This is a genomic window from Glutamicibacter sp. X7 (assembly GCF_054889245.1).
In genome coordinates, this window is the sequence record NZ_CM142678.1 from 2,617,860 (window position 1) to 2,674,084 (window position 56,225).

General features: G+C 61.1%; 57 protein-coding genes (2 of these 57 cut by a window edge). 21 read left to right on the forward strand and 36 right to left on the reverse strand.

Annotated elements, in window-relative coordinates:
- Positions 1-324, forward strand: partial view of an amino acid ABC transporter permease gene (locus tag ACYU0X_RS12540; protein WP_418907155.1) — the 3' portion only. 471 nt of this gene lie to the left of the window's left edge; 324 of the gene's 795 nt are visible here — the last part of the coding sequence; the start codon falls outside the window, past its left edge; its stop codon occupies positions 322-324.
- Between the two features lie 12 nt (positions 325-336).
- Positions 337-1,125 carry an amino acid ABC transporter ATP-binding protein gene (locus ACYU0X_RS12545; protein ID WP_418907156.1) on the forward strand — a complete coding sequence of 263 codons (789 nt, stop codon included), beginning with the start codon at positions 337-339 and terminating at the stop codon, positions 1,123-1,125.
- Between the two features lie 60 nt (positions 1,126-1,185).
- On the opposite strand, the gene ACYU0X_RS12550 is transcribed toward ACYU0X_RS12545, so the two are convergent.
- Both ACYU0X_RS12550 and menD read right to left on the reverse strand, forming a co-directional pair.
- On the reverse strand, positions 1,186-3,243 hold the full coding sequence (locus ACYU0X_RS12550) for a PhoX family protein (protein ID WP_461901031.1): 2,058 nt from the start codon (positions 3,241-3,243) through the stop codon (positions 1,186-1,188).
- A 275-nt stretch (positions 3,244-3,518) separates the two neighbouring features.
- Positions 3,519-5,201, reverse strand: coding sequence for a 2-succinyl-5-enolpyruvyl-6-hydroxy-3-cyclohexene-1-carboxylic-acid synthase (menD, locus tag ACYU0X_RS12555; protein WP_461901033.1), 1,683 nt, complete (start codon positions 5,199-5,201; stop codon positions 3,519-3,521).
- Positions 5,202-5,317: 116 nt separating this feature from the next.
- On the opposite strand from menD, the gene ACYU0X_RS12560 reads away from it, so the two are divergent.
- Positions 5,318-5,485, forward strand: coding sequence for a hypothetical protein (locus tag ACYU0X_RS12560; protein WP_461901034.1), 168 nt, complete (start codon positions 5,318-5,320; stop codon positions 5,483-5,485).
- Between the two features lie 75 nt (positions 5,486-5,560).
- On the opposite strand, the gene ACYU0X_RS12565 is transcribed toward ACYU0X_RS12560, so the two are convergent.
- Positions 5,561-7,651 carry a PhoX family protein gene (locus ACYU0X_RS12565; protein ID WP_418907161.1) on the reverse strand — a complete coding sequence of 697 codons (2,091 nt, stop codon included), beginning with the start codon at positions 7,649-7,651 and terminating at the stop codon, positions 5,561-5,563.
- A 127-nt stretch (positions 7,652-7,778) separates the two neighbouring features.
- On the reverse strand, positions 7,779-8,780 hold the full coding sequence (locus tag ACYU0X_RS12570) for an o-succinylbenzoate synthase (RefSeq protein WP_418907162.1): 1,002 nt from the start codon (positions 8,778-8,780) through the stop codon (positions 7,779-7,781).
- Positions 8,781-8,862: 82 nt separating this feature from the next.
- On the opposite strand from ACYU0X_RS12570, the gene ACYU0X_RS12575 reads away from it, so the two are divergent.
- On the forward strand, positions 8,863-9,717 hold the full coding sequence (locus tag ACYU0X_RS12575; protein ID WP_461901036.1) for a phosphatase PAP2 family protein: 855 nt from the start codon (positions 8,863-8,865) through the stop codon (positions 9,715-9,717).
- Here ACYU0X_RS12575 and ACYU0X_RS12580 read toward each other — a convergent pair.
- From ACYU0X_RS12580 to pdhA, 4 genes are all read right to left on the reverse strand, one after another.
- On the reverse strand, positions 9,714-10,736 hold the full coding sequence (locus ACYU0X_RS12580; RefSeq protein WP_461901038.1) for a hypothetical protein: 1,023 nt from the start codon (positions 10,734-10,736) through the stop codon (positions 9,714-9,716). The two genes, ACYU0X_RS12575 and ACYU0X_RS12580, sit on opposite strands and share 4 nt — an antisense overlap.
- 155 nt (positions 10,737-10,891) lie before the next feature.
- Positions 10,892-12,292, reverse strand: a complete 1,401-nt coding sequence (locus tag ACYU0X_RS12585; protein ID WP_418907165.1) for a dihydrolipoamide acetyltransferase family protein — start codon at positions 12,290-12,292, stop codon at positions 10,892-10,894.
- The gene (locus ACYU0X_RS12590; protein WP_418907166.1) at positions 12,293-13,378 is read right to left on the reverse strand and encodes an alpha-ketoacid dehydrogenase subunit beta; all 1,086 of its coding nucleotides are present in this window, start codon (positions 13,376-13,378) and stop codon (positions 12,293-12,295) included.
- Positions 13,379-14,542 (reverse strand): pyruvate dehydrogenase (acetyl-transferring) E1 component subunit alpha, encoded by a 1,164-nt coding sequence (gene pdhA / locus ACYU0X_RS12595; RefSeq protein ID WP_461901041.1) that lies wholly within the window; start codon positions 14,540-14,542, stop codon positions 13,379-13,381.
- Between the two features lie 222 nt (positions 14,543-14,764).
- Between pdhA and ACYU0X_RS12600 the strand changes: the two genes are divergently transcribed.
- Positions 14,765-15,217, forward strand: a complete 453-nt coding sequence (locus ACYU0X_RS12600; RefSeq protein ID WP_396275191.1) for an Lrp/AsnC family transcriptional regulator — start codon at positions 14,765-14,767, stop codon at positions 15,215-15,217.
- 99 nt (positions 15,218-15,316) lie between these two features.
- Here the strand turns inward: ACYU0X_RS12600 and ACYU0X_RS12605 are convergent, their stop codons facing one another.
- The 7 genes from ACYU0X_RS12605 to ACYU0X_RS12635 all read right to left on the reverse strand — a co-directional run bounded on the left by ACYU0X_RS12605 (position 15,317) and on the right by ACYU0X_RS12635 (position 20,540).
- Entirely contained in the window at positions 15,317-16,102 is a 786-nt protein-coding gene (locus ACYU0X_RS12605) for an enoyl-CoA hydratase/isomerase family protein (RefSeq protein WP_418907168.1), read from the reverse strand.
- A gap of 20 nt (positions 16,103-16,122) precedes the next feature.
- Positions 16,123-17,283 carry a 1,2-phenylacetyl-CoA epoxidase subunit PaaE gene (gene paaE / locus ACYU0X_RS12610; RefSeq protein WP_461901043.1) on the reverse strand — a complete coding sequence of 387 codons (1,161 nt, stop codon included), beginning with the start codon at positions 17,281-17,283 and terminating at the stop codon, positions 16,123-16,125.
- Positions 17,280-17,780, reverse strand: a complete 501-nt coding sequence (gene paaD / locus ACYU0X_RS12615; protein WP_418907170.1) for a 1,2-phenylacetyl-CoA epoxidase subunit PaaD — start codon at positions 17,778-17,780, stop codon at positions 17,280-17,282. Before paaD ends, paaE begins: the two co-directional genes overlap by 4 nt.
- Positions 17,781-17,817: 37 nt before the next feature.
- On the reverse strand, positions 17,818-18,678 hold the full coding sequence (gene paaC / locus ACYU0X_RS12620) for a 1,2-phenylacetyl-CoA epoxidase subunit PaaC (protein WP_418907171.1): 861 nt from the start codon (positions 18,676-18,678) through the stop codon (positions 17,818-17,820).
- Positions 18,675-18,962 (reverse strand): 1,2-phenylacetyl-CoA epoxidase subunit PaaB, encoded by a 288-nt coding sequence (paaB, locus tag ACYU0X_RS12625; RefSeq protein WP_309406082.1) that lies wholly within the window; start codon positions 18,960-18,962, stop codon positions 18,675-18,677. Before paaB ends, paaC begins: the two co-directional genes overlap by 4 nt.
- Positions 18,963-18,964: 2 nt before the next feature.
- Positions 18,965-19,951, reverse strand: coding sequence for a 1,2-phenylacetyl-CoA epoxidase subunit PaaA (gene paaA / locus ACYU0X_RS12630; RefSeq protein ID WP_309406080.1), 987 nt, complete (start codon positions 19,949-19,951; stop codon positions 18,965-18,967).
- Positions 19,952-20,090: 139 nt separating this feature from the next.
- On the reverse strand, positions 20,091-20,540 hold the full coding sequence (locus tag ACYU0X_RS12635; protein WP_461901045.1) for a DoxX family protein: 450 nt from the start codon (positions 20,538-20,540) through the stop codon (positions 20,091-20,093).
- Between the two features lie 214 nt (positions 20,541-20,754).
- On the opposite strand from ACYU0X_RS12635, the gene ACYU0X_RS12640 reads away from it, so the two are divergent.
- From ACYU0X_RS12640 to ACYU0X_RS12665, 6 genes are all read left to right on the forward strand, one after another.
- Positions 20,755-22,911, forward strand: a complete 2,157-nt coding sequence (locus ACYU0X_RS12640) for a S9 family peptidase (protein WP_461901047.1) — start codon at positions 20,755-20,757, stop codon at positions 22,909-22,911.
- Between the two features lie 14 nt (positions 22,912-22,925).
- The gene (locus ACYU0X_RS12645; RefSeq protein ID WP_418907178.1) at positions 22,926-23,975 is read left to right on the forward strand and encodes a GNAT family N-acetyltransferase; all 1,050 of its coding nucleotides are present in this window, start codon (positions 22,926-22,928) and stop codon (positions 23,973-23,975) included.
- Between the two features lie 89 nt (positions 23,976-24,064).
- Entirely contained in the window at positions 24,065-24,511 is a 447-nt protein-coding gene (gene paaI, locus ACYU0X_RS12650; RefSeq protein ID WP_418907180.1) for a hydroxyphenylacetyl-CoA thioesterase PaaI, read from the forward strand.
- A 36-nt stretch (positions 24,512-24,547) separates the two neighbouring features.
- On the forward strand, positions 24,548-25,867 hold the full coding sequence (locus ACYU0X_RS12655; RefSeq protein WP_418907182.1) for a phenylacetate--CoA ligase family protein: 1,320 nt from the start codon (positions 24,548-24,550) through the stop codon (positions 25,865-25,867).
- A 30-nt stretch (positions 25,868-25,897) separates the two neighbouring features.
- The gene (locus tag ACYU0X_RS12660; RefSeq protein ID WP_418907184.1) at positions 25,898-26,530 is read left to right on the forward strand and encodes a TetR/AcrR family transcriptional regulator; all 633 of its coding nucleotides are present in this window, start codon (positions 25,898-25,900) and stop codon (positions 26,528-26,530) included.
- Between the two features lie 111 nt (positions 26,531-26,641).
- Positions 26,642-27,304, forward strand: a complete 663-nt coding sequence (locus tag ACYU0X_RS12665) for a nicotinamide mononucleotide transporter (protein ID WP_418907185.1) — start codon at positions 26,642-26,644, stop codon at positions 27,302-27,304.
- A 65-nt stretch (positions 27,305-27,369) separates the two neighbouring features.
- Here the strand turns inward: ACYU0X_RS12665 and ACYU0X_RS12670 are convergent, their stop codons facing one another.
- Together ACYU0X_RS12670 and paaZ are read right to left on the reverse strand one after the other, a co-directional pair.
- A complete protein-coding gene (locus ACYU0X_RS12670; RefSeq protein WP_461901050.1) occupies positions 27,370-29,124 on the reverse strand; it encodes a carbohydrate-binding module family 20 domain-containing protein in 1,755 nt (584 codons plus the stop codon).
- Between the two features lie 334 nt (positions 29,125-29,458).
- Positions 29,459-31,582, reverse strand: coding sequence for a phenylacetic acid degradation bifunctional protein PaaZ (paaZ, locus tag ACYU0X_RS12675; protein WP_461901052.1), 2,124 nt, complete (start codon positions 31,580-31,582; stop codon positions 29,459-29,461).
- Between the two features lie 142 nt (positions 31,583-31,724).
- Between paaZ and ACYU0X_RS12680 the strand changes: the two genes are divergently transcribed.
- Positions 31,725-32,081, forward strand: coding sequence for a hotdog fold thioesterase (locus ACYU0X_RS12680; protein ID WP_418909334.1), 357 nt, complete (start codon positions 31,725-31,727; stop codon positions 32,079-32,081).
- Positions 32,082-32,084: 3 nt separating this feature from the next.
- Here ACYU0X_RS12680 and ACYU0X_RS12685 read toward each other — a convergent pair whose 3' ends face one another.
- Complete coding sequence (locus tag ACYU0X_RS12685) at positions 32,085-32,828, reverse strand: tyrosine-protein phosphatase (protein ID WP_418907189.1); 744 nt, start codon at positions 32,826-32,828, stop codon at positions 32,085-32,087.
- 142 nt (positions 32,829-32,970) lie between these two features.
- On the opposite strand from ACYU0X_RS12685, the gene ACYU0X_RS12690 reads away from it, so the two are divergent.
- Positions 32,971-33,867 carry a serine protein kinase RIO gene (locus ACYU0X_RS12690; protein WP_418907190.1) on the forward strand — a complete coding sequence of 299 codons (897 nt, stop codon included), beginning with the start codon at positions 32,971-32,973 and terminating at the stop codon, positions 33,865-33,867.
- Positions 33,868-33,889: 22 nt separating this feature from the next.
- Here ACYU0X_RS12690 and ACYU0X_RS12695 read toward each other — a convergent pair whose 3' ends face one another.
- The 3 genes from ACYU0X_RS12695 to ACYU0X_RS12705 are packed head-to-tail and all read right to left on the reverse strand — an operon-like array spanning position 33,890 to position 36,744.
- A complete protein-coding gene (locus tag ACYU0X_RS12695) occupies positions 33,890-34,741 on the reverse strand; it encodes a 3-hydroxyacyl-CoA dehydrogenase family protein (RefSeq protein WP_418907191.1) in 852 nt (283 codons plus the stop codon).
- Entirely contained in the window at positions 34,738-35,520 is a 783-nt protein-coding gene (locus tag ACYU0X_RS12700) for an enoyl-CoA hydratase/isomerase family protein (protein ID WP_418907192.1), read from the reverse strand. Before ACYU0X_RS12700 ends, ACYU0X_RS12695 begins: the two co-directional genes overlap by 4 nt.
- A complete protein-coding gene (locus ACYU0X_RS12705; RefSeq protein WP_461901054.1) occupies positions 35,521-36,744 on the reverse strand; it encodes a thiolase family protein in 1,224 nt (407 codons plus the stop codon).
- A 182-nt stretch (positions 36,745-36,926) separates the two neighbouring features.
- Between ACYU0X_RS12705 and ACYU0X_RS12710 the strand changes: the two genes are divergently transcribed.
- The 3 genes from ACYU0X_RS12710 (at position 36,927) to ACYU0X_RS12720 (ending at position 40,003) form a co-directional block, all read left to right on the forward strand.
- Positions 36,927-37,889 carry a 1,4-dihydroxy-2-naphthoyl-CoA synthase gene (locus ACYU0X_RS12710; RefSeq protein WP_461901055.1) on the forward strand — a complete coding sequence of 321 codons (963 nt, stop codon included), beginning with the start codon at positions 36,927-36,929 and terminating at the stop codon, positions 37,887-37,889.
- 18 nt (positions 37,890-37,907) lie between these two features.
- The gene (locus tag ACYU0X_RS12715; RefSeq protein WP_461901057.1) at positions 37,908-39,038 is read left to right on the forward strand and encodes an AMP-binding protein; all 1,131 of its coding nucleotides are present in this window, start codon (positions 37,908-37,910) and stop codon (positions 39,036-39,038) included.
- Between the two features lie 80 nt (positions 39,039-39,118).
- On the forward strand, positions 39,119-40,003 hold the full coding sequence (locus ACYU0X_RS12720) for a 1,4-dihydroxy-2-naphthoate polyprenyltransferase (protein WP_461901059.1): 885 nt from the start codon (positions 39,119-39,121) through the stop codon (positions 40,001-40,003).
- A gap of 1 nt (position 40,004) precedes the next feature.
- On the opposite strand, the gene ACYU0X_RS12725 is transcribed toward ACYU0X_RS12720, so the two are convergent.
- A complete protein-coding gene (locus tag ACYU0X_RS12725) occupies positions 40,005-40,292 on the reverse strand; it encodes a DUF4229 domain-containing protein (protein WP_418907197.1) in 288 nt (95 codons plus the stop codon).
- Positions 40,293-40,344: 52 nt separating this feature from the next.
- On the opposite strand from ACYU0X_RS12725, the gene ACYU0X_RS12730 reads away from it, so the two are divergent.
- Positions 40,345-40,719, forward strand: a complete 375-nt coding sequence (locus ACYU0X_RS12730; protein WP_461901060.1) for a PLD nuclease N-terminal domain-containing protein — start codon at positions 40,345-40,347, stop codon at positions 40,717-40,719.
- Positions 40,720-40,813: 94 nt separating this feature from the next.
- On the opposite strand, the gene ccsB is transcribed toward ACYU0X_RS12730, so the two are convergent.
- The 5 genes from ccsB to ACYU0X_RS12755 are packed head-to-tail and all read right to left on the reverse strand — an operon-like array spanning position 40,814 to position 45,567.
- On the reverse strand, positions 40,814-41,872 hold the full coding sequence (ccsB, locus tag ACYU0X_RS12735; protein ID WP_461901062.1) for a c-type cytochrome biogenesis protein CcsB: 1,059 nt from the start codon (positions 41,870-41,872) through the stop codon (positions 40,814-40,816).
- A gap of 10 nt (positions 41,873-41,882) precedes the next feature.
- Positions 41,883-43,514, reverse strand: coding sequence for a cytochrome c biogenesis protein ResB (gene resB / locus ACYU0X_RS12740; protein WP_461901064.1), 1,632 nt, complete (start codon positions 43,512-43,514; stop codon positions 41,883-41,885).
- The gene (locus tag ACYU0X_RS12745) at positions 43,514-44,284 is read right to left on the reverse strand and encodes a cytochrome c biogenesis CcdA family protein (protein ID WP_461901066.1); all 771 of its coding nucleotides are present in this window, start codon (positions 44,282-44,284) and stop codon (positions 43,514-43,516) included. Before ACYU0X_RS12745 ends, resB begins: the two co-directional genes overlap by 1 nt.
- A complete protein-coding gene (locus ACYU0X_RS12750; RefSeq protein ID WP_461901068.1) occupies positions 44,281-44,901 on the reverse strand; it encodes a TlpA family protein disulfide reductase in 621 nt (206 codons plus the stop codon). The genes ACYU0X_RS12745 and ACYU0X_RS12750 overlap by 4 nt, the downstream gene beginning before the upstream one ends.
- Before the next feature lie 3 nt (positions 44,902-44,904).
- Entirely contained in the window at positions 44,905-45,567 is a 663-nt protein-coding gene (locus ACYU0X_RS12755; RefSeq protein WP_461901070.1) for a histidine phosphatase family protein, read from the reverse strand.
- Positions 45,568-45,738: 171 nt separating this feature from the next.
- Between ACYU0X_RS12755 and ACYU0X_RS12760 the strand changes: the two genes are divergently transcribed.
- Positions 45,739-46,512 (forward strand): DUF3824 domain-containing protein, encoded by a 774-nt coding sequence (locus ACYU0X_RS12760; protein ID WP_461901071.1) that lies wholly within the window; start codon positions 45,739-45,741, stop codon positions 46,510-46,512.
- A gap of 89 nt (positions 46,513-46,601) precedes the next feature.
- On the opposite strand, the gene ACYU0X_RS12765 is transcribed toward ACYU0X_RS12760, so the two are convergent.
- Together ACYU0X_RS12765 and ACYU0X_RS12770 are read right to left on the reverse strand one after the other, a co-directional pair.
- Positions 46,602-47,258, reverse strand: a complete 657-nt coding sequence (locus ACYU0X_RS12765; RefSeq protein ID WP_418907205.1) for a redox-sensing transcriptional repressor Rex — start codon at positions 47,256-47,258, stop codon at positions 46,602-46,604.
- 45 nt (positions 47,259-47,303) lie between these two features.
- Positions 47,304-47,549 (reverse strand): glutaredoxin family protein, encoded by a 246-nt coding sequence (locus ACYU0X_RS12770; RefSeq protein ID WP_309406024.1) that lies wholly within the window; start codon positions 47,547-47,549, stop codon positions 47,304-47,306.
- Positions 47,550-47,609: 60 nt separating this feature from the next.
- Between ACYU0X_RS12770 and ACYU0X_RS12775 the strand changes: the two genes are divergently transcribed.
- Positions 47,610-48,428, forward strand: a complete 819-nt coding sequence (locus ACYU0X_RS12775) for an HAD family hydrolase (protein ID WP_309406022.1) — start codon at positions 47,610-47,612, stop codon at positions 48,426-48,428.
- A gap of 75 nt (positions 48,429-48,503) precedes the next feature.
- Here ACYU0X_RS12775 and ACYU0X_RS12780 read toward each other — a convergent pair whose 3' ends face one another.
- The 5 genes from ACYU0X_RS12780 to ACYU0X_RS12800 all read right to left on the reverse strand — a co-directional run bounded on the left by ACYU0X_RS12780 (position 48,504) and on the right by ACYU0X_RS12800 (position 52,450).
- Positions 48,504-48,602, reverse strand: coding sequence for a 30S ribosomal protein bS22 (locus ACYU0X_RS12780; protein WP_005504750.1), 99 nt, complete (start codon positions 48,600-48,602; stop codon positions 48,504-48,506).
- A 140-nt stretch (positions 48,603-48,742) separates the two neighbouring features.
- Positions 48,743-48,967 carry a helix-turn-helix domain-containing protein gene (locus tag ACYU0X_RS12785; RefSeq protein ID WP_309405955.1) on the reverse strand — a complete coding sequence of 75 codons (225 nt, stop codon included), beginning with the start codon at positions 48,965-48,967 and terminating at the stop codon, positions 48,743-48,745.
- A gap of 226 nt (positions 48,968-49,193) precedes the next feature.
- Entirely contained in the window at positions 49,194-50,537 is a 1,344-nt protein-coding gene (gene gdhA, locus ACYU0X_RS12790) for an NADP-specific glutamate dehydrogenase (protein ID WP_461901075.1), read from the reverse strand.
- Between the two features lie 196 nt (positions 50,538-50,733).
- Positions 50,734-51,180 carry an ArsR/SmtB family transcription factor gene (locus tag ACYU0X_RS12795; RefSeq protein ID WP_461901077.1) on the reverse strand — a complete coding sequence of 149 codons (447 nt, stop codon included), beginning with the start codon at positions 51,178-51,180 and terminating at the stop codon, positions 50,734-50,736.
- 64 nt (positions 51,181-51,244) lie between these two features.
- Positions 51,245-52,450 (reverse strand): acetoin utilization protein AcuC, encoded by a 1,206-nt coding sequence (locus ACYU0X_RS12800; RefSeq protein WP_461901079.1) that lies wholly within the window; start codon positions 52,448-52,450, stop codon positions 51,245-51,247.
- Positions 52,451-52,587: 137 nt separating this feature from the next.
- Here ACYU0X_RS12800 and ACYU0X_RS12805 point away from each other — a divergent pair, with 137 nt between their 5' ends.
- Positions 52,588-54,018, forward strand: coding sequence for a TrkH family potassium uptake protein (locus ACYU0X_RS12805; RefSeq protein ID WP_418907210.1), 1,431 nt, complete (start codon positions 52,588-52,590; stop codon positions 54,016-54,018).
- A gap of 25 nt (positions 54,019-54,043) precedes the next feature.
- Positions 54,044-54,682 (forward strand): potassium channel family protein, encoded by a 639-nt coding sequence (locus ACYU0X_RS12810; protein WP_309410415.1) that lies wholly within the window; start codon positions 54,044-54,046, stop codon positions 54,680-54,682.
- 307 nt (positions 54,683-54,989) lie between these two features.
- On the opposite strand, the gene ACYU0X_RS12815 is transcribed toward ACYU0X_RS12810, so the two are convergent.
- Both ACYU0X_RS12815 and proC read right to left on the reverse strand, forming a co-directional pair.
- The gene (locus ACYU0X_RS12815; RefSeq protein ID WP_461901080.1) at positions 54,990-55,385 is read right to left on the reverse strand and encodes a hypothetical protein; all 396 of its coding nucleotides are present in this window, start codon (positions 55,383-55,385) and stop codon (positions 54,990-54,992) included.
- A gap of 274 nt (positions 55,386-55,659) precedes the next feature.
- Positions 55,660-56,225 carry the 3' portion of a pyrroline-5-carboxylate reductase gene (gene proC / locus ACYU0X_RS12820; RefSeq protein ID WP_418907212.1) on the reverse strand. Its footprint extends 277 nt past the window's final position, so 566 of the gene's 843 nt are visible here — the last part of the coding sequence; the start codon falls outside the window, past its right edge — the gene reads right to left on this strand; its stop codon occupies positions 55,660-55,662.

The window sequence follows — 56,225 nt, forward strand, 5'->3', positions numbered from 1 at the left end:
GGCCAGACCGAAGCTGCCCGCTCCCTGGGTATGCCGGCTTGGCGAGCCATGGTCACGATCGTGATCCCGCAGGCTTTCCGCATCGTCCTGCCTCCGCTGACCAACGAAATCATCCTGCTGACCAAGGACACCTCGCTGGCCTTCATCCTTGGAAGTGTCGCGGGACAGTACGAATTGACGAAGTTTGGCCGCGACGGCATTACCTCGCTGGGTGCCGGTATTACTCCGCTGGTCGTTGCCGGTGCCGTATATCTGGTGATTACCGTTCCGCTGAGCCTGCTGACCCGCCGCATGGAGTCCAAGACCGGGCGCGGAAAGCGATAGGAGAAAACTACAATGAACGCTGCACCCACCAGTGAATTTAAGGCAGCTGGAGTTGAGATCTCCGGACTGCAGAAGTCGTACGGCCCCGTTCAGGTGCTCAAGGGCATCGACCTGAACGTCAAGCCGGGCGAAGTTGTCTGCCTCATTGGCCCTTCGGGCTCGGGCAAGTCCACGCTCCTGCGCTGCGTGAACCTTTTGGAACAGCCCAACGGGGGCACCATTAATGTCGGCGGTTTCGAGGCGACCGATCCGGATGTTGACATCGATAAGATGCGACGCAAAGTCGGAATGGTTTTCCAGCAGTTCAATCTGTTCCCGCACCTAACGGTGCTGGAGAACTGCACCGTGGCCCAGCTGAAGGTGCTCAAGCGTAAGAAGAGCGACGCAGATGCCAAGGCCTTGGAGAATTTGGAGAAGGTTGGCTTGGGGCACCTCGCCACGCGCTACCCTTCGGAACTCTCCGGCGGTCAGCAGCAGCGCGTCGCCATCGCTCGAGCACTGTCCATGGATCCATCGCTGATGCTCTTCGACGAGCCGACCAGCGCCCTGGATCCGGAAACCGTTGGTGACGTTCTGTCTATTATGCGAAACCTCGCCAAGGACGGAATGACCATGCTCGTGGTAACGCACGAGATGGCCTTCGCCCGCGATGTCGCCGACCGCGTGTTCTTCATGGACGGCGGTGTGGTGGTCGAGTCCGGCCCTGCCGCTGAAGTCATCGGTAACCCGCAGCAGCCGCGTACGAAGGACTTCCTCTCACGCGTGCTCGATCCTACCCATGTCGATATCGGCAACGACTAGGTTCCGCGGCAACTCATGGCCACCGCCCAATATGGGCGGTGGCCATTTGCGTGTTTGGTGCTATGTGTCCGAGGGGAAAACTTGAATGACCGTCGGGCGTGGACCATAGAACTGTCCGGGTTCCGCCGCGTCAGGTGCTGCGACGAAGTCCGGGAACAGGGATTGCGGTTCATCCCAGGTGCCGCCCTCCCCCGGGTGCTGGACATTCACGAACACCGAGTTGTCACGATCGTGAATAAGCGGGCCGCAAGTTTCCGCACCGGGAGGGACCGCAAGGAATTGCTCAACGCGACCGCGATCGGGCCCCTCGAGTGTCACTTTGTGCAGTGCATCCGAGTAGCCGATGGTTTTGGCGGCCCCGTCGGTCGAAATCCACAGGTTTCCAGCAGAATCGAAGGCAAGGTTGTCCGGGCAGGAGATGGGAGAAACTTTCTCCACTGGGTATCCCGAGAAGTAGGCGCTCGCGTTGACCGAAGGGTCACCGGCTACAAGTAGGATCGTCCACGTGAAGCGCTGGGCGGTGGCATCATCGCCGTTCTCCGTCAGCTCCAGCACATGCCCATCACGATTGTTGTTGCGTGGGTTCGCTTCATTGGCCGAGGCAAGTTGCCCGGGTCCACGGTCAGAATTATTGGTCAAGGCCACGTAGACCTTGCCGGTGTGTGGGTTAGGTTCAACATCTTCGGGACGGTCCATCTTGGTTCCCCCGGCCTTATCGGCGGCAATTCGCGTGTAGACCAGTACTTCCTCCACGCTCATGCCAGAAACCATCGATTCTCCGCCCAAGACCAGCGGCAACCATTCGCCGGTGCCGTCGAAAGCCCCGTCCTGCGGCAGTCGGCCGCTGCCGTCTATTTCGCTGGCTGGCGAATTGCCGTTGAACCGGGCGACGAAAAGGTCTCCTTCGGAAAGCAAACTCAAGTTGTGGGCGCGGTCGTTTTTCTTGTACTTCTGTTTGGAAACGAACTTATATAGGTATTCGAACTTCGAGTCATCCCCCATGTAGGCCACCGCCCGCCCATCCGGAGCAATCCGCACGTTGGCACCCTCATGTTTAATTCGTCCGAGGCTACTGTGCTTCACGGGAGTCGAGTTGGGATCTTGTGGGTCAATCTCGACGATCCAACCGAAACGGTTCGCCTCATTCTCGTATCCGGGATGGTTCAGCCCGAACCGTTGCTCGGTCAGCTCCCAACCTCGGGTGGTTTCCCCGGGGTAGATGCCGTAGCGGGCCTCTTCCTCCGTGCCGCGGCCCTCAAAGTATTGATTGAAATTCTCTTCACCGGTTAACACCGTGCCCCACGGTGTCGTCCCACCAGAACAGTTATTCAAGGTTCCCAGAATGCTTCGACCCTGCGGGTCATCCACGGTTTTCACGAGGTCGTGACCGGCCACCGGGCCGTCGATGGTGAATTCGGTGTGCATATGTAGCCGCCGGTTTCGTGCCCCGTCGACCACGTAGGTCCACTTCGTTGATTTCTTGGATCGCCGGACCTCGACGACGGAGAAGCTATGCGCCGCCATGGCCACGCGACGCGCTTCATCCTTGTTCTGCTCAAACCATGCCGGGCTGAACATCATTTCCTCGTTGGTGTATTCGTGGTTTGAGACCAGGACACCGCTTTTGCCTGCGGCATTGTCGACCATGATGTTCAAGTAGTCGCAGTTGTAACCAAATTGTCGCTGCTGAGCCGAGGCCGATTGATTCAGCGGATCGAAAGCCGGCGCATCGGAGAACAACGGGTCGCCCCAGCGGATGATGGGCTCCCAGTTGTAGCCGGTTGGCACGGTGACGGCATCTACCGTGCGGGGTACCGGGTCGATCGCCGAAAACTCGAGTCGGCCGCCGCCCCGCGGCGCTAAACCGTAGTCTGCGTGTGCGGAGGGAGTAGCCAAGCTGTCCGCTCCGATGACGATGGCCGCAGAGGCGACCGCGCCCGCGCCTAGCAGTTTGCGCCGTGATAACACCGCGTCGGCAATCTGCGGGAAGTACTCATTGGACGAGGTGTTCTCGGTAGGTAGCGCGCACGCGTCTCCGCACTTGTAGTGGCAAGTTGCTGCCGACCGATTTCCACGGGTATGTCCTGCCATCGGCAAGAGTTTTCGGATGATGCTCATTGGGGTTGGTCCTCAGGGGTTTCAGGTTATTCAGCAAAGAATCAACGCAGCTGCTCCCCGAAGGCCACGGAAGGTTGTCCCTGGTGCTTCGGGTAGCAGATAAGTTACCGGCACACCGGGAGACCGTAAATGAATGAGGAATAAATTAATACGCTCAAGCCAATTGTGAACCCACTGAGTAAGCTGCCATTCACAAGCGATTCGAACAAGTGCTAATGTGTGCGATTCACTATTCGGCCCGGGGCGATCTCAGTCCCCGGAAGCAAGTGTCTCCGCTAGCTCAGCTCAGAGACCGCTTGCGCCAGCGATGCGGTGCGCTCACGTAGCTGGGACCGATCACCGCGCACTTCGATGATACGGAGGCCGCAAGGCACTGTCTGTAGTACTTCGCTGAGCTCTTCGCGCGAGGTGATCGCTACATGGTCCCAGCCATAGGCCCCCGCCAACGCGCGGAGGTCGGCCGCATGCGGTGTGGCGAACAGTCGTTCAACCCACGAGCCGTAGCGTCCGCTGTACTGCACGGCACCGTGCTCAAGGGTGGAGAAGATGGCTCCTCCGGCATCGTTGAACACGACGACATCGAGGTCCGGCCGGGCTTCCTCCGGGTTCCAAGCTAGAGCTCCGGCATCGTGCAAGAAGGTAATGTCGCCCATCACGGCGCGGGTGGGCTCCCCTGAAGCTAGTGCCAGACCCAGTGCCGTGGAGACGGTTCCATCGATGCCAGCCAACCCGCGATTGGCGAAGACCGGCCCCTGCGAGACCTCATGTGGCATGGCGGAAAGGTCTAGGTCTCGAATGACCATGGACGAACCGATGAGTAAGGGCCCGTGCTGGGTGCGCCAGAGTTCCTCGGCGAGCGCCCAGCCGCTGATCCCCGGTTCGTTGTCGATCGCGGCCCGGAGCCTGACGGCTTGGCTATCGAGTCCCTGCCAGTGTTCCAACCAGCCCTGCGGGGCACGTCCGGCAAACCGAACAAGCTCCTCGGCCTCGGCGATGACCCGTTGTGCGCGGCGCCCCGGCTCGTACCAGGCAACAGGGTGGGGCTGCCAGATGACGCTAGGGATATCCGTGCGGGCCAGTAAGGCGTTGACCGGTCGGCTCAGCGTCGGGCGCCCGAAGAGAACCACACGTTCAATGTCCTTCTCCATAACGGAAAGCAACAGACGGTAGGCGGCAATAGCGTTGGGGCCGCTCCGTGCGTTGGAGGAAGGTTCGGCCAGCAGCGGTAAACCCAGTGCTTGGGCGAAGCTTTGGGCTTCGGGTCCGGCCTGATGTCCGGCGAGTACGACCGTGCGTCGCTCGGCCAGTTGCTCCGGCAACGTCCAATGCAGTGTGTCTGCTGGTTCTTTGGGTGCCACAGGTAACTGGTTGGGAGTGTCGCTTTCCCGTTTGAGCTCGGCCGTGGCTTCGGGGACCAGCGGGTCGCGAAACTCTACGTTTAATTGCACGGGACCGGGTGCCTGCGCGCTGTCTCCGTCTAGCGCGGCCAGTGCCGCTTGGACCTGCACGCTAGGGTCGGTTCCGGCCTCGATGTTCAGGCTGGCCCGGGCATGATCTCCGAAGAGTCCGCGTTGTCTTGTGGTTTGGCTGGCCCCGGTACCGTGAAGCTCTCCGGGACGATCGGCGCTGAGCACTAGGAGCTTGGTGGCGGCGTGATTTGCCTCCATCACGGCCGGTAGCAGTTGCCCCACCGCCGAGCCGCTGGTGACAATGATGGCCACGGGGCGGTCGGATCCTTGGGATAGACCCAACGCCAAAAAACCTGCCGAGCGTTCGTCCAGTCGCACGTGCACCCGCAGCCGTTCCGTTGCGGCGTATTCTGCGATGGCATAAGCCAATGGGGCGCTGCGCGACCCGGGGCTAAGCACCACATCTCGAATACCAGCGGTGATCAGTATCCCCAGTAGCCGACGTGCCGTTTCGATGGCAGGGATCGGTGTGGTGCCGGGGTTGCTCACGTCTCTGGCCTTGCCTCTTCTTCAAGTAATGCTGACGAGCACCAGTTTAGTCCGCCTCGACCACGTACCCTCGCTCGATGCTTGCCGTGGACGACGCACAGATGAAGGATGGTGGCATGTCTTACACGCCAATGTTTCTGATCATGCCCTTTCTCATGTACGCGCTCGGCGCCGTCATTCTTTATTATGTGATCTCTTTCGCGGTCACCAGCGGTATTCGGCGCTACCACCGGCAAGAGCAGGCGCGCGGCAACGGTGGTAGCTCAGGTCCCAAGGTCTATTAATGAACGCCGGGCGCCGCCATACTTCCGTGAATTCTGGAGCGTGGCGGCGCCCGGCGCACTGTGCAGTGGAGGCGATTACTTTGCCTTCTTGGCCTTCTTGCCGTGGGTCACCGTCTTGGTCACCTGAACCACTGAGGGACGCGGTCCGTAGAACTGGCCCTTCTTCGCTTCGCCGGGTGCCGTGACGTAGTCCGGGAATAGCGAGGCCGGCTGGGCGTAGCTGCCGCCCTCCCCCGGGTGTTGGACCGCGACGAAGACGGAATCGTCGCGGTCGTGGACTACCGGCCCACAGGTTTCGGCGCCGGTAGGCACGGCGAGGAACTGCTCAACGCGGCCACGCTCGGGCCCTTCAAGCGTCACCTTATGTAGCGCATCGGATAGGCCGATCGAGCTCGGTGCACCGTCGGTGGAGATCCACAGGTTCCCCGACGAGTCGAAGGCTAGGTTATCCGGGCAAGAAATTGGGGAAACCTTCTCGGCCGGGTACCCGGCGAAGTAGGTCGAGGAGTTGATCCGCGGGTCACCGGCCACCAGCAAGATGTTCCAGGTAAAGCGTCGCGCGGACGCATCGTTGCCAGCTTCGGTCAGTTCTAGGATGTGCCCATCGCGGTTACGCACGCGTGGCGCGACCTCGGTGGCTCCTTCCTTACCGTCCTTGCCGCGATCCGAGTTGTTGGTCAGCGCCACGTACAGCTTGCCCGAGACCGGGCTCGGCTCAACGTCTTCCGGGCGGTCCATTTTCGTTGCACCGGCCTTGTCGGCGGCAAGACGCGTGAAGACCAGGACCTGCTCCACGCTCATGCCAGATACCATCGACTTGCCGTCCAGAACCAGAGGCAGCCATTCGCCGGTACCGTCGAATGCGCCATCGGCAGGGAGCTGACCGCTGCCGTCAATTTCGCTGGCCGGCGAGTTGCCGTTGAAACGAGCCACAAACAAGTCACCCTCGGAAAGGAGGGTCATATTGTGTGCGCGGTCGTTACGCTTGTAGCTGTTCTTCGAGACGAACTTGTAGAGGTATTCGAACTTCGAATCGTCCCCGGAGTAGGCCACTGCCTTGCCGTTCGCGGCAATGCGCACGTTGGCACCTTCGTGCTTGAAGCGACCGAGGTTGGTGTGCTTGACCGGGGTTGACTTAGGGTCCTGCGGATCGATTTCGACGACCCAACCAAATCGGTTGGCCTCATTTTCGAATCCGGCATTGTTCAACCCGAAGCGCGGGTCGGTTTCTTCCCAGCCGCGGCTGGTGGATTTGGCGTCGATTCCGTAGCGAGCTTCTTCCGCCGTTCCACGACCCACGAAATACTGGTTGAAGTTCTCTTCGCCGCTGAGCACGGTCCCCCAGGGGGTGGTTCCACCCGAGCAGTTGTTCAGGGTGCCGAGCACCTTGGTGCCGGTCGGATCGGCGGCGGTTTTCAGCAACTCGCTGCCGGCTGCTGGACCATCGACGCTGAATTCGGTGCTCATTGTGATGCGGCGGTTGCGTTCGCCGCCCTGAACGTAGCGCCAGCGTCGGTCGCGCTTCTTGCGTTCGATTTCGACCACCGAGAATCCATGGGCTTCCATTGCGGTGCGGCGGGCCTCATCCTTATTGGCTTCGAACCACTCGCTGTCGAACATCATGTCTTCGTTGGTGTATTCGTGGTTGGCCACCAGCACTCCGGTACGACCGGAATACTTGTCGGCGATGATGTCCAAGTAATCGCAGTTGTACCCGAACTGGCCGGCCTGAGCCCGTGCGCTCTGCTTGGTCGGGTCGAAGGGGCGGCTGTTCTTGAATAACGGGTCGCCCCAGCGGATGATGGGGTGCCAGTCATAACCCTCGGGCACGGTAACGGTGTCAACGGAACGGGAAACCGGTTCAATGGCCTCAAACCGCAGGTGGTTGCCGTTGCCGCCGCGTTTAGCATCCACGGTGATGGCTTGCGCGGAACCGGTACCGAGCAAGCTCGGGCCGACCACAATGGCCGAGGCGCCGATGGCCCCCAAACCGAGCATGCGCCGACGTGACAGTGCGGTGTCGGCGATGTCGGCAAAGTAGCTGTTCGAGCTGGTGTTGCAGTCAGGGCTGACACAGGCGTCACCGCACTTGAAGTGGCAGGTGGCGGCGGAGCGTCCGCCGCGGGTATGTCCGAGCATGGGCAGGAGCGTGCGTTTAGCGTCCATGGTGGTCCTTCACTGTATCGGTGAAACTGGCTCTGAATTTCCGGGGAAAGAAACGATTAGAGCGTGCCACCTATAAGTGTTTCTAAGCTGACCTGAAGGTTAACGCATGGAAAATAACTGTAAGGAACTAATTCACCGAACGATGAAATTCTTCGTGACATCGGATCAATCGGTGTTGCCACCAGCGTTCGCGCTCGGGTTCCGCCCGATATGCGTTCAGCAAAGATCGATCGGGGGCGACGCGTCGAACCGGCAAGTACCCGGCCGTGGCGTGCAGTGGCTCACCGGTCACATCTCGCTCGAAAAGCGAACCCGTGGACAGCCCGCAGGCGTAAGGCAAGGACTCGAGGGTAGCGGCGAGCGCGGCGGCTTGAGCCAGCCCCACGGAGCTATCTAAGGCACTGGAAACCACCACATCAAGCCGGGCCTGTCGGGCGATCTCTAGCACCGCAGCAATACCGCCTAAGGGTTGGGCCTTGATCACCATCAGGTCGGCCGCCCCCAAGCGGGACACCTCGAGCGGGTCATCGTGTTTTCGTACCGCCTCGTCGGCGGCGATCTTCAACGAGATGCCGCGTTGGCGTAGGGCGGCTCGAAGCTCGGCTAGTCCGTGAATCCCAGGCACGGGTTGCTCGGCATACTGCAGGTCAAATTCGGACAATTGTTCAAGCGCCGCGAGTGCCTGCTCATGGGTCCAGCCGGCGTTCGCATCAACGCGTAGTGCCGCCGTAGGAAATAGTTCGCGAGCGCGACGTACTCTGGCCAGATCGTCGGAGAGCGACTGCCCGCCTTCGGCCACCTTGATCTTGATGGTGTGTGGGTCATCGTAATTAGACAGCACCTGCTCGACCTGATCGGCTGGCACAGCCGGGAGCGTCGCATTGACTGGGATCTGCTGGCGGCGGGGCTCGGGGAAGGGACGATAGGCGGCCTCGATTCCAGCCTGCAACCAGCGCGCGGCTTCGGCGGGGCCGTACTCGAGGAAGGGCGAGAATTCTCCCCACCCCGCTGGCCCTTCGATTAGCATGACTTCACGCTGTGTCACCCCACGGAATTTCACCTTCAAGGGAAGGGTCACCACGTGGGCATGCTGGAGCAGTTCATTCACATCAGGCAGATCGGCGCTCATGAACACAGCTTATCGAGGTGGCCTTTCTGACACTTCGCGATAACCGTGGTTCATGGTCGAGATGTGCAAAACTAGGGGTGCTATGACTACGACCCGTACCCTGTCTCGGCCAATCCACCTGCAATGGTGGTGGGCAGCCGCGCTACTACTTGCCATGAGCATGGTCGAGTATGTTTTCTTCGTGCGGAGCAGATCCGGGCAATGGGCCGACCAGGCTGCATTTAACGTATTTGTCGAGTTGTGGCCCAGGGCGCAGTGGCCGAACTTCCTTCACGAGTTCCTCGACCAATTGCCGCTACTGTGTGGGATTATCTCCGCCGTCTTTCTGCTGTACCGGGTGGTACGCGATCGCAGTTTCTTGCGCGCCTCACTGGCAGTGGTCGCGGTGGCTGCCGCCTTGATCACCACTCAGGTGTTCAAACACTGGATCCTTGATAGACCGGACTTCAATTTCGGAACAACTCAAAATTCCTTGCCGTCTGGACATACCACGGCCGCGGCCGCGGCCATGGGGTTGATGTATGTTATCGCCCCACCCCGGCTCCGCCCCGTCGTGCAGCCACTGGCGTGGGGATTTACGGCAGCCACCGGGCTGGCGACGCTGATCTGTGGCTGGCACCGTCCGAGTGATATTGCAGTGGGCATGATGGTAGCCACGTTCTGGTTGGTATTATCCGTGGCGCTTTTGCAACGACACCAGCCGTTAGGGTCAGCGGAAGCAATCACCACCTGGTCTCGGACCACCGGTCTAGTCAGTTTGGCTCTCTGGGCTGCGGTGATACTACTGTCATTCCTCTTGCCGCACCCGCATATCCAGAAGATTCCCCAGCTCTTACAGGTGGCCTACGGGGTTCTGGGCGTGGTGCACATTCTGGCAGGGTCGCTGGTCGCCGCGCTCTGTTTGCGCTCGGTGGTGCTGGGCCCGCGCCGTAGCTAGCCCTCCGCGCCTTGCAGTAGTCTCGCGGCTTGTTCGGAATCGGGCATGGTGACGGCGAACCGTTTACCGTTCACGGTTTCCACTACGAGCCCCTGGGTTCGGCGCATCACTACCGCACTACCGCCTGGGAAGAACCGCCAGCCCCAGCCACCCCACTGCATCGGTTCAATCAGTTCGCTGGTGGCGGCAAGCACGTTCCTGTTCTCGATCCGGCGTAAGGGGAACCCGAATAGTGCCGATCGAACCAGCAGGCCATTGCCGGTCACCCGGATCTGGATGCGAAGTAGTCCCCCGACCAAGACCACGCACACAACCTCGAGAAAGAGCATCCAGGTCAGGAGCCATAGATCGGTCTGCGGCGTGGTCAGTGCCATGATGACCGTAAAGGCCACTAGGCCAATCAGCGTCACTCCCAGCGCCCACAGCCACGCCGGGGCGTTGACGATACGCTCCATTTGGACCGTGCCCGCCGCTAGGGATTCGGACGATGCCGGAGTTTGGTTCTCTGCCGCCTTACGACCGGCGGCAATGCGCTCGGCGCGCCGCGCTTCATTCTGCCGGACCAAGGGCCCGAACAGCCCGCTGAGCGCAGCGGGTAACAACCCCATGAGGGCGGCGGCTATGCCCACCAAACCACCGGCCCCGAGCACCGCTCGCGTGGGGTCCCCCGCTAGCGCCGTCGGTACAGAGCACCCAATGAACAACCCTGCACCAACCCACGCGGTCAGCCCGCCGATGAAGAGCAGAGACAGAATCAAGGGCTTTGGAAGGTGGCGAAATATCAACACCAGCGCGGCCACCACAACTCCCACGACGCCCAAGGTCAGGCAAACGGCAAAGAACACGGCGCTATCGGTGAAACCATCCGGGTAACGAGTCGTTGACCAGTGGGTTGCAGTCACCGGCGGGAGCGAAGCACCCAATAGCCCTCGAGTGATCACAACAAGGAGCGTGGGTAATAGCATCAAGCCGATAATCCATCCACGGTGCTTGAATTGGTTGACGCTCGTGCTCGACATGCTGACAACTCCTGCCTATTGCCTCATACAGATCAATTCCACCCTAGTAGATCTCGTTCTATGCGGAATAACGGCGCGAAATCAGCGTGGCAAAGTCGCGGTTAAACACCGCTGGCGGGCCCGAAGATTCGGAGCCCGCCAACAGGTTGGTACTTCTAAAGAACAGCCAGTGCCGCCTTCGGATCGGTCATCGCATCGGCCACATAGCGCAGAAAGCCTGCCGCCGTGCCGCCGTCGCAGACTCGATGGTCGAAACTCAACGTCAACTCGCAGATTGAGCGCGCCTTGATCTTGCCCTTGTGGACCCACGGACGCTCCACCACACGGCCGATGCCAAGAATGGCGGCCTCCGGATAATTAATAATCGCGGCCGATCCGTCCACGTTGAAGACACCGTAGTTGTTGATCGTGAAGGTGCTACCCGAAAGATCCGCAACCTGTGCCTTGCCTTCGCGGGCAAGCGTGGCCAGACGAGCGAATTCCGCGGAGAGCTCCTCGGCATTGAGCTTATGGGCCCCCCGAACATTGGGCACCACGAGTCCACGGTCCGTTTGCGCGGCAAAGCCGAGGTTGACCCCGTCGAAGACGGTGTGGCGCAACTGGCCGTCGGCCTCGGTGTCGATGCGGCTGTTGAGCTCCGGGAAGCGTGCCAACCCAGCGACGGCGAAGCGCGAAATCAGCGCAAGCATGCTCGGTGCGCGACCGGTGTCGGCTTTCAATCCGGCGCGTAGTTTCAAGAGCTTGGTGACGTCCACGTCCACCCATACCGTGGCCTCGGGAATTTCGCGTCGCGAGGTGCTCATGGCATTCGCAATGGTGCGGCGCACCCCGGAAAGTACGGTGGTGGAAGCCACCGACAGGCCGGTGCGTGCATCCTCGCGCCCCTCACCGGTTGGCGCAGTCGGCGCTGCAGCCGTTGCGGCCGGAGCCGGGGCTGCTGCCGGGACAGTTTCAGGCAGAGTCTGCGCCCCGCTGATCGCGCGTTCCACGTCGGCGCGCAACACGAGGCCGTTCTCGCCACTACCAGTGAGTGTTTCCACGGCAATACCGTGTTCCCGGGCCAGTTTGCGCACAATCGGGTTGATCACGCGCACGGCTTGGGTGCCGGAGCTCGTGCCAGTGGCGGGTGCGGTGCCCTTACGGGGGCGGCGACGGCGTGAACCGGTTCGCTCGGTGCTGGAGGTACCGTAGCCAATCAGGACGTTGCCGCTGCCTTCATCGCTTTCGGCATCCGGTGCTTGGGTGCCGGCGAGTTCTTCCTCAAGGTAGGTCTGCGCTCCTTCGGCCGGAGCTTCTGGAGCCGAAGCGCCGCTTCCCCCGGTATTGACGGAGATAAAGGGCTCGTCGACCAGCATCATCTGCCCGGCCTCACCGTGCAGCGTCGCAACCGTACCGGCGAAGGGGCACGGAATCTCCACGAGCGACTTCGCGGTTTCCACCTCGGCGATGGGCTGATCCACCGCGACTTCGTCACCGGCGGCTACCATCCAACGGACCAGTTCGGCCTCGGTCAGGCCCTCCCCCAAGTCCGGGAGCAAAAAGGTCTTGATGCTCATTTACGCCTCCCACTGAAGCTGGTCGACCGCGTCGAGAATACGCTCGGCGCTGGGCAGATGGAATTTTTCAAGGGTCGGAGCCGGGTAGGGAATATCCATGCCCGTCACGCGCAGGACCGGTGCGGCCAACGAGTGGAAGCAGCGTTCCTGAACGCGAGCCACGATTTCACTGGCCACCGAGGCAAAACCCTGAGCTTCGGCGATCACCACGGCACGCCCGGTCTTGCGCACCGAGGCACCGACCGTTTCATCGTCGAAGGGGACGATCGAGCGCACGTCGACAACCTCGAGGCTCAGGCCCTCTTCGGCGGCCAAGCTGGCGGCCTCAAGCGCGGTCGACACACTCGGCCCATAGGTAATCAGCGTGGCATCCGAACCGGCGCGAGCAATTCGCGCCTTACCTTCGGACCCTGGGGTGCGGCGGGCCTCGTAGTCTTGGGCCAGCTGCGCGAGATCAACCGCTTCCTTAGACCAGTACAGCTTCTTTGGTTCGAAGAAGATGACCGGATCGGGTGAATCGATTGCTTCACGCAACATCAGGTAGGCATCTGCCACGCTCGAGGGAGTGAAGACCTTCAATCCCGGCGTGTGCGCGTAGTAGGCCTCGGAGGAATCACAGTGATGTTCCACGCCGCCCACGCCACCGGCGTACGGAATACGGATCACCATAGGCAATGGCAAACGCCCCTGCGTACGGTTGCGCATCTTCGCCACATGGGAGGCGATCTGCTCGAAAGCCGGGTAGGCGAAGGCGTCGAACTGCATTTCGATCACCGGACGCATTCCGTTCATGGCCATACCCACGGCCATACCCACAATGCCCGATTCGGCTAGCGGCGTATCAAAGCAGCGCTCCGAGCCAAAGCGATCGGTAAGTCCGTCGGTGATGCGGAATACGCCACCGAGCGTTCCCACGTCCTCACCAAAGATCACCACCGACTCGTCTGCGGTCAGTGCGTCGGCAAGGGCAGTGTTCAAGGCTTTGCCGAAGGTCACCGGCTGGTTAGCCTTGGCGGCCTGCGCTGCGGCGCTGGCGGTAGCCTTGCTGACGTTCGGGTTCAGTTCTGAGGTTGCTGCGGTGCTCATTTATGCCTCCTCGCGGGCGAGTTCATCGGCCAGCAATTCACGCTGTTCGCGCAGCTGTGCGGTGGGTTCGGAATAGACGTGGGAGAACAGCTGAAGCGGGTCGGTGTCGGCTTCCTCGTTCATGCCATCGCGCAGGGTGCTGGCCACTGCTTCGGCGTGCTCGGTGATCTTTCCTTGGACCTTCTCATCCAGGAGACCGGCATCGTCAAGGTAGGCCCGCATGCGGATTACTGGGTCCTTGGCCACCCATTCGGCTACCTCGGAGTCCTCGCGGTAACGCTTGTCGTCATCCGCGTTGGTGTGGGCCTGCATGCGGTAGGTGTGGGCTTCAATCAACAACGGTCCAGAACCCTCGCGGGCCAAGCGCACCGCGCGGCCCATGACGGCCATGAGCGCCATCAAATCGTTGCCGTCGACGCGCTCGCCGGCCATGCCATAGCCCACGGCCTTGTGTGCCAGGGAAGGGGCGGCCGACTGGTGCGCCAACGGTACCGAAATCGCGTACTTGTTGTTCTGCACGAAGAAGATCACCGGCAGTTTGAACACTGCGGCAAAGTTAAGCGCCTCGTGGAAGTCGCCTTCACTGGTGGCTCCATCGCCACACATGGCCACGACGACGGTCTGCTCCCCGCGCAATTTAGCGGCGTGGGCCACGCCGACAGCGTGCAGCAGCTGGGTGGTCAGCGGGGTGGACATCGGGGCGCAGTTATAGGCCTTCGGGTCATAGCCACAGTGCCACTCGCCACGGAAACTGGTCATCACTTCCATCGGGGCGACACCCTTGGTTAGCACCGCCACGGTGTCGCGGTAGGTCGGGAAGAGCCAGTCTCCGTCCTCGAGGCACAGGGCCGCAGCCACCTGGCAGGCCTCCTGGCCATGGCTTGATGGGTAAACGGCCATGCGACCCTGGCGCACCAGCGCCGAATTCTGGTCATTGACACGTCGACCGACGACCAGAGCCTCATAGGCTTCCAGCAGTCGAGCGGGGCTCGGCAAGGGGTATTCGTGGCCCGGCTCGGTACCCTGTTCGGCGTCGGACCGGAGCGATCCGTCCGGGTTGAGCAAATTGATCATGTGCCGTGCCGGCAACATGTAGTCCTCGGGAGTAATGCCGAATTTCCGGCTGACTTCCGAGAAGCGATTCGAGTTGTCCTCGGCGCTCATCGTCACCCACCTTTCTTGCGAGTGGTGCCCAGCAACCCCAGCGGATTGTGATTCACCTCACCCAAACATCTTTTGACAATAATTATGTCCTCAGCCTGCAATTCGTATCCAGTCGGTCCGAAAATCTTGGAAAGTTGGGATAAAAGATCGTATTATTGGAGACGAAATGTTGTCCGCAGATGAGTTTTGAGCAATCTCGTCGTATCCGCCCAAGGAGGCCCGGTGAGCACGGACCAGACCCCTAAACTCGACGATGTTGATCGCGCCATCATGGCGGAATTGACTAGGGACGGAAGACAGTCGGTCACCACGGTGGCGCAGAAGGTTCACGTCTCCCGCGCACACGCCTATTCACGCATTTCCCGACTGCAGGACTCGGGCGTGATCACTCGTTATACGGCGGTGATTGACCCGGTCAAGGCCGGCCTGACCGCTAGCGCCTACGTAACGCTCAAGCTACGCCAGCATTCGTGGCGCGAGCTGCGCGATCATCTGGCATCCATCCCCGAGGTGCACCATGTGGGACTCGTTGGCGGAAACTTCGATGTCATCTTGCTGGTGCGCGCCAAAGACAATCTCGATCTGCGCCGCGTGGTGTTCGAACATCTACAGTCGCTACCAACGGTGCTCGATACGCAAACCTTGCTGATCTTCGAAGACGCCGACACCCGCTAAAGGCCCGAACGCGGCACCGGCCAACGGCCTTAAACGCCACGCCACGGGCGGACCCTAGTAGCGGGTCCGCCCGTGGCGTGTTGGTGTAGCGTGTGGCGCTCAGTGACCGCCGGTGAAGACCGGTGGACGCTTCTCCTGGAAGGCTTTGAAACCCTCGGCATAGTCTGCGGTGTCGCACAACGCGGTCTGCGCCTTGTTCTCGGCACGCATCGAGGCCCAGAGCCCCACCCGCTGATCTCGAATCTGTGCCACAAGCTCCTTGGACGCCACGAAGGCTTCGGTGGCTCCACGCGCCACCTTGGTGATGATCGCTAGGCCTTGCTCAACCAGTTCCTCGGACGCAAAAGACCGCGAGAACAGCCCAGCCTTCACCGCCTCGGCACCGGAGATGAGTTCGGCGGTGTAAATCAGGTCCAGCGTTCGGTGCGCACCGAGTCGCTCGGTGAACAACCAGTGGCCGCCGGAGTCCAGCGTGGCCCCAAGATTGGCGAATGGGGAGCCGATCTTGGCATCTTCCGCCACGTAGACGACGTCACTGGCCACGGCGAGCCCTAAGCCGACTCCGAGGCAGGCACCATGGACCAGCGCAAAGGTGGGCGCCGGGAAGGCGGACATCTGCTCCAGCAACGGTTGCACCTTGCCGTCGAGGTAACCCATCACGTCGTCGTTCGCTGGGTCAACCGCCGAGATGTCACGCCCGGCGCAAAAGGCGCGGCCCTCACCGCGTAGCACTAAGGCTCGGACTTCTCCGGTAGCCACCGCTGCTGCCGCTCGGTCATAGGCCTCGGACAGCTCTGCCAGCGCCTGCACGTCCAGCGCGTTCATCTTCTTCGGTGCGTTTAGCGTGACATGGGCGATGCCCTCACGGATCTCAAGCTCAATCATTAATTGCTCCCGCTTCGCGCTTAGGCATCGAAATCGACGCTGAGCTTTCCGGTGGTTGGGTGGGACTGACAGGTCAGCACATATCCCTGCTCGACTTCCTCTGGTTCCAGAGCGTAGTTCTCCGCCATCGTGACCGAGCCGCTGGTGACCTTGGCGCGGCAGGTACCGCAGACGCCGCCCGCGCAGGCGAAGGGCACATCCGGACGGACGCGCAGTGCCGCATTGAGCACGGTCTCGTTGGCGGCCACCGGCGAGCGCACCTCGCCCTTGAGCCCGTCCAAATTGAAGCTGATTTCGAAGGCTTCCTCGTCCTCGGCCACCACGACCGGGCGCCCGATCTGGCCTTCGGGCCGATTCGGTTCTCCGGTGGTAAACAGCTCGAAACGGACCTTTTCGGCCGGAACGTCCAGGGCCGAAAGCTGATCGCGCACCAGTTGCACCAGTTCGAAGGGGCCGCAAAGGAACCATTCGTCGACGTTCGGCGCCTGAACCACGGTGTTTAGCAGGGTGGTTAGCTTCTCCGCATCAATACGGCCCGAGAGCAGCGGCGAGATGCGCTGTTCCCTACTGAGCACGTGGTGGAGGGCCAGCCGGGAGGGATAGCGATCCTTCAGATCGGCCAGTTCCTCGAGGAACATCACGTCCATGGCGGCCTTGTTCGCGTAGATCACGTCAAAGCGCGTATGGTCATTGGCTTCCAGAATGGTACGTGCAATGGCCAGCACCGGTGTGATGCCACTGCCGGCGGCGACGGCGACGAATTGATCCTGGGTTTCGGTGTCTACGGAACTCGGATCGTTCATCCCGGTGAGCTTGTGTTTGGAGATAAACGCTCCGGCCGGGCTCATCACGTCGATTTCGTCGCCGGCGGTTAGCTCTTCGTTCGCCCAGGTGGAGAAGATACCGCCGAGATCGCGCTTGATAGCTACCTTGATTTCGCTACCGGTCGGTGCGGCGCAGATGGAGTAGGAGCGGCGCACCTCCTGCAGTCTCCCCTCGGCATTGGGCAGTTCTTTGCGCAGGGCCACATACTGGCCGGCCACGTAGTCATATTCATCCGAGAGCTCTTCTGGGATGGCGAAGGTGACTTCGATGGAATCCTTGGTCAGCCGCCGTACCTGTGAAACGGTCAGGCGGTGAAAGGCGGCGCGACGACGCGCGGATGTGGTCTGTTCGGTCATGAGAGCACCTTGAAGTAGTCGAAGGGTTCCAGGCAGTCTTTGCAGGTGTAGAGCGCCTTGCAGGAGGTCGAGCCGAAGCGAGCGAGTTCACGAGTGTTCAGTGAGTGGCAACGCGGGCATTTAACGCTCAGACCCAAGGTCACCGGGCCTGCATGCCCGGTGCCGGTGGGGGCGGCAATGCCGTATTCGGTCAGTTTGCGTTTGCCTTCCTCACTCATCCAGTCCGTGCTCCACGCTGGGCTCAAGACGAGTTTGACCTCTACCCGGGGGTAGCCAGCGTCGGTAAACACCTCGTGTAGGTCCGAAGTGATCACATCCATCGCTGGGCACCCCGAGTAGGTGGGGGTTATGGTCACGCGCACGGTGCCGTCCTGCAACATTTGGACATCGCGTAGGATGCCCAGATCATTGATGGACAGTACCGGAATTTCCGGATCATTGACCGTGGCTGCTAGCGCGATCAGTTCTTCGCGGCTACGCTGCTCTACTGCGTTCATAACCTCCACCCGGGTCCTTGAAATTGATTGGTTTTACCTACCAGCTTGCGCCGGGGTGTTTGCGGGCCAGTACCTGCATTTCGGCGAGGATGTACCCCAAATGCTCGGAGTGTTCTCCGCCGCGCCCACGAGCCATGGCCATGCCCACCTGAGGAACTTCGAGTCCCGCGTCGGTGAGAACCTGGGTAATCTGCTGTTCCCAGTCCTCGCGCAGGCTCGAAGGTAAGACCGCGCGGTCGCCCAGACGCTCATGCAAGGCCTCGTCCTGGAACATTTCATCGACATAGGGCCAGAGGATTTCCAGTGCGTGCCGCATACGCTGCGCGGACTCTTCGGTGCCCAGTCCGAGGCGTCGGGTCCACTGCGTGGCATGGTCGCGGTGGTAGTCCACCTCTTTGACCGCCTTCGCCGCAATGGCCGCGAGGGTGGGGTCGGCCGATGCCGCGAGCTTTGAATACAACAGGTACTGGTAGATCGAAACGATGAGCTGCCGGGTGATGGTTACTCCGAAATCACCGTTGGGCTGCTCAACGATGTGCAACGAGGTGAACTCTTCCTCTTCACGCCAGTAAGCCAGATCGTCTTCCGTTTTATCCCACGCCAAACCGGCATAGGTGAGGAAGGAGCGGGCATGGCCGAGCACATCGAGGGCGATATTCCCCAAGGCCACGTCTTCTTCAAGCTCCGGGGCTCGGGAGATCCAGTGCGAGAGGCGCTGAGCCAAAATTAGGGCGTCATCGCCCAGGCGCAGGGCGTACTGGGCCAGGTCTTCGTCCGGAATAACCCCGTCGACCGCAATGTCTTCGGGGCGCAAGGCATTGCCCGGGGTCACGCGGGTGGCCGATGCTAGGGCGTCGCCGAAGCTATCGAGCGTTGCATCCAGTTCGTCGTGGTTCACAGGTGCTTCACTCCCTCGCTGGCCTTGTAATAGGTCGCGTGGCGGTAGTCCTTACCCTGTGGGGATTCGAAGAACGAATCCTTTTCATCGGGGTCCGAGGTAATGATGTCTTCGGAACGCACAACCCACAAGGAAATGCCCTCATTGCGGCGGGTGTAGAGGTCGCGGGCGTTACGCACCGCCATCTCGGCATCCGGGGCGTGTAGTGAGCCGGCGTGCACATGCGACAGGCCGCGGGCCGAACGAACAAAGACTTCCCACAGGGGCCAGGTGTTGCTGCTCATGGTTAGGCGACCTCGCTGTTCTCGTACTTGCGAGCGTAGGCGGCTGCGGCTTCGCGCACCCAGGCACCTTCGCGGTGGGCTTCGCGTCGACGTTCGAGTCGGTGCGAGTTCATCGGACCATTGCCCTTGATCACTGCCATGAATTCATCCCAGTTCAGTTCCTTGTGGATCCACCGGCCGGTCTCTTCGTCGAAACGCAGCTCCGGATCCGGCAACGTCATGCCCAGCACCTTGACCTGTTCGGCGATCATGCCGACGAAGCGCTGACGCAACTCATCGTTGGAGAAGCGCTTGATCTTCCACGCCATCGACTGTGCCGAGTTGGGCGACTGCTCATCCGGCGGCCCAAACATCATCAGCGACGGCTCGTAGAAACGGTTGATCGCGTCTTGAGCCATTTTGCGCTGTGCCTCGGTGCCGCGCGAGAGAGCCAAGAGAATCTCAAAGCCCTGACGCTGGTGGAATGATTCTTCCTTGCAGATTCGGACCATGGCTCGGCCGTACGGTCCGTACGAGGCGCGGCATAGCGGCACCTGGTTGGCGATTGCGGCGCCATCGACGAGCCAGCCGATGGCCCCCATGTCGGCCCATGAACGAGCCGGGTAATTGAAAATCGACGAGTACTTCGCGCGTCCGCTCATTAGCTGATCGTTCAGTTCGTCGCGCGGCGTTCCTAGAGTCTCGGCGGCCGAGTATAGGTAGAGGCCGTGCCCTGCCTCATCTTGCACCTTGGCCATGAGGATGGACTTGCGCTTTAGCGAAGGAGCGCGGGTGATCCAGTTGGCCTCTGGCTGCATACCAATAATTTCGGAGTGCGCGTGCTGCGAAACCTGGCGCGTGAGCGTCTTGCGGTAGGCCTCGGGCATCCAGTCGCGCGGCTCAATACGCGAATCCTGCTCGATAAGGGCATCGAAGCGAGCCTGGGACTGTTCCTGCTCATAGCTGGGCACGGCACTGAGCCCTGCATTTTGCGGTGTGGTCGCGGCCATGGTTCACCTCACTGAAGTTCAATTATTTACTGACCGTTCGTTCAGTATATTGGAGTGCCCTCAGTCACGTCAACAGGTCGCAGAAAATAGAAAAACCCCCGGAAAACCGAGGTTTTCCGGGGGTAGATCCTACGTTGGACTAGCTGGCCAGTGACCGCTCGGAACGCTTTGATCCCCCAACGAACAAAGCGTCAACCGCGTAGCGACCCGGGCCAATCGGTGCCAGCGCCAAAGCGCCCACCGCAAGCACCAGTACGAGCTCCACGCCACCATCGGCCACGAACATACCGGCCGGAAGGTGTACCAGCACCCCGGCCACCAACATCTCGAGTCCCAGCAGGATGCCGACGATGCGAGTTGCCACGCCCAGAATCAGCGCCACGCCACCGGCTAGTTCCAAGGTGGCTGCGAGTGGGGCCACGAACTCCGCGGCGGGCACACCCATCTGGGCAAAGGCACCAGCGGCACCCTCGAGGGTGAACTGGAAAAATTTCTGCCAGCCGTGGGCGGCAAAAACAACACCTAGCCCTAGGCGCAGGATAAGTAGTCCGAGGGATGGGAGTGCAGCGTTATTGCGTACGGTGTTCATAACTTCGATCTTTCGGTCGACGAGGTGAGCATCAGGTGCGGGTGTTTATGCGCGCACTCGCCAATTCAACGAGTACACCTCCACCCTACCCGCAGATAATTGAAGCTTCAACGAATGTGACATAGATCGTGGAATCACCCACAACGCCCCCATTGGCTTTCAGCGCTGAGAAAACTGCACACCGCATACGGGCTGAATGCGCTTGAATAGTGCCATGACGAGCGAAACGATTGTGGCCCCGGTGGCTAAAAAGGTTCCCACCTCCCGCGTGCATCACGGTGATACTTTCACCGATGACTACGAGTGGCTCCGGAATAAGCAGGATCCCGAAGTCATCGAGCATCTCGAACGCGAAAACGCCTACACAGACGCCGTCACCGCGGACCAGCAGCAGTTGCGTGAAGACATCTTCAACGAGATCAAGGCCCGCACCGTGGAAACCGATCTCTCCGTCCCAGCTCGCCGACGCGGCTGGTGGTACTACACGCGCTCCGTGGAAGGCAAGCCCTACACCATTCAGTGCCGACTACGCGCCGCCGATACCGGCAACCCCACCGCCGACTGGACCCCACCAACCATTAGCGCCGAGACCACCATCGAGGGCGAAGAAGTTCTCATCGATGGTAACGAATTGGCCGAGGGACACAGCTTTTTCGCCCTCGGTGGGATGAGTATCAGCCAGGACACCAACCTGCTGGCGTACTGCATCGACACCACCGGCGACGAGCGATTCACGCTCTACATCAAGGATCTGCGCACCGGACAGCTGTTACCCGACGTAATTGAGGGTGTCTTCTACGGCCTGGCCTTCTCCCCCGACGCCCAGCGGATCTATTACACGGTGGTCGATGACACCTGGCGCCCGCATCAGATCAAGGTCCACGTACTAGGTACCGATCCAGCCAGCGACGAGCTCGTATTCCAAGAGGACGATCCCGGCATGTGGCTCGGTTTCGATTTGAGCGCCGACAAGCGACAGTTGCTGATCTCCAGCGGCAACTCCGAGTACGCCGAAACCAGCGCGCTGGATCTCACCGACCCGCAGGCCACGGTCCAGCTTCTGGTCCCGCGCAGTCTACGCCTGTTGCATTCGGTGGAACTGACCGCGCAAACTCCCGCCCAGGCGATCATCACCCATGACCATCAGGCGCCGAATAACATGCTGTCGTTGGCGATGCTCGATGAACTGGGCGCGGACGCCGACCCCAGCAGCTGGCGCACCCTCGTATCCCACCGCGACGACGTCAAGCTCGAAGGCTCGCTACTGACCTCCAGTCATGTGGTGCTCGCCGTGCGACGCGATACCTGCGAGCGGGTCCAACTCCTGCCGCTGGAGCACCTTGGTACCGACCAACAGCGTCCGGTCAGTGAACCGGACTTCGGCGAAGAATTATTCACCGCCTCTCCTGTGATGGCGAATCTGGAGGCACCGCTGATCCGGATCAGCTATACCTCGGACTTCACACCGGCTCGTGTCTATGACTACTGGCTAGCCACCGGCGAGCTTGTGTTGCGCAAGCAGACTCCGGTCAATAACTACGACCCGCAGAACTATCTCGCCACCCGCGAATGGGCCACCGCAGCCGACGGCACCAAGATTCCATTGACCATCCTGCGGCGCGCGGATGTGGACGCCTCCACGCCACGCCCGGTACTCATCTATGGCTATGGCTCCTACGAAGTATCCATGGACCCGGGCTTCGGCATTCCACGGCTAAGCCTGCTCGACCGCGGCGTGGTCTTCGTCATCGCGCATATCCGCGGTGGTGGCGAGCTCGGCCGCAATTGGTATCTCGAGGGTAAGAAGCTAGCCAAGAAGAACACCTTCACCGACTTCATCGCAGCCACCGAGCACCTTATTCGCACCGGATGGGCCGATCCGCAGCGGATCGTCGCCCTAGGCGGTTCGGCCGGTGGGCTACTGATGGGCGCGATCTGCAACTTGGCCCCTTCCCTCTATACCGCGGTGATCGCGCAAGTGCCTTTCGTCGATGCGCTGAACACCATCCTGGACCCCGAGCTGCCGCTTTCGGCCTTGGAATGGGAGGAGTGGGGTAACCCGATCACCGATGAAGAGGTGTATCGCTACATGAAGTCCTACTCGCCCTATGAAAATATCGCGGCAGTGCCCTATCCACGGATTGCCGCGGTCACCTCGCTACATGACACCCGCGTGCTCTACGTCGAGCCAGCGAAGTGGGTGGCCAAGCTGCGCGAGGTCACAACCGGCGACGCCCCGATCGTCTTGAAGACCGAAATGGACGGGGGCCACGGAGGGGCTTCCGGACGTTATGAAGGTTGGAAGACGCGGGCTTGGGACTATGCCTTTGCCCTTGACGCGTTGGGCCTGAACCCCGGCGCCGAGCACTAGGGAACCCACCTTCTATGTCCGAGACCAGTATTCGTGCAATGGATTTCGCGCGCTGGCGCGACGATTCGGCATTACATGAATTACTCACGCGTGCGGCCGATCCGCCAACTCCGGCGGCGCTGCAGGCGTTGCTCGAGCAGTGCGCCACCCTCGAGGCCATCGGGGCCTTTGACCAGGGTGGCGCGCTGATCGGTGCGGCCTTTTGGCATCGAGTGCACGATGAGGCCGTGGAAATCGAGTATCTCGCAGTCCTGACCCCGCATCGCGGGCTGGGCACAGAACTTGTGCGCGCGGTTCAACAGGCTTGCGGCACACACGTTATCGCGCGCACCGACCACGATGCCCTCGAGTTCTACCAGCGCCGTGGGTTTATTTGCGTGCCGACCGCGACCGATCCGCGGTGGCCACAGACCCCGCGCTTCCTCTGCCTATTGCCGTGCCAAGAGCTACTGGCAACTCAGCCGAAGGGGCCCAGCGGCTTCGAGCTAGTCGAAGGCTTTGCCCAGCCTGGCATAGTACAGATTCATCCACCGCAGGAGCGGTGGCCAGAAGACTTCGCCCGGTTGCGGGCGCTGATTGATCGTGCGCTGGGAGACAGCGCGTTGGCCATTGAACATGTGGGTTCCACCGCCGTGCCCGGCCTGCCGGCGAAGAACGTGATCGATGTGGTCTTGCTGGTAGCCGATGGCGACGCCGAAGAACGCTACGCTCCCTCCTTGCAAGATGCTGGATTGCTGTTCTGGCACCGCGAACCCGGCTGGTATGCCCATCGGATGTTCCGTCCAAGGCCGCACGAGTCCATGCCCGTGGCCAACATCCATGTTTTTTCGCTGGGGAGCACCGAACCGCTGCGAATGTTGCTCTTTCGCGACTATCTACGCACTCACGGCACCGAACGCGAGGCCTATGCCGCCACCAAGCGGCAGGCTGCCGAACGTTTAGCCCAGTTACGCGGGGATGAGGGTGAAGTCATGGAATATAACCGCTTCAAAGAACCCTTCATCCGTGAGCTCGGGGCACGCGTTCACGCGAGCGCGGGGTTACCGCGCGGCCCGCGAAGCTAGTCACCTACTAGACAAAGCACCTTGACGTGGATCACACTTTTGTTATTACCTAATGATCGTTCGGTAAATAATTCCACGGAGGTTTGCCCATGAGCGAGGCACCGGCTCAGCCCGCCACGCAGCACGCCATTTTGGCCAATGACTACGCCACGCAATGGATGGGCATCGAAGTCCAAGAAGTTGCCGACGGCCACGCGGTCATCACCATGACCCTACGCCGCGAAATGCTCAATGGTTTTGGCATCGCCCACGGCGGAATGATCTTCGCTTTAGCCGATACGGCCTTTGCCCTCAGTTGCAACCACCCCGAAGGCTCCGATGACACGATCACGGTGGCTTCCGGAGCCGATATCAATTTTCTGCGCCCCGGGATTCCCGGACGCCTGTTGACCGCCACCGCCCGCCGCGTATCCCAAATGGGCCGCAGCGGAGTCTATGACATTACGGTCACACAGAGCACCGAGGATGGCAGCAGCGAAACGGTCGCGGAGTTCCGCGGTCGTTCACGCACCGTCCCCAAGCCCGCCGCACGCTAACCCCTCTTTCCACCACACAGACGGGAAACCTGACTCATGTCGCCAAATGAAGAACGCCACTCGCTACCCAATCCGCTGGATCCAGAAGAAACAATGAGCCGCGATGAAATTGAATCCATCCAGCTCGCCCGTCTCAGCGAAACCTTGCACTACGCATACGAGAATGTGGAGCACTACCGCACCAAGTACGATGCCGCGGGTGTGCACCCCAATGACTTCAAGGAACTAAAAGACCTCGAGATCTTCCCCTTCACAGAGAAGGAAGACCTACGCGAAACCTACCCCTTTGGCATGTTCGCCGTTCCCCAGCATGAAGTCGCACGCATCCATGCTTCGTCGGGCACCACCGGACGCCCCACGGTCGTGGGATACACCCGCCAAGACCTCGACGACTGGGCAAAGCTGGGCGCACGCTGCCTGCGTCTTTCGGGCGTAAAGCCCGGCTGGAAAGTACACAACGCCTACGGCTATGGTCTGTTCACCGGCGGGCTCGGCGCCCACGCTGCTGCGGAACGCCTCGGCGCGACGGTCATCCCAATGTCCGGCGGGCAGACAGAGAAGCAGATCAGCCTCATTCGAGATTTCGAGCCGGATGCCATCTTGTGTACCCCGACTTATCTGCTCACCATCGGCGATGCCATGCAGCATCAGGGTTTGGACCCCCGGGATACCTCGCTGAAGGTCGCCGTACTGGGTGCCGAACCGTGGACTCTGGAAATGCGTCACGAGCTCGAGGAAATGTTTGGCCTTGACGCCTGCGATATTTACGGCCTGTCTGAGGTCATGGGCCCCGGTGTGGCCGGCGAATCTAACGAAACCAAGGATGGCAGCCACATCTGGGAAGATCACTTCCGCCCCGAAATCATCGATGCCTTCGATTCGTCCAAGGTCTTAGGCGACGGCGAACCTGGCGAGCTGGTCTTCACTTCCCTGACCAAACGCGCCTTGCCGATCATTCGTTACCGCACGCACGACCTGACCCGCCTTTTGCCCGGTACCGCCCGCCCGGGGCACCGCCGGATGGGACGAATTACCGGACGAAGCGATGACATGATCATCTTGCGGGGTGTGAATCTCTTCCCGAGCCAGATTGAAGAATTGATCCTCAAGGTACCGGCGCTCTCGCCGCACTTCCAATTGATCTTGACCCGTCCGGATCGAATGGATCAGCTTGAGGTGAAGGTGGAACGCCGCGAGGATGCCAGCGCCGATGATGCCCGCACTGCCGGGGCTGAGCTGGCGAAGTTGATCAAGATTCACATTGGTTCGAGCTGCGCCATCAGCGTGGTGGAACCCGAAACGCTCGAACGTTCCATGGGAAAGCTCAAGCGAATCTTCGACCGGCGTCAGGACTAGGAACTATAGGCATGGGATAATCGGAGGATCATGACTTCCAAGGATAAAGCGACACACGGCGTGCGGCGCGGCCGCCCCGGCTATGACCAAGACTCGGTTTTGCGCATTGCGGTGCAAGCGTTCAACGAGTACGGCTATGACGCGACCTCCATGGGTAAATTGGCCGAACGGCTGGGCATCAGCAAATCGGCAATCTACCATCATGTTCCTTCAAAACAAGACCTGCTTCGGCTCGCTCTCGATCAGGCCCTCATCCCGCTGGAGGCCGTCGTGGGTGAAGTTGGCGAGCACGATGGGGATGCGGATGAGCGGTTGGAATTCTTCCTGCGCTCAACAATCCGCATCCTCGTCGAGCAGCGCCCCTACGTAACCTTGTTGTTGCGCTTGCGCGGCAATACCGAACTCGAGCGTGCCGCCGTGGAACGCCGTCGTGCGATCGACCGTAAGCTCGCCGAGCTTGTGGCCACGGCACAGGCCGAAGGGTCGGTTCGCACGGATCTGGACTCTCGGACCACGGCCCGCCTGATGTTCGGCATGATCAACTCCGTGGTCGAGTGGTATCGAGATTCCGGCTCGATCGATGGTTCGGCGCTGGAGCAACACGCCATCGCACTTGTTTTCGGCGGCCTACACGACACTCGAGCCAAAAGCTCGGCCGCGTAACGAGGTACCCATCACGGGTTGTGCGGATAGCACCTTCACAGGTTTGACCGGTAGCATCATTCGGGTGCCTTTGGCGCTCACCGTGATCATCCCGTTGAACTAAGAAGTGTCGTGGAAGAACTATTCTTTAGCCTTTTCTCGCAGTCCCCCGGAACCGACTCGGGCACCCAGGTGGCGTTGTATTCGCTCAGTGCTGTGCTCTCGGTGATCGCCTGTTTCATGCTGGCGCACCGCAATGATTTAGGCTGGTGGGCCCAAATCCTCTCCGCGTTCGCCGGTCCACTGGTGATCGCCATGCAATATGACATGATGCTCTTGCTCTACGGTGTTCCGGCCTTGCTGATCGGTGTCTTTGGTCTCTGGCGTTTCTCCCGCTTCGAATTCCAAGGCAAGTTCACGCGCAAGGTCACCCGCGCCCCGCTCACCGTGGGTTCGGCGGTGCTGGCCGTGCTGGGTGTTGCCGTCCTTACCGCAGCGCATATGGGCGAAATGCTCAGCACCGGCTTTATTTTCACGCCCGGCACGTCAACGATTTGGATTTCCTTCATTACTGAGGCCGTGGTGCTCATTAGTTTCGCGCTGATCGCTTGCGGCATCCGTCTGGGTTGGCTGACCATGGCCGCGGCCGCCGCGGTCTATGTGGCCACACTATTCACTAACAACCCAGCCTTCGCATTGCTTGGTGTCTGGGTGTTTATGGTGATCGCCGCACTGTACGGATTCTTTGCCTGGCGTCAGCTACCCGCCCGCGACGAGCAGCTCGCGGACGCGTAACTTTTTCGGCCCAAAAATGCGGCCCCGACCCCTTACAAGGGGGCCGGGGCCGCAACGTTTATGGGCTAGTTTCGCCAGCTGTCGTTGAGTGTGAGCGCCCCGTTGGCGTCCACTGTGGCCACCCGGTTCGCACCGGATTCCCACACCACGTTGCCGCTGCCATCAACCTTGACGTACTTGTACTCGAACTCAGTGCCCGCATCCAGGTTCACAGCTCCAGTCCACGTCGGGTAGTTCTCCGCTGAAAGCTCGACTCCGGCGGCCGGGTCCCAGTTACCCAATGCACTCTGGTTGCCCACGATGCGCAGGTTCTGGCCCCAGACGGTTTCCGCGTTGACCGAGACGCTGACCGTACCTGGTGGTGGCGGCGGATTTTCGCAGTCCATTTTGCCGGTGTGGATTGCCAGCGCACCGTAGGCGGGGATCGTTGCGGTGAAGGTGCCGTCGGCAGCCACATCGATCGAACGGTCATTCTCGGAAACAACATCGCAGTAGTTACCGGCGGCCAGGTCACTGGTGTAGGTACGGGTCGTGGCCGATCCGGTGTTGTTGATAGCCACAAATCCCTTATCGCCGCGGCCGAAGGCAATCTGGTTCGAGCCATCGTCCCACCAGCGGGTCACTGGGGCGTCGCCAACGTTGTTGTTGAAGCCGACCATCTCGGTAATTTCGTGCTGGCGCTGCTCGCAGGTCCACTGGCCCGAATCACAGTCGGCGTTCGGAACCGAGTTCTGGGTAGCTCCCGGAGCCCCGGCATCGAAGTCGGTAAAGGTGTATCCGGAGTAGACCGTCGGCGAACCGTATGGCCAAGCGAGCATGAAGGTGTTTGCGAGCAGGTACTTGGCGCCCCACTTGTAGCTCATGGATTCGCCGTTACGCTCGGTGTCGTGGTTTGAAACGAACACACCGGCCCGGTCGCTTGGAAGCTTGCCGTCGCCGATGAAGCGCAGGTTGGCGATCTGAGCATCGAAATCGTGCTTGAGCTGGCGGGCGTAGTCGAACTCGTGCGAGTCGCCGCTGCCCAGATACTCATCCTCGGTGATCGGTTCACCGGCGGCGCCGATGACCTCGTGTACCCAGTACACATCGGAGTTCTGCATACGGTTCTTGATCTGTTCCAGATCGGTGGCCGGCACATGCTTGGAGGCATCGATGCGGAAGCCGGAAACGCCCAACGACACCAGGTCATCGAGGTAGTCGGCAATCTTCTGCTGCACGTACCCGTCCGAGGTCTTCAGGTCCTGCAGCCCAACCAGGCGGCAGTGCTGAACCTGCCAGCGGTCCTGGTAGTTCGAGATGTTCGTGCGGCAATCGTTGAAATGCTCGTACTTAAAGTCGGGGAAGTTGTCTTCCTCAAAGTATGAGCCGTGCGTTCCATAACCGGATTTACCGGCCCCGGCCATGTGGTTGATCACGGCATCGGCGATCACCTTGACTCCGGCGTCATTGCAGCTTTGGACCATCGCGGAGAACTGCGCACGATCGCCAAGCTTGGACCCAACCTGATAACTCACCGGCTGGTACGAGGTCCACCACTGGGAACCCTGAACGTGCTCGGCGGGCGGCGAAACCTGGACGTAGCCGTAACCTGCAGGCCCAATCGTGGAAGTGCATTCATCGGCGACCGAGTTCCAGTTCCATTGGAAGAGGTTCAGGACCACATCCTTGCCGTCGTTCGCTGGCGTGGCCGCCTGGGCTGGTACCCCGACAAGTGGTGTGGCCAGTAAGGCCGCGCCGGCGGCAACGCTAGCCAGCCGCCTACTGAGTTTGCCCCGCCTCCCCCATAACTTTGATGTGGTGCGTGATGACGATAGACCCACGATTGAGCTCCTTTGCTGTGCTGAGAATTTTGGCCCGGACTAAGCCGTCCGTTCCGGTCACCTGCATGTCAGATGCGTGACCTGCGACACAACTGTAAGCGCTTTCTTCATTTACGCCAAGAGGTCAATTTGTGAAAACTCGTTAAATCCGCGACACGTTCAACTAAAATCGGCGAAACATTTTTTGGAGACCCTCGAGTTTCGCTATAAACTGTAAGCGTTTCCACACGTGTTTGGGGCACGTGTACACCTCCACCGGAACGCATGGCGCGTTAAGCGCAAAAGGTGGGCACCGCGCATGCGCGGTGCCCACCTTTTGCGTTCTAAGGACTACTTACTGCCCGAAGTTCGCGTAGGTTTCATCCTTTTTCTCGACCAGCGTCAACACATCATAGGTGGCAACGATCTCGTCGTTCTGGTTGTGCAAGATCGCATCCCACGCCACCTCGCCGTACTCGTCCGTAACCCGTGGAGTGATCTTCTTGGCGGTCAGCGTGACTCGGATCGAATCGCCAGCAGCAACCGGGGTAATGAAGCGCAGATTTTCCAGCCCGTAATTAGCCAGCACGGGCCCCGGAGCCGGCTCCACGAACAATCCGGCCGCCCAAGAAACCAGCAGGTACCCGTGCGCCACGATTCCGGGGAAGAACGGGTTCGCTGCGGCGGCTTCTTGTTGCGTATGGGCATAGAACGTATCGCCCGTACTGGTGGCGAAATCGCTAATATCCTGCAAGGTAACCTTGCGCAGGTCCGAGGCAAAGCCATCGCCAATGGACAGTTCGGCGAGCGATTTACGGAATGGGTGCACGTTCTGGCTCTGCCCGCCAAAGCGTTCGCAGCCGGCCAGTCGCTGATCCGCGCCGGTGTGCCAGACGCCGGTCAATGCCGTCAGCATGTTCGGCGAGCCCTGCACCGCGGTGCGTTGCATGTGGTGCTTCACCGAGCGAATACCACCCAGCTCTTCGCCGCCACCGGCACGTCCTGGACCGCCGTGTACGAGGTGCGGCACCGGCGAACCATGACCGGTGCTACTGCGCGCGGTTTCACGGTTCAGAATGTGCACACGTCCGTGGTGGGCGGCGATGCCCACGGTCAGCTCACGCATGACCTCGGCATCATTGGTGCACACCGTCGCGACCAGAGAGCCGGAGCCCATGGCGGCTAGTTCTACGGCCTGCTCAAGCGAGTCGTATCCAATCACCGATGAGACCGGTCCGAAGGCCTCACGCGAGTGCACAACCGGGTTCTGCGGATCGTCCCAGCGCAGCACCAGCGGGGACATGAAGGCACCCCGCTCGGCGACCGCGTCCTTCTCCGGAGCAACTCGCACTGCCGGGGCATCCAAGCGCCCATAGGCAATTTCACCACCGGCGGCCAGCATGTCTTCAACCGCCGCGCGCACATCGCGCAGCTGGTCCAAGGACGCCAGCGCACCCATGGTCACCCCTTCAACTCGTGGGTCACCGAGCACCACGCGTTGCTCGAGGCGTTCCGAAACCGCCGCGATCACCGGCTCCACGAGAGCCTGCGGGACGATACTGCGGCGAATGGCGGTGCACTTCTGCCCGGCCTTGACCGTCATTTCGGTAACCACGGCCTTGACGAAGGCATCGAATTCGGCCGTTCCTTCGACCGCGTCGGGCCCCAGAATCGCCGCGTTGAGCGAGTCGGTTTCGCTGGTGAAGCGCACGCCGCCCTCCACCACATTCGGGTGAGACTTGAGCCGGTTGGCGGTGGCCGCCGACCCGGTAAAGGCGAGCATATCGCGGTAGTCCAGATGATCCAGGATGTCGCGTGCCGAACCGGAGAGCAACTGCAACGAACCCTCGGGAAGAATCCCGGAATCCAGCATCAGCCGCACCACGGCCTCGGCCACATAGCCGGTCGGCGTGGCCGGCTTGACGATGCTTGGCACGCCGGCGATGAAGGCCGGCGCAAATTTCTCTAGCATCCCCCAGACCGGGAAGTTGAACGCGTTGACCTGGACGGCCACACCGGCCAACGGAGTGAAAACATGTGTTCCAAGGAAGGAGCCATCCTTGCTTAGCTGCTCACTGGGGCCATCGAGGATGACGTTGGCGTTGGGCAGTTCGCGGCGACCCTTCGAGGAAAAGGTGAACAGCACACCGATACCGCCGTCAATGTCGACCATCGAGTCGATCTTGGTTGCGCCAGTCCGGTAGGAGAGTTCATACAGCTCGGGGCGGCGTTCGTTCAGGTACATCGCCAGTTCTTTGAGCTTCAAGGCTCGCTCATGCAGGGTCAGCGCGGAGAGTGAGCGCTGCCCGACGGTGCGCCCATGGTGCACGGCGGCAGCCACGTCGAGGCGCTCGGAGGTCACCGTTGCCAGTAGTTCCCCGGTGTTCGCATCGAGCACCTGGGTTCCGTCGTGGGCCTCGTGGTTCTGCCATTGACCGGCAATGAAGCTGGGGACCACACCAATCTGGGCTGTCGACATCGACATAATTCCTTCCTGAACGATCGGTCAGTATTAGAATCAACAGTAACAGTACAACGTGAGTCACAACACCTAAGCGAGGCAACCCGTGCAAAATTCCCTTCAACCGTGGACGATCGAGCTGGGCGAACTCGACAAGAAAATGGGCGTTCGCATCGTCGAAGAGTCCGTTGAGCGAGTCGTGGCCACCATGCCCGTAGCCGGAAATACTCAGTCCTTCGGACTCCTGCACGGCGGCGCATCACTGGCCGTCGGTGAGGCCGTGGGTTCGTGGGCAGCGGTGAAATACGCCTCCACCTTCGGCAAGGTAGTGGTGGGCGTCGATGTCAACGCCACGCATCACCGCTCGGCAACCGATGGGCTGGTCACCATCACCGCTACCCCACTCAAATTGGGCCGCCGACTAACGAGTCACGAAGTGGTGATCACCGATGAGCAGCAACGGCGGATCTGCACCCTGCGCATCACCAACCTTGTCATCGACAAGCCTAGTCACTAGCCTCTAGAGGGCCGCATCTGCGGCGTTCTGCACGTCGAGCAGCGCCCGAAGGGCGCTAAGCTCCGTCGCGTCCAACCCCAGGGAGGCCACATATTCATCCGCGGGTCCGAGCCAGCTTAGAAAATCCGCCAGCGCCGTAGCCCGCTCCCGAATCTTTGCCGATAGTTCAGCTTCGCCCTGATAGCGCTCATAGGGGTGCGGACGCGGGGCCACTCGGTGCCATTCATTGATACCGCGCACCGCCCACTGATCGTGCTCATAGGCCAATTCCGGGCGACCGGCCAGGGCCAAGAGCAATGTGGCGATGAGCCCCGACCGATCGCGCCCTGCCGAACAGTGCAGAAGAGTCGGGCGTGGATCGGCGGCCAGATAGCGAAACAGCTCCCGCAATTGCTCAGCGAACTCCTCGCAGACCACTCGATACAGGGCCGGATGATTCATATAGGGCACCGCGAGACGCTCGTAGCGGGCGTTGCCGGGGCGCTCGAGCGGAAAATTTCGTAGCTCCAGCCCCTCAAGGGCCGCCGCAGAGATTTGCGGGTCGGTATCGCGGGTACGAATCTCGTCCGGGTTGCGTAGATCGATAACGCGCGCGATGCCCGAAGCCCGCACCTGCTGCCAGCCTCGCTCGGTGAGCCACTCCCGCCGCCCCATCCGGAAGCATCCGCCGATGATCCGGCGGGCGTTGACCGCACCCTCCCACGGCATATCCTCCGCCAGGGGTCGGTACTCGAAAGCTGGGCTCATATATTCATTGCACCATAGCCAGCCAGCGTTGTAGAGTTTTACCAATTGAGATTTCTCAATCACTAACGATCCTTAGGAGGGATAACGATGAGTGTCCAGAATCTGCACCCAGCCCTACCCCATTACCTCAAGGATTATGACCGTGTCTTATATCGCCCCCACCCCATCTTCTGCCGCCGCCTTATCGGCCACGGAGGCTGAGAGTTTTCAACCGCTGCGCAAACGCCAACGGCAGTGGAACGAATCAACAGACCCCGCTGCGCTCCCGGAGCATCAGCGGTATTCCAGCTGGCCCAACGTGGAAAAATCGTGCCGCGGACCCCAGCCCTACCCACAGTGGATTATCGAGGATGCCGCAGCCATCGACACCGAACTGGGCATTTTGAAAACGGGCAAGGAAGGTGACGTTTTTCTTCTCGAACGAGCCACCGATAGCCGTTCGGTGCTGCTGGCCGCAAAGCGTTATCGCGGGCGCGATCATTCGCAATTTACCCGCTCCGCGGCCTATAGTGAGGGCCGCGCCGCCCGGCGCTCGCGCGATAACCGCGCGGTGGCCAACAACAGTACCTTTGGCCGACTCGTCGCCGCCCAGCAATGGGTCAACGCGGAGTGGAACTACCTGAAAACCTGCCACGCGGCGGGCGTGCCGGTGCCCTATCCCGTACAGGTCGACGGCACCGAGATCCTCATGGAGTTCATCTCCGACCCGGAGCATCCGCAGGCTGCTGCCCCACGACTGGCGCAGCTACCTAGGCACGATCGACGCCTACCGCTGCTCTGGGAACAGCTCGAGGCCGCCATGGAGTCTCTGGCCATCGCTGGTCTGACCCACGGTGACCTCTCCCCCTACAACATACTGGTCGCCGGGGACCGGCTCGTGCTGATCGATATGCCGCAATGTGTGGATCTGGCCGGGAACGTGCAGGGGCTGGACTTCCTGCACCGTGACTGCGTGAATATCTGCACCTGGTTCAGTTCCAAGGGACTGGAACGGAACCCGGAGCAGTTATTCTCCTCGCTACTGGCCAGCATGTATTAGCGGGACGGCCGCCGGATAGCTTCTACCAGTCGTAAAAGCCTCGTCCGCTCTTGCGACCGAGCTCTCCGGCGGCCACCTTATCCTTGAGGATCTGCGGTGGCGCGAAGCGCTCCCCCAGTCGCTCATGCAGGTACTCGGCAATGCCGAGGCGAACATCGAGCCCCACAATATCGGTGGTCTTCAGCGGACCGGTGGGGTGCTTGTATCCCAGCACCATCGCATTGTCGATGTCTTCGGCGCTGGCCACGCCCTCTTCGACCATGCGCATGGCCTCCAGGGCAATGGCAACCCCGAGTCGAGACGAGGCGAACCCGGGAGCGTCGTTGACCACCACGGCGGTCTTGCCCAGCGCCTGCACCCAACCGCGAGCGATCTGTGCCGTCTCGGCCGCACTTTGCGCACCGATCACGACCTCGATCAGGGTCGAGGCTGGGACCGGGTTGAAGAAGTGCAACCCGAGGAAACGTTCGGGGCGCTGCAACTGCTGCGCAAGGTCACTGACCGAGATGGACGAGGTGTTCGAAGCCAACCAGGCCTCCGAATCGATAACCTCTTCCACTTTGCGTAAGGATTCGACCTTCAGGTCCCATAGTTCGGGCACCGCCTCAACGACCAGCTGTGCCGGAGCGAAATCGGCGTAGTGGGCGCTGACCTGCAAGCGAGATTCCAATTCGGCACGGTCACCGGCGAATCCGCGGGCCAGGGACTTCTCGATGGAATCGAGCACACGCCCGCGGGCGGCCTCGGCTGCCTCGGCGTCACGCTCCACAACCGTCACCGACGATCCGGCGAGCACGAAGCCGTGGGCGATACCTGCGCCCATTCGTCCGCCGCCGAGGACGCCGACCCGTTCGGGTGCCTGGTTATCGCTCACTTCTTCTTCCTTTCAAGAAAGGCCTGCATACGGTCGAATTTGGCTTGAGATTCAAAGAGCATGCCCTGCGCCAGAGTGTCGATGACGGGGTGCACCTCGCGCGGGGTGTGGAACACGGTTTTGCTCAGCCGCACCGCCAGCGGATCCTGGGCGGCAATTTGATCGGCGAGCGCCTCCGCGGCACCATCCAATTCGGTTCCGGACACCAGCTCCGTCACCAGGCCGGTCTGAAGGCACTGCTCGCCGGTTAGCACCTTGCCGGCCATCAAAATCAGTTTCGCCAGCGGTTCGCCAACCAGCTCCTTAAGCCGCCAAGTGGCTCCCGCCGCGGCCATAATGCCCAGATTGGTTTCGGGGTTGCCCATGCGCACCTCTGGGGTGCCGATCCGGAAGTCTGCCGCGTAGGCCAGTTCCGCACCACCACCGAGCACGAAGCCGTCGAGGGCTGCAATCACCGGCATCGGCAGTTTGGCGACCCGGTCGAACAGGGTGGAGTTGATACCGGCGAGGGCGTCGTCGCGGCGGCGTTCGCGCAGCTGGGCAATATCGGCCCCGGAAGCGAACACCGCCTTGCGCCCGTGCTCCGGGTCGGCGGGACTTCCGGCCAGAATCAAAATACGCGGGCGGGCTTCGAGCTCGGCGCAGACGGCATGTAGTTCATCGATCATCTGCTGATCGATGGCGTTCCTGACCTCTGGGCGATGCAGGCGCACCCACAAGCGGTCGGTTCCCTCGGTGACTTTGAGGGTGGTGAAATCGGCGGCGCTAAAGGAGCTCATCTAGACGCCCTCCACCAGTAGCGCACTGCCCTGACCCACACCGACGCACATCGTGGCGACCCCGAGCTTGCGCTGATCTGAGGCGAGTTCGCGCTCCATGCGTCCGAGCAGGGTGATCACGAGCCGGGAGCCGCTGGAACCCAGCGGGTGACCCAGTGCGATCGCTCCACCGTCGCGGTTGACGATCTGCTCGTCAACCCCCAATTCGCGCATGCACGCCAATGACTGCGAGGCGAAGGCCTCATTCAGTTCCATGGCGCCGATCTGCCCGATCTGAATCCCGGCGCGTTGCAACACCTTGTTGGTTGCCGGTACCGGACCCATGCCCATAATTTCCTGGGCCAGACCGGCGGACTGCCCGTCAATCACCCGGGCACGTGCTCGCAGCCCGTATTTTTCGACGGCCCGTTCGGAAACCACCAGAATCGCCGAGGCACCGTCGTTGAGGGTCGAGGCGTTGCCGGCGGTGACGACCGAGCCCCCGCTGACGACCGGGCGCAGACCGGCTAAGACTTCGGCGGTGGTTCCTGGGCGTGGCCCCTCGTCGGTATCCACCACGGTATCGGCCTTGCGCCCACGGACGGTGATCGGGACGATCTCGTCAACGAAGCGTCCGGCCTCGATCGCGGCCAGCGCTCGGGCGTGAGACTGCACCGCGAAGGCATCGCAATCTTCACGCGAGACGTTGTAGACCCGAGCGACCTCTTCGGCGGTCTCCGGCATCGAGTACGTGGCCTTGCCATCGCGGGAGAGCTCCCCGGAGAGGAACTTCGGGTTGGGGAAACGCCAGCCAATGGAGGTGTCGTAGACCTCGCCGGGCTTGGCGAAGGCCTTTGCCGGCTTCTCCATCACCCACGGGGCCCGCGACATGGATTCCACGCCACCGGCCACCACAATGTCGGCGGCACCGGATTTGATCATCTGGCTCGCCAGGGTAATGGCGCTCATCCCGGAGGCACAGAGCCGGTTCACCGTGATGCCCGGTACGCTGTCGGGGAAACCGGCCAGCAACCAGCTCATCCGGGCGACATTCCGGTTTTCTTCACCGGCCCCATTCGCGTTGCCGAGGATGACCTCGTCGACCAGTGCCGGGTCGATCCCGGCCTTGTCGATCACGTCCTTAATGGTCGCCGCCGCCAGATCGTCGGGACGCACCGCGCTCAGGGCGCCACCGTAGCGTCCAACCGCCGTGCGCGAACCGCCCACCAGAAATGCCTCGGTCATGAATACTCCTTCGTCATGCGGCGCTCCGCCCCACGGGTTACTTACCGACCATTCGTTCACTAATAGAATCACATTCCGGTGTGACCAGCGTCAAGGCCCAAGGTGCGAACCGACCAACCCGCAACGGAAAATCGCGGACGCAAGTTCGAACCCTGAGCACGGAAGCGACTAGCATTCATAAGGTGAGTACCGTAGACAATCCTTCTTTGCCCGCGAAGGTTTCGGACACCTTCGATCCCTCGCGCTGGCGCGAAGTCGAAGGCTTCGACTTCACCGACATCACCTACCACCGTCAGGTAGAGCGCGACGCCTCCGGCAGCGTGCTCCGCGACCTGCCCACCGTGCGCATTGCCTTCGACCGCCCCGAAGTACGCAACGCCTTCCGCCCACACACCGTGGACGAACTCTATCGCGCGATGGACCACGCCCGCATGACCTCGGACGTGGCCACGGTACTGCTCACCGGCAACGGCCCCTCCCCCAAGGACGGCGGCTTCGCCTTCTGCTCCGGCGGCGATCAGCGCATCCGCGGCCGCGACGGCTACCGCTACGCCGAGGGTGAGACCCGCGAATCTATCGATCCGGCCCGCGCCGGCCGGTTGCACATCCTCGAGGTCCAACGCCTGATGCGCACCATGCCCAAGGTGGTGCTCTGCGTGGTCAACGGCTGGGCCGCCGGCGGTGGACATTCGCTGCATGTGGTCTCCGATCTGACCATCGCCAGCCGCGAGCACGGGAAGTTCAAGCAGACCGATGCCACCGTAGGTTCCTTCGACGCCGGCTACGGCTCCGCCCTGCTGGCGCGTCAGGTCGGGCAGAAAACCGCCCGCGAAATCTTCTTCTTGGCCCGTGAATACTCGGCCGAGGACATGGTGCGCATGGGCGCCGTCAACGAGGCCGTGGATCACGCCCGGCTCGAAGAGGTCGCCTTGGAGTATGCCGCGGATATTGCCCGCCAGTCGCCGCAGGCCATCCGAATGCTCAAATTTGCGTTCAACCTCGCCGACGACGGACTGGCCGGACAGCAGGTCTTCGCCGGTGAAGCCACCCGCATGGCCTATATGACCGACGAGGCGGTGGAGGGACGCGACGCCTTCCTGGCCAAGCGAGACCCGGATTGGTCCTCCCACCCGTACTACTTCTAACAGCAAAGGCCGCCGCCCATGTCCAGTGAAGCCCTACACCTGAGCCTGCTCTCGAAGCTGGCCGCCGGCATTAACGCCGACGGACCGGCCATCGAGGTCGTGGCCGACGCCAGCTCCCCCGATGGCGTACGGGTCGAGCAACTCACGGAGCAGGAGTTGCGCGGATATGAGCAGCCACTGCTGGTGGTGCGCACCTCCGGTTCCACCGGCCGGGCCAAGCGCACGGTGCTGTCGGTGGAGGCCATGGCCTCCAGCGCGCAGGCCACCGCCGAATATCTCGGTTTCGAGGGCCAATGGCTCTTGGCCCTGCCCGTGCACTACATCGCCGGGCTGAGCGTGCTCACCCGATCGCTGTTCGCCGGAACCCGTCCGGTGCTGCTGCCGGAGGAGGGCACGTTCACACCGGCCGGATTCACGCAGGCCGCCGAGTCCATGCTCGAGAAGAAGCGGCTTACCGCGCTGGTGCCTACCCAGCTGGCCCGACTATTGGATTCCCCCTCGGCGCAGACGGTGGCCGTGCTCAAGCGCTTCGACGCGATCCTGCTCGGTGGAGCACGGGCCAGCCGTGATCTGCTCATGCGGGCCCGGCACCACGGCCTGCGGATCTTCCAAACCTACGGTTCCAGTGAAACCGCTGGCGGGCTGGTGTATAACGGCACCGCACTGCCCGGGGTCAAACTCGCCGTAGGCGCCGAGGGCCGGGTTCGCGTCACCGGCCCGATGCTTGCCGACGGCTACCTCGGTGACCCGGCGGGCACCGCCGAGCATTTCCCACTCATCGACGGCGAACGCTGGTACCTCACCGACGACGCCGGGACCGTGCGCGGTCAGCGGCTACAAATTTCCGGTCGCCTCGACGATGTGATCAACACCGGCGGCCTCAAGCTCTCGGCCGGCCAGCTCACCGCCCACCTCGAGGAATTCTTCGATCAGGTACTCGTCGTGCCGGTTCCCGACGCGCAGTGGGGCCAGGCGGTGGGACTCGGGTACTCCGGCCCGACCGACACCAACGTCGCCTTCGCCGCGGTGCGCCAGGCCATTGGCCCCCATGCGGTGCCTAAACGCACCAAGCATTACCGTGACGGGCTACCGATGCTTCCGAACGGGAAATTCGATCGCCGCAAGATCATCGAGGACCTCAGCCAGTAGACCGGCTCGATTCGCCAAGCATCCGAATCCGCGGGAAACTAAAGGGTACAAATTTTTCATTTCCGAAAGGACCCCAAGTCGTGGCCACGCTCTCCCAGTGGGTAGCCGGCGCGCGTTTGCGCACCCTGCCGATCGTCATCGCTCCGATCATCATCGGCACGGCCGCCGCCATCGGATACGACGGTGTATTCCGACCACTGCCGGCCCTGCTCGCCCTGCTGGTGGGTCTGCTGCTGCAGGTGGGCGTGAACTACGCCAACGACTACTCCGATGGGATTCGCGGCACCGATGATGAGCGCGTCGGACCGCTGCGTCTGACCGCCTCGAAGCTCGCCGAACCCACCACGGTACGCAACGCTGCCTTCGCCTGCTTCGGGCTGGCCGCCGCCTGCGGCCTCGTGCTGGTGGTGATCTCCCAGGCTTGGCCCCTGCTCTTGGTCGGTGTGGCGGCCATTTTCGCCGCCTGGGGCTACACCGGCGGGAAGAACCCCTATGGCTACCGCGGCTGGGGTGACGTGTATGTCTTTATCTTCTTCGGTCTCGTTGCCACCATGGGCACCACCTTCACCCAGATCGGGCGCATCACGTACCCCAGCCTGCTTGGCGCCATCGGCACCGGTCTGATCGGTTGCGCGCTATTGATGGCCAACAATGTGCGCGATATCCCCACCGACCGCGAGGTCGGCAAGCTGACCCTTGCGGTACGTCTGGGCGAACAGTGGGCACGGCTGAGCTATGTGTTGATGATCAGCACGGCCATTCTGTTGCCGCTGCTACTGACCCTCGATTTTCCGTTCATGTGGCTGATCCTGCTCAGCCTGCTCCCGGCGGCGTGGCCCTGCTGGCTGATGCTGCGCGAACGGCGACTTCCCAAGCTTGTCCAGGTCCTGAAGCTCACCGGAGTCGTGAACCTGCTCTACGCATTGCTCTTCGCCGCGGCAGTGCTGCTGAAGGTGTGGTTCTAGGCTACTCTTGGCCCTCGGCACGACGCCGCTGCTCGTCATAGGCGTCTTCGACTGCCTCGTCGGCTAGCTGGGCCTCGGTCTTGTTGGCGCTGGTCTTGCTAAAGGCCTTGCGGATGTCCTCATTGGCCTGCAGGCGCAGCTTGTTGAAGAACAAATAGCTCACCGCGAAGGCAATCACCAAGGCCACGATCCCGGCGGTAAACACGCCCCAGCGTAGGCCCCAGGCCAGCAACAGGAAAACGGCGGCGAACAGCCCCAATCGGAGCAACGAATACTTCAGAAACTGCATATGTTACAGTTTAGCGATCTTCACCGGGCCCAACGGAAACTAGACTGTAGGTATGGTTCGTTTTCTGCTGTATGCCGCGCCAATCGCCTTGGCGTTGACCGTCTACACCTTGGTGGAGTGCACCCGTGCAGACCGCTATCAGGTGCGCTCACTGTCCAAACCAGCCTGGGTCGTGGTGATCATCCTCTTGCCCTTTATTGGTGCCGGATTATGGTTCCTGCTAGGCCGCCCGGAGAGCACAAAACCGGCGCCGGGTACCCCCAGCGGTGCCCCGGATGATGACGAGCAATTCCTGCGCCAACTCGAGACGTGGCGCAAACAGCAGCAGCGCGAGGCCGAGTTGAAGGCCCGTGAGGAAGAACTCAAAAAACGCGAGGACGAACTCAAGAAACCCAAGGACGACCCCAACCCACCGAATGAGTCCTAGCCTGCGCATTAGTGCCCAGCGTTAAAACGGCGAAGCCTCCGAACCACGATTGGCTCGGAGGCTTCGCCGTTTCTGCTCCTGCGGGGCGTACCGTCTAGACGCCGGCGTAGGAGTGCAGGCCGTTGAAGTAGATATTCACGATCGTGAAGTTGAAGATCACGCATCCGTAGCCGATGATCGACAGCCATGCCGAACGCGGTCCGGTCCAGCCACCGGTGGCGCGGGCATGCAGGTAACCGGCGTAAACCACCCAGATCACGAAGGACCAAACTTCCTTCGGGTCCCACCCCCAGTAGCGTCCCCAGGCCGCTTCGGCCCAGATCGCCCCGGCCATGACCGTAAAGGTCCACATCACGAAGGCGATGGTGTTGATGCGGTAGGCGAAGTTCTCCAGCGCCCCGGCCCCCGGCACCAAGCGCATGAAGGGCAGTTTGTCTTCCTTGCCCTCGGCCAACCGGTTCATCCGGGAGTGCTGCAGAAGTTGCAGCACGTTCATCGCAAAGGAGATCGAGAACAGCGCGCTGGCCAGCACGGCGATCGATACGTGGATAACGATCCACGGGCTCTGCAGGGCCGGCACCAAGTGCCCCACTGGGGTGGGGAAGCCAATGGTGGCGGCGCAGAGCATCAGGGTAACCAGCCCGATGATGAAGCTGCCCACGAAGCGCAAATCCTTGAAGAACAACGCCACCAGATAGACAAACGCCACCACGAAGGCACCGGTGGTGAGGAACTCATACATATTGCCCCACGGCACACGGTGTGCCGCCAATCCGCGACTAACCACCGCGAAGCCGTGCAGGGCCACGGCCAGCCAGGTCAGCACCACGGCGATCTTCGCGATCCCACGCTTGGGGGAAAGCGCGGTGTAGGTCATCTCGTCGTTGACCACGTCCTCGCCGACGTTATCCGCTCGGCCGCTATTGCCCCGACGCGTCGGCATCACGGTACCGATTGCGGCAGCATTCTGCCCACCGGCGCTGGCCAGCACGCGCTGGTCTTCTTCCAGTGCCTTCGCGTCGAGGGCGGCGATGGTCTTATTGGTTTTAGCCAGGTCCAAAGCGAAGCAGATGAACGCCACCATATAGACCATGGCCGCCAACAGCATGAACAGCTGGCTGTAGGTGCCTAAGGTTTCATTGATGGGCGCCAAAGTAGCGATCCTAAGCATTCACTTCTCCTAAGTCCTTCGACTTCTCGGCCAGCGGCCAGGTGTTATGGAAAATCTTTGACAACTCCGCGGCCTCGCGTTGCAGTCGGGGGTCCTCGCCGCGGGCTAGTAAGGCGAATTCTACGCCGCGTAGACCCTGTTCATCGGTGATCGGTCGCAGCCAGACGCGGCGACGCGGGGTGAAGAGCGAAATGGCAAGCCCGGCCAAGGCCAGGAAGGCGCACACCGCGATGGGGGCCTTGCCCGGGTCGTAGTTCACGTCAAGTGCCACAAAGCGTTTGAGGTCATCGAAGGAGATGCTGCCCTTGCCATCGGGCAGTTCGTAGGTCTGCCCCGCCTCGAGAATGATGCCGCCGGCATCCTGACTGCGTGAATTCAGTTCGGTGAGCTTATCGGTGTCCAGCACATAGACATTCTGTGGCTTACCCTCGTCGAGTCCGAGGTCTCCGTAGTAGGAGTTCAGATGCAGCTGCGGGTTAATGGCGTTGGGGTCACCGGAAATTCCGAAGCCCGTTTCATCCACGAGGGCGGTGGGCAAAAGGAACCCGGTGAAACCAAGCTGTTCGGGATTAGCGTCGGGCACCTTCAGCACCATCACCGAGGTGTAGACAGAGTCTTGCGGGGTAGATACGACCGGACCGGAGAACGCGACCTTGCCCTCGCCGTCCTTGACCGTCACCACCGGTGCGTAGCCATTGCCAACCAGATACACATCGGCGCCGTTGATACGCAGCGGGTGATTGACCTTCAGGTCTTCCTTCTGAGCTTCGGCGTCCGGACTCCGCCGGGTGGTGACGTGGGCGGTGAAGTCCAGGGGCTGACCGAAGTGCGTTTCAGATTCGCGGTCAAAGGTGATGTCGAACTTGTCCAGGCCCACCGAATAGGGTTCGAGGTTCTTCGCGTCGAAGTTCGTTCCGGGGCTAAAGGAGTCGTAGGACACGAGCGAATTGACGAACGTCTCCCCCTCGACCACGATGCGCTGGCCGCTGTAGCCAAAGGCACCACCAATGGCCATCGAGAGCAGGATGCCCAGAAGCGAGGTGTGGAAGACGATATTGCCGATCTCACGCACGTAACCGCGCTCGGCGGAGACGGAGAGCACCCCTGCGTCATCACGGCGATCTACGCGGTATCCGCGCTTGCGCAGGATGCGGTGCCCATCGGAAACCAGCTGATCCGCGGTGATGGTGGCGGCTTGTGCCGGGTCGAGCTCCAACCGGGTGTACTGCGGAAGTCGTTCAAGTTTGGCTGGGGTCCGTGGTGGCTTGCTGCGCAAGGCAATCGCGTGCTTTTTAATGCGCGGAATAATGCAACCGACCAAGGAGATGAACAGCAGCAGATAGATTGCCGAGAACCAGGCCGAGGAGTACACATCGAAAAGTTGGAAGCGATCCAGCCACGGGCCCGAAACGGGGTTATCGGTCAGATACTGTGTGACCAGCTCCGGATTGACGCGACGCTGCGGGAATATCGAACCGGGCACCGCGGCCACCGCCAGAAGCAGCAACAAAAACAACGCGGTGGGCATGGAGGTCAACTGGGTCCAGATCCAGCGCAGGCTGCCGATAAACCCTAGTGCGGGTGCATCGGTATGTGGTTTCTTGGTGCGCTTGTTCTTCGCCATCAGATGGGCAACCTCACTTCATTGGCAAACCAGTTTTGCAATTCGGTCACCCAACCTCCCCATAGGCCGGAGACCATTAACAGGCCGAGCAGGATCAGCAATCCGCCGCCTAGACGCATGACGAGCATTTGGTGCCGACGGAAAAATGCCAGTGCCTGCATGCCACGCTGCATGCCCAGCGCGATCAGGACGAACGGCAATCCCAAGCCGATGCAGTAGAAGGCGGTGAGCAACGCACCGCGCCCTGCGTTGGCGTTGCTTCCGGTGGACATGATCAGCACCGCCGAAAGGGTTGGCCCGATGCATGGTGCCCAGCCCAGTCCGAAGGTCAGTCCCAGCACCGGGGCACCCCACAGGCCCGCGGGCGGCCGCCGATGAATTTTCGCATCACGCTGCAGCCAGGAGATCCCTCCCATGAAGACAACGCCCATGAGGATGACCACCAGGCCCAGCAACTGGGTCACCCAGCCGCCGTTGAAGCGCATCCAGGCGGCTAATTGGCTAAAGAGCACCCCTGCCGACATGAAAACGATCGAGAATCCGCCGATAAACAGCAGCACCCCGCCCAGCACGCGTCCCTTGCGATGCTCCGAAAGGTCGGCACCGGTCAAACCGGTGACGTAGCCGAGATAGCCGGGAACCAGCGGGAGCACGCACGGTGATAGGAAAGAGACGAGCCCGGCGAGTATCGCCACCGGCGCGGCAATGAGGAGCGAACCATCCAGCGCGATGTCGGCGAACTGGTTGGAGGCGGCCAGGGCGGGGCTCATAGTTGCTCGGTCAGAGCCGAGTCGATCAACGACTTCAAGGTGCTCTTCTCGATGGCTCCGATGACTCGGGCACGCACCCGTCCCTTGCGGTCGAGCACCAGCGTGGTGGGAACCGCCTGCAAGGGCACATATTTGGTCATGGCGAGCTGAATCTTGCCGTCGATGTCGTTGACCGACTCGTAGGGCACCTCGAATTCGCGTTCAAAGGCCGTAGCGGCTGCCTCTTCATCGCGCACATTGACTCCAAGGAAATGCACCTTGGAGCCGAAGTGTTCGGCTAGCTCACGCAGATGTGGGGCCTCGATACGGCACGGTGCACAGGCGGCATACCAGAAGTTCAGCACGATCGGTGCGCCGCTCCAGTCGGCAAAGTCAATTTCGCTGCCCTGGTAGGTGCTGGTGGTAAGGGTCACCGGGTCGGTGCGCTCGTCAAGCGAGTACTCCTCCACCGCTCCGTCGCCGGCAATGTAGTTCTTTCCGGCGCCATCCTTGGCCTGTTTGGCCAGTGGGTCCTCCTCCACTGAGCAGGCGGCCAAGGGCGCGATCAGGGCACCGAGTAGTAGTGATCGCACCACGGTCCGGCGGCTGGGCACGGAATAATTCTTCGCTTCACTCATGCGCTAGGCTCCCGGAATATTCGCCGCGCCGGCCAGCAGGTCGCGGCTTGGTTCGTCGTAGCTGACAGAAACTAGTTGGTCACCATCGAATTCAAAGCTGGTCACCGAGGTTAGCGTGCATTCACGCCTACGCGGGTCATGCCATAGTCGTTGGCCTTCGGCACTGCGCCGGGTCACCCAGATGGGGAGCTGGTGACTGACAATGATGGTTTCTGCCCCGTCCCCGCCGGCTTCGAGCGCGAGCCGTCGATGTTCATCCATGGCTTCACGCATGCGCGCAACCTGTTGTGCATAGGGTTCGCCCCAAGAAGGCTGCAGAGGGTTACGTAACAATGGCCAGAGTCGAGGGTTGCGCAGTCGTTTGGACACGCGCGAGAGGCCTTCGAATTTGTTGCCAGCTTCGATCACGCGGTCGTCGGTCAACACCGGAAGGTCGAGCGCTTGCGCGGTGGGTTGCGCGGTCTGTTGAGCACGGATGAGCGGCGATGCGACCAGTCGCACGATCTTCGCTCCCTGCGCCGCCTTGGCTTCGAAATACTCTCCGGCTCGATCAGCCATTTCAAAACCCAGAGGTGACAAGCCATAACCGGGAATCCGCCCGTAGAGCACTTTGTCCGGGTTAAAAACTTCCCCATGGCGCAACAAATGAACGGTCGATCGTGGCATGCTTCCAGTGTCTCAAACATTAACGGCCGGTGATGACAAATGTGTCCGTGATCAAGTATTCACAGCTCCTGCATGGTATTCCCATAAGTAAAAACCATCCTTTGGGATGGTCAACGTACCGCGACGTGGCAATTAGGCTGGAGATAGCACCAACTACCGCAGGAGATTCGCATGAGTACTAACGACCCTTATCAGCCGCACGACCCCAACCAGCCAGGCCAGCCTTATAACCCGGGCTCTACGCCGGGGGCTCCCTACGGTCAGAACCCTTATGGCGAGAACCCTTACGGTCAGCCCGGCGCGCAGGGTGATACCAATGCCTATGGCGCGCCGATGGCCTACTCGGCCTCGGACGGATCGCAGGGTGGCTATGCACCGGTCCAGCCGCCCACGCAGCGCCCCATGACCTTGAACCTGGCCTTTATTTTCATTGCCGCCGCCGGTGTGCTCAGCGCAATCTCTAACTTCTTACTGGTCCAAAGCGAACTGATCACCAATATGATCCGTTCGGAGTGGGGCATGTTCGAAGAGCAGATGCGCATGCAACTCGAAGCCAGCGGCTCCTCGCCGGAGACCGAGGAGATGCGACAGCTCTTGGAGAATCCGGAACAGTTCATTTCCCTCGTGAACAGCACCCTCGCCGGTTCGGTTATGGCCGGCGCCATCATCTCGGTGTTGCTCTACCTTTTGGTGGGCTTCTTGGTATGGCGTGGCATCAACGCTTTCCGCATTATCGCCACGATCTTCGGCGTCATCTCGCTGCTTGGCTTCATCTACGTCCCGGTCGTGGCCCTCTACGCCTCGGCCGCCGATAGCACCATCTTGAACCTGGTGTTCGTCGCGTCGATCCTCTCCGGCATTGCCGGCGTGGTGTGCGCGTGGTTGCGCCCCTCGAGCGACTACATTCGCCAGCGCCGGATGGCACGCAGGGCTGGTTTCCGCTAAAAACCACACTTCGGCGTAGATTTCGGCCCCGAAACCCGGCATGGGTTTCGGGGCCGAAGTCCATTAATCTGCCTGAACAAGGCGAAGATTCACTTCTCTGTGTCCTCTTCGCTACGTTGTACCGCGTGATAGGCAAGGATCTGAAGCTCCGTGGACAGATCCACGCGTCGCAAACTCACCGTGTCGGGAACCGTCAACGCCCCTTGCGCGAAACTCAGGATGTTCCGCACGCCGGCCTCCACGAGCTCGTCCACCAGCTGCTGAGCTTCTCTGGAGGGGATGGCAAGCACGGCCATGTTGATCTCCAGGTCTTCGACGACTCGAGATAAGGAACCGACCGGTTGGACGCGGAGTTTACCGACAGGTGTCCCGATCAGATCCGCGGAACTATCCAGTAGTGCTTTGACATTGAAACCGCGGTTCGAGAAGCCGCCGTAACCGCTCAAGGCCCGCCCAAGGTTGCCGGCACCGATGATGGCGACATTCCATGGGTGATCCAAACCCATGGTCCGCTCAATGTGGTCGGCCAGATCCTTGACTACGTAACCCACACCCCGTGTGCCATACGAACCTAAGAGTGAAAGGTCTTTACGCAGGATCGCGGGGTTCACGCCGGCCTCGGTGGCCAGCACCCCCGAACTGGTGCGTTCAATCCCCCGCACGTGCAAGGCCCGCAGAGCGCGCAGGTAACGGGTCAAGCGGTTTAGAGTCGCCTCGGGTAGGGCGCGGGCATCGTTGGCGGGCACATACACCTTTCGGGTCTAAAACTGAAGGACGGCAGCGGCCGAACGCTAGCTGGTGAGCAGACGACGTAACCGAACGGGATCGATCGTCCAAAAGTCGCGCACCGCTCCGTCGATGAGCAATACCGGTACCTCTTCATGGTGACGTTCCAGCAGTGCGGGATGCTCATCGATGTCGAGCTCGCTGAACTCCAAAGAAAGTTCCTGCGTTACCTCGTGCACCGTCTGGCGCGCCGCTGCGCACAGGTGGCAACCGGAGCGCACCAACAGTTGAATTTCCGGGGAAGAAGTCACCGTCTAATGTTCTCATGTCTCATACCCGAGGCACACCGACAATGAAATAAGATGATACAAATGGAGCCCCACGAGCAGTTTTCCGAGGACGACGGTGCCGCGACGCAAGAACGCGTCGCGGCCTTTTTCGATGTCGACAACACCTTGGTGCGCGGAGCCTCCCTCTACGCACTGGCCAAGAAGATGCATCAACGCCGTTTCTTCCGTTGGCGCGAGATCCTCTTCTTTGCTTTGAAACAAACGATGTTTGCCGCGCGCGGCGAGCATCTTGGCGACATCGATAAGATTCGTGACCGCGCACTGACCATGGTGCGTCGCATCTCGGTGGCTGATATGGAGGCCATCGGCGAGGAAATCTATGACGAGTTCATCGCCACCAAACTCTGGGCCGGTACCGTCTCAATTGCCCAGCAGCATATGGCCGTGGGGCGCGAAGTCTGGCTGGTGACGGCCACCCCCAATGAAGTCGCCTCCGTTATCGCCCGTCGGCTAGGGCTCACCGGGGCTTTGGGTACGCAGGTGGCCCAGCAGGACGGACAGTACACCGGCGCCCTTGAGGGGCCGATTCTGCACGCGGTGCAGAAGGCCGAGGCTGCGCGTCGCTTGGCTCGCGAACGTTCGATTAGCCTGTCGAGCTCGTGGGCCTACTCGGATTCGTATAACGACATTCCACTCTTGGAAGCGGTCGGCCATCCGGTCGCGATCAATCCCGACGGGCGGCTACGTGGCTACGCCAAACGCTGTGGCTGGCAGGTCTATGATTTTCGGACCGGTCAACGCGCCGCCCGGGTCGGACTTCGCATTGCCGGGGTTCTGGGTGCCATCTGGGCCGCGAAGCGCTCGGTCACCCGACGTGGGAATCACCACGAGGAGCTTTAAACACCACGCCGCCGCGGAGGAAAACCTCTCGCGGCGGCGTACATTGCCACAACGGCAAATTCGCGAAGTGCGAATTTACTTCTTGTTGCGGCGCTGGTGGCGGGTCTTGCGAAGCAGCTTGCGGTGCTTCTTCTTCGACATGCGCTTGCGGCGCTTCTTAATAACTGAGCCCATAGTGGATTCCTCACAAACTAATTAATGCGCCAACCCCTAACGGCAAGAACCGCAACCGCGATGTCTTCAGGGATTGACCGGACGTTAAACGTTCCTTAATAGATTACCCGCTGTACGGCCATGCTCTGACCACCGCGAGGCTATCGTCCGAGTGAACCGGTGCCTTGCTGCGGGTCAATGGCCGCGGCAGCGAGGTAGGATTCAACGGCGTTTTCCGGAACGCGGTAGGAGCGGCCGAACTGCACTGCGGGCAGGTCGCCGGCGTGAATCAGACGGTAAACGGTCATTTTGGAAACACGCATCATATCCGCGACTTCCGCCACGGTCATGAATCGTGCTCCTGCAAAATTCTGTTTACCCGTCATAGGGAACATTCTCCTGACGCTGATCTCTGATTCGTCGATGTGCCAGCCTACGTGAACTCAAACGACTGTGGATCAACATCGGCATCATATTCACGCGTGCTCGTACACAGTCTAATCGTTCTTCGGTAACTTTACACGACTAAACACACGAGTGATGAACATCAAAATGGCCCGTGACGTGTCGCGGCGTGGCGCGAGTAGGTCACGGTCCATTCGGCGTGGTGGGCTAGATCAAACCCTGGGCCATCATCGCATCGGCTACCTTCACGAAACCGGCGATATTTGCACCGGCCACATAGTTGCCCGGCGCCCCGTATTCGTCTGCGGTAGCCGCGCAACGATCGTGAATGTTGACCATGATGTCGGCTAGGCGTGATTCGGTGTAGTCGAATGACCACGAGTCACGGCTGGCGTTCTGCTGCATTTCCAGCGCCGAGGTGGCCACACCACCTGCGTTGGCCGCCTTGCCCGGCCCGAAGAGGACTCCGGCCTCCTGGAACAATGCGGTCGCCCCGGCGGTGGTCGGCATGTTCGCGCCTTCGGCCACCGCAATGGTTCCGTTGGCGATCATGGTTTTCGCCGAGTCGACGTCTAGTTCGTTCTGCGTCGCACAGGGCAGCGCCACGCTGCACTGCACGTCCCACACGTTGCCGCCGGCCACATAGTTGACCTTGGATCCGCCGCGGCGTTCGGCGTATTCGCTGATACGACCGCGTTCGACTTCCTTGATCTGACGTAGCAGCGCAACGTCGATCCCGTTTTCGTCAACGACGAAACCGCCGGAGTCGGAGGCAGCCACGACGCGTGCGCCGAGCGCCTGTGCCTTTTCGATGGCGTGGATCGCTACGTTGCCCGAACCGGAGACGACCACTCGTTGCCCGTCGAAGGACTTGCCGCGCGTGCGGAGCATTTCCTGGGTGAATAGCACCGCGCCGTAGCCGGTGGCCTCGGGGCGCACCAGCGAACCGCCCCACGATAGTCCCTTGCCGGTCAGCACGCCCGACTCGTAGCGGTTGGTGATGCGCTTGTATTGACCGAAAAGGTAGCCAATCTCACGGCCTCCGACGCCGATATCTCCGGCCGGGACATCGGTGTATTCGCCAATGTGGCGGTAAAGCTCGGTCATGAAGGACTGGCAGAAGCGCATGACTTCGCCGTCGGAGCGGCCGCGCGGGTCGAAGTCGGAACCACCCTTGCCGCCGCCGATGGGCATGCCGGTCAGCGAGTTCTTGAAGATCTGCTCAAATCCGAGGAACTTGACGATGCCTAGGTACACCGAAGGGTGAAAGCGCAGCCCGCCCTTGTAGGGGCCCAGCGCCGAGTTGAACTCGACACGGAATCCGCGGTTGATCTGCACCTTGCCCGAGTCGTCGGTCCACGGCACCCGGAAGATGATCTGTCGCTCAGGCTCGCACATGCGCTGCAGAATGGCAGCTTCGGCGTACTCGGGGTGCTTCACCGATACGGCGGCAAGGCTTTCAAAGACCTCGGTGACAGCCTGGTGGAACTCGGACTCCCCCGGGTTCCGACGAAAGACCTCTTCACGAATGGTAGCTAGGTGCTTGTCCAAGTTTTTCTCCTCAATACGCGGGGGTGGCGCCTAGAAAGACATGCGCGAACCTCACAGCACGACGCTGTATCCCCTGAGTCGAGAGTGCCACGGAGCGATAATGGAAATAAAATTCCATGTAAAATTCGCTACGCTGCGACTTAACCTAGACCACACTGCATTGGCGCGGCTGAGTATCTATGTAGCGTGTGCCGTCCTAACGGCGACGGCCGAAGCGCGGAAAGCGCTCGAGGATTTCTTGGGCGCGGCCGGTAACCTGTTCCAGTCCACGGCCCACGCTGCGCCCCAACTGGTGTGCCGCGGCGGGCAAGGCGCTGGGATCGTGCTCGTAGTCCGCAGTGGCAGCAAGCGTTGCCACCGTCGTCGGCTCGGCTGGTTCGCTTGGCGGAAAGAACTGTTCGCCCCACAGCAGGAGCGAGCGCAAAGGTTCCGGCTGAATGCTGTAGATTCGGCGCTGACCTTGCGCGGTCATCTGCACCAGTTCTGCTTCGCGCAGGACCTTCAGATGCTTGGACACGGTCGGCTGGGAGATTCCCAATTCGGTCACGAGATCGCCCACGGCCAGTGGCTGATCCTTTAATGCCTCCATGATCCGACGACGGGTCGGTTCGGCGAGTGCTGCTAGTACTACTTCAATCTCCACATATCTAGACTAGCGACTGAAATAGTCCATAATGAAAATTTACGGACCCGCCAATACAACTTTCCTAGTCGAACCACGGATCGAGTCCGTGGAACGGAAAAACTTCCTTTCGCGTCGCCATAATGCTTCGGTCCACCGGGTCGGCCGGATCATACCCAACTTCCCAGGATCGCCACCATAGTTGAGCATCATCGCCCATGAGGTAGGGCACCGCACGCCCATAGGTCTCCAAGACATGGCGCCGAAAAGTTTCGGGCACATAAGTACGCAAGGGAATCGGCCGTCCGGCGGCGATGGCGGTGAGGTGGGTCCACGTACGCGGTACCACCCCGGTGACGTTATAGCCGCCTCCCCCGGTCGCCAGCCAACGTCCCTCGCACACCTCATCGGCCAGTTGGGCGATGTCCAACGCCGCCTGGCGCTGCGCGTCGACCGACAGCTTGAGGTTTGTCATGTCGTCGTCGCGGTGGCCATCGCAGCCGTGCTGCGAAACGATGACCTCGGGTGCAAAGGCCTTGACCAGCGGCGGAACGACGGCATGGAACGCGCGCATCCAGCCCGCGTCCCCCGTCATCGCCGGCAGGGCAAGATTCACCGCGCTCCCCGCGGCACCGGGGCCACCAATTTCGTTAGCGAAGCCAGTGCCGGGAAAGAGGGAGAGCCCGGATTCATGGATTGAGATGGTCAGCACTCGGTCGTCATCCCAGAACAGAGACTGTGTTCCATCTCCGTGGTGAGCGTCGATATCGATGTAGACGATCTTCGACACCCCGCCATCTAGTAATCGCTGGATGGCCCCGGCCACGTCGTTATAGATGCAGAAACCGCTGGCCTTGGATCGCGAGGCGTGATGCATGCCTCCGGCAAAATTCACCGCACGCACGGCGCGCTCTTCCAAGATGGCTTCCGCTGCGATCAAGGAACCACCGAAGAGCCGGGCGCTGGCCTCGTGCATTCCGCCAAACACCGGATCGTCTTCGGTACCAAGGCCCCAGTCAGTGAACGACTGCGTGGGGTCGGCGCTGACCTGCTGAACCTTGGCAATGTAATCGCGTGCATGAAGCTTGGCCAACTGATCATCGGTGGCCACCTCGGGCACTGCCATGGTGACGTTGGTTCCCGTATAGACCTCGAGCTGTTCACTGAGTCTGTGCGTGAGCTCCAAACGGCAAGGGTGCATCGGATGGTAGTCGCTGAATTTATACTGCAAGTACTTTTCATCCCACATCACCAAGGTGGGTTGCGGCGGATACACGGGATCTAACACCATTTCAGCCTACCCGAGAGTGACGCGCTTCACCCGATGCCCTCTGGCGCAAGGGCATTCTGGGCGTCGAGTCGGCTAAATCGCGCAATACCGCGTAAATTATGGAAGGTACATGACAGGTTTGAGGATGGCAGTAATCGATGACTTTAGCCGGTAGCTCGGAGTCCAGCCGCAATGCCGAGCGTCGCGAACAGCGCCGCAAGGCATGGTTGCGCGTGCGAACTTCCGTTGCCGACTTCATGGTGCGCTCCCCCAGCCGACTGGCCTTGGGCGTATTCCTGCTGGCCATCACCGTATTCACGGCACTGCTCGCGGCCCCGTTCTCCTCGGCCGACGGCAAACCCACCGCCCTTCACGACGCCATGTTCACCGCGGTCTCCGCGGTCTGTGTCACCGGGTTGACCACCGTGAGTACCGCCACACACTGGTCCTTTACCGGGCAGCTGATCATGATCATCGGTGCTTTCCTCGGTGGTTTGGGCATCCTGACCGTGGCCTCCATTCTCTCCTTGACCGTCTCGCGCAAGCTCGGCCTACGCGGCAAGCTTGTGGCACAGAATTCCCTCAACGCCTCCGGCGCTTCGGCGTTGGGTGAAATCGGTTCCTTGCTCCGCGTGGTGATCACCACCGCGGTAAGCCTGCAGGCTTTTATCGCCGTACTTCTCGTACCACGGTTCTTCGCCTTGGGGGAAAGTCCGGCATCAGCGCTATGGCACGGGGTGTTCTACGCGGTCTCTGCCTTTAACAACGCGGGCTTCACCCCGCATTCAGATGGGCTCGTACCCTATGAAACGGACCTACTGATCATCGGGCCCATTATGCTCGGTGTTTTTCTGGGTTCCTTGGGGTTTCCGGCCATTATGGTGCTGCTACTTGCCGGGCTGAATGTCCGCAAGTGGAACCTCCATGCGAAGCTGACCCTGCTGACCACCACAATTCTGCTCTTTGCCGGAATGTTCTTTTGGCTGCTGTGCGAATGGAACAATCCGCAAACCGTCGGCAGTGAAAGCGTCAGCGACAAAATAATTCATGGTCTCTTCGCCTCCATCATGACCCGTTCGGGCGGCTTTAATCTGGTGGATCAGAACGACCTCGAACCCGTCACCGTGCTCATCACCGACGCGCTCATGTTTGCCGGCGGCGGCTCGGCATCGACAGCCGGCGGTATCAAGGTCACCACCATTGCCGTAATGTTCTTGGCCATCCTGGCCGAGGTGCGCGGCGATAACGAGGTTCGTGCCTTTGGCCGTCGGATTCCGGCAGCCACCATGCGCGTGGCGATCTCCGTGGTCGCATTGGGCGCCACCCTGGTGATGCTCGGCACTGCCCTACTGCTGGTCATCGATCCGGAAGTCATTTTTTCGCGGGCCCTTTTCGAAGCCATTTCGGCATTCGGTACGGTGGGCCTATCCATGAACGTCTCGGCCGAGATGCCGCCGGCCGGCAAATACGTTCTTAGCGCACTGATGTTCACCGGCCGTATCGGCAGCATCACCCTAGCCAGCGCACTGGCCCTACGCCACCGCGATACGCTGTATCAGTTCCCGGAAGAAAGGCCGATCATTGGCTGAGAATCAAATCGACCACAATGCACCGATCCTCGTCATCGGTCTGGGCCGTTTCGGCGCTGCCGTGGCCGAGCAACTCGTCAAGCAGGGCCGCGAAGTGCTGGCCATCGAACGCAACCAGGAACTGGTGCAAAAATGGGCCAGCACGCTAACGCACGTTGTCTCCGCGGATGCCACCAATATTGATGCGCTCCGCCAGCTCGGAGCTCAAGAGTTCTCCTCCGCCGTGGTGGGCGTCGGTACTTCCATTGAGTCCTCGGTGCTTATTACCGTTAACCTCGTTGATCTGGGCATCGAACACCTGTGGGTTAAGGCCATCACGCCCTCGCACGGCAAGATTCTGACCCGTATCGGCGCCAATCACGTCATCTACCCCGAGGCCGATGCCGGGGTCCGCGCCGCGCACCTCGTGGGTGGACGCATGCTGGACTTCATCGAGTTCGACGATGGCTTTGCGATCGTCAAGATGTACCCGCCGAAGGAAACCCAGGGGTTCACGCTCGCCCAGTCGCAGGTGCGCTCCAAGTACGGAGTGACCATTGTGGGTGTGAAGTCTCCCGGTGAGGACTTCACCTACGCCGTTCCAGACACCATCGTGACCCGCCGCGATGTATTGATCGTTTCCGGGCACGTAGACCTCCTCGAGCGCTTCGCAGCCCGCCCCTAGAGGCCCGCTTGCGAAAAGACGCTGGCCAACCATCGGCCGGCGTCTGCCTTCGCGCTGCGCCGTCGACTCGAGCGTGCGACAGCGCCTGGCCATCGGTTGCATGAGGCTATCTACCTACGTCTCGGGCACCCAGGGATACGTCGCCGCTAGCTGGAGATCGTTTCCGTCCGTTGCTCGAAACGCGCCAATTGGCGTCATCGAGCGGCAACGGCCCTTCGTGATCTGAAACCTTATGCGCAGCACGGAAGACGCGACTTGGAGTTCGGACGGGGGTAGCCTTCACCCCAGGCTGGGTGCGATCTGCTGATCAGCCGCTTTCCGGCACTTCAAGCTCAGGCCAGGGAATATTGCGCAATTTCGTTGCCGACTCTCGAATCGCCGACGCGGATCTCTTCGATATCCCGGCGTCTGGTCCATCAGCATAAATTTCAGCGGTATCTGCCAGATCCGCAATAACGGCAATTTGTGCCTTAATGGCGCGCAGAAGTAAGTCTGCCGCCCAGGCTCGTACGTCTGGAATATGGCACCACTCGAGTACCGCACAAGTCTGTGCCCACTGAGCAATTTCTAATTGTTCTCCGGCATCAATCGATGCAAACCAACGCTCAGTGAACTGCACGTAGTGCTCGGCATGATCGTCGAGTTCCTGCGCATCGAACGAGTCGATAATTGCCCCTACGCGCCATGCCGAACTGAGCGTCATCTGCACGGCCTGGTCGATCTGGCCCGCGCAGATCGTCCGCGCGATCTCCTCGGGGCTGATCGGTTCGCTAATTTGCCGAAGTCCTCTCTACAGTCTGAACGATGAAAAGTAGCCTACCCGCAGGGCCATCCCACTATTCGGTCTCGGGATAGAGCAGCAACTGCGCTTCTCCGTAGTCCATAGAGGCCGAGGCACACGCAGACCGGCCCGGCGACATCCAGCGCATGCTGGTGTCACCGGACCGGCTGACGATCTCTGGTGGGTTGGCTAGTTGCTAGCCAAGTTCCCGGCTGAGCTGTGCGGCACGTGCCGTTGCCGCCTTGGCACCGGTGGCGATAATGGCTGGAATTCCACCCTCATCGAAGGCCAAGATGGCCTGTTCGGTAGTGCCCTTCGGGCTGGTGACGTTGCGGCGCAACTGGGCGGCATCCACGCTTGGGTCGGCAAGCATCTTTCCGGCACCTGCAACGGTTGCCCGAGCCAAGTCCTTGGCCAGCTTTTCATCGAGTCCCAGCTCGATGCCCGCGTTGGCCATGGCCTCGGCCAGATAAAACGCGTAGGCCGGGCCGGATCCGGAAATGGCCGAGAGCGCGTCGATCTGGCTTTCGGGCACCACGTGCACATCGCCGCTGGAAGCGAATAGGTCGTGGACGATGCTCACCTGCTGCTCGCTGACCGCCTCGGCCGGGCTCAAGCCAACCACGCCAGCACCCACCATCAGCGGAGTATTGGGCATGGATCGAACCAGCGGCTGCCCCTCAGGCAAGTTGGCGGCCATGGTGGCCAGGGTGATGGCGGCGGCCACGGAAACCACAACGGTCTCCGGTCGTAGCGCCGCGG

Bases quoted from the DNA above. Each gene is read 5' to 3' on its own strand.
- ACYU0X_RS12545 (WP_418907156.1), top strand. From the start codon at position 337: ATGAACGCTGCACCCACCAGTGAATTTAAGGCAGCTGGAGTTGAGATC.
- ACYU0X_RS12550 (WP_461901031.1), bottom strand. From the start codon at position 3,243: ATGAGCATCATCCGAAAACTCTTGCCGATGGCAGGACATACCCGTGGA.
- ACYU0X_RS12560 (WP_461901034.1), top strand. From the start codon at position 5,318: ATGTCTTACACGCCAATGTTTCTGATCATGCCCTTTCTCATGTACGCG.
- ACYU0X_RS12565 (WP_418907161.1), bottom strand. From the start codon at position 7,651: ATGGACGCTAAACGCACGCTCCTGCCCATGCTCGGACATACCCGCGGC.
- ACYU0X_RS12570 (WP_418907162.1), bottom strand. From the start codon at position 8,780: ATGAGCGCCGATCTGCCTGATGTGAATGAACTGCTCCAGCATGCCCAC.
- ACYU0X_RS12575 (WP_461901036.1), top strand. From the start codon at position 8,863: ATGACTACGACCCGTACCCTGTCTCGGCCAATCCACCTGCAATGGTGG.
- ACYU0X_RS12580 (WP_461901038.1), bottom strand. From the start codon at position 10,736: ATGTCGAGCACGAGCGTCAACCAATTCAAGCACCGTGGATGGATTATC.
- ACYU0X_RS12585 (WP_418907165.1), bottom strand. From the start codon at position 12,292: ATGAGCATCAAGACCTTTTTGCTCCCGGACTTGGGGGAGGGCCTGACC.
- ACYU0X_RS12590 (WP_418907166.1), bottom strand. From the start codon at position 13,378: ATGAGCACCGCAGCAACCTCAGAACTGAACCCGAACGTCAGCAAGGCT.
- pdhA (WP_461901041.1), bottom strand. From the start codon at position 14,542: ATGAGCGCCGAGGACAACTCGAATCGCTTCTCGGAAGTCAGCCGGAAA.
- ACYU0X_RS12605 (WP_418907168.1), bottom strand. From the start codon at position 16,102: ATGATTGAGCTTGAGATCCGTGAGGGCATCGCCCATGTCACGCTAAAC.
- paaE (WP_461901043.1), bottom strand. From the start codon at position 17,283: ATGACCGAACAGACCACATCCGCGCGTCGTCGCGCCGCCTTTCACCGC.
- paaD (WP_418907170.1), bottom strand. From the start codon at position 17,780: ATGAACGCAGTAGAGCAGCGTAGCCGCGAAGAACTGATCGCGCTAGCA.
- paaB (WP_309406082.1), bottom strand. From the start codon at position 18,962: ATGAGCAGCAACACCTGGCCCCTGTGGGAAGTCTTTGTTCGTTCGGCC.
- paaA (WP_309406080.1), bottom strand. From the start codon at position 19,951: ATGGCCGCGACCACACCGCAAAATGCAGGGCTCAGTGCCGTGCCCAGC.
- ACYU0X_RS12635 (WP_461901045.1), bottom strand. From the start codon at position 20,540: ATGAACACCGTACGCAATAACGCTGCACTCCCATCCCTCGGACTACTT.
- ACYU0X_RS12640 (WP_461901047.1), top strand. From the start codon at position 20,755: ATGACGAGCGAAACGATTGTGGCCCCGGTGGCTAAAAAGGTTCCCACC.
- ACYU0X_RS12645 (WP_418907178.1), top strand. From the start codon at position 22,926: ATGTCCGAGACCAGTATTCGTGCAATGGATTTCGCGCGCTGGCGCGAC.
- paaI (WP_418907180.1), top strand. From the start codon at position 24,065: ATGAGCGAGGCACCGGCTCAGCCCGCCACGCAGCACGCCATTTTGGCC.
- ACYU0X_RS12655 (WP_418907182.1), top strand. From the start codon at position 24,548: ATGTCGCCAAATGAAGAACGCCACTCGCTACCCAATCCGCTGGATCCA.
- ACYU0X_RS12660 (WP_418907184.1), top strand. From the start codon at position 25,898: ATGACTTCCAAGGATAAAGCGACACACGGCGTGCGGCGCGGCCGCCCC.
- paaZ (WP_461901052.1), bottom strand. From the start codon at position 31,582: ATGTCGACAGCCCAGATTGGTGTGGTCCCCAGCTTCATTGCCGGTCAA.
- ACYU0X_RS12680 (WP_418909334.1), top strand. From the start codon at position 31,725: ATGGGCGTTCGCATCGTCGAAGAGTCCGTTGAGCGAGTCGTGGCCACC.
- ACYU0X_RS12685 (WP_418907189.1), bottom strand. From the start codon at position 32,828: ATGAGCCCAGCTTTCGAGTACCGACCCCTGGCGGAGGATATGCCGTGG.
- ACYU0X_RS12700 (WP_418907192.1), bottom strand. From the start codon at position 35,520: ATGAGCTCCTTTAGCGCCGCCGATTTCACCACCCTCAAAGTCACCGAG.
- ACYU0X_RS12705 (WP_461901054.1), bottom strand. From the start codon at position 36,744: ATGACCGAGGCATTTCTGGTGGGCGGTTCGCGCACGGCGGTTGGACGC.
- ACYU0X_RS12715 (WP_461901057.1), top strand. From the start codon at position 37,908: ATGTCCAGTGAAGCCCTACACCTGAGCCTGCTCTCGAAGCTGGCCGCC.
- ACYU0X_RS12725 (WP_418907197.1), bottom strand. From the start codon at position 40,292: ATGCAGTTTCTGAAGTATTCGTTGCTCCGATTGGGGCTGTTCGCCGCC.
- ACYU0X_RS12730 (WP_461901060.1), top strand. From the start codon at position 40,345: ATGGTTCGTTTTCTGCTGTATGCCGCGCCAATCGCCTTGGCGTTGACC.
- resB (WP_461901064.1), bottom strand. From the start codon at position 43,514: ATGGCGAAGAACAAGCGCACCAAGAAACCACATACCGATGCACCCGCA.
- ACYU0X_RS12745 (WP_461901066.1), bottom strand. From the start codon at position 44,284: ATGAGCCCCGCCCTGGCCGCCTCCAACCAGTTCGCCGACATCGCGCTG.
- ACYU0X_RS12750 (WP_461901068.1), bottom strand. From the start codon at position 44,901: ATGAGTGAAGCGAAGAATTATTCCGTGCCCAGCCGCCGGACCGTGGTG.
- ACYU0X_RS12755 (WP_461901070.1), bottom strand. From the start codon at position 45,567: ATGCCACGATCGACCGTTCATTTGTTGCGCCATGGGGAAGTTTTTAAC.
- ACYU0X_RS12760 (WP_461901071.1), top strand. From the start codon at position 45,739: ATGAGTACTAACGACCCTTATCAGCCGCACGACCCCAACCAGCCAGGC.
- ACYU0X_RS12775 (WP_309406022.1), top strand. From the start codon at position 47,610: ATGGAGCCCCACGAGCAGTTTTCCGAGGACGACGGTGCCGCGACGCAA.
- ACYU0X_RS12780 (WP_005504750.1), bottom strand. From the start codon at position 48,602: ATGGGCTCAGTTATTAAGAAGCGCCGCAAGCGCATGTCGAAGAAGAAG.
- ACYU0X_RS12785 (WP_309405955.1), bottom strand. From the start codon at position 48,967: ATGACGGGTAAACAGAATTTTGCAGGAGCACGATTCATGACCGTGGCG.
- ACYU0X_RS12800 (WP_461901079.1), bottom strand. From the start codon at position 52,450: ATGGTGTTAGATCCCGTGTATCCGCCGCAACCCACCTTGGTGATGTGG.
- ACYU0X_RS12805 (WP_418907210.1), top strand. From the start codon at position 52,588: ATGACTTTAGCCGGTAGCTCGGAGTCCAGCCGCAATGCCGAGCGTCGC.
- ACYU0X_RS12815 (WP_461901080.1), bottom strand. From the start codon at position 55,385: ATGACGCTCAGTTCGGCATGGCGCGTAGGGGCAATTATCGACTCGTTC.